The 56,152-nt window shown below is 61.5% G+C and carries 53 protein-coding genes and 10 pseudogenes (1 of these 63 cut by a window edge); 18 read left to right on the forward strand and 45 right to left on the reverse strand.

Annotation, left to right across the window (positions count from 1 at the left end):
* Positions 1-455, forward strand: a 455-nt coding sequence (locus tag NKJ35_RS08655) for a transposase (protein WP_352646329.1), incomplete at its 5' end; no start/stop codon positions are given.
* A 129-nt stretch (positions 456-584) separates the two neighbouring features.
* Here NKJ35_RS08655 and NKJ35_RS08660 read toward each other — a convergent pair.
* Complete coding sequence (locus tag NKJ35_RS08660) at positions 585-1,541, reverse strand: helix-turn-helix transcriptional regulator (protein ID WP_352646331.1); 957 nt, start codon at positions 1,539-1,541, stop codon at positions 585-587.
* Positions 1,542-1,628: 87 nt separating this feature from the next.
* On the opposite strand from NKJ35_RS08660, the gene NKJ35_RS08665 reads away from it, so the two are divergent.
* Genes NKJ35_RS08665 through NKJ35_RS08675 form a run of 3 tightly spaced genes read left to right on the forward strand, consistent with a single transcriptional unit; the run spans position 1,629 to position 2,324 of the window.
* Entirely contained in the window at positions 1,629-1,769 is a 141-nt protein-coding gene (locus NKJ35_RS08665) for an IS4/Tn5 family transposase DNA-binding protein (RefSeq protein ID WP_352646657.1), read from the forward strand.
* 10 nt (positions 1,770-1,779) lie between these two features.
* Positions 1,780-2,034 carry a hypothetical protein gene (locus tag NKJ35_RS08670; protein ID WP_352646333.1) on the forward strand — a complete coding sequence of 85 codons (255 nt, stop codon included), beginning with the start codon at positions 1,780-1,782 and terminating at the stop codon, positions 2,032-2,034.
* On the forward strand, positions 2,031-2,324 hold the full coding sequence (locus NKJ35_RS08675) for a hypothetical protein (RefSeq protein ID WP_352646335.1): 294 nt from the start codon (positions 2,031-2,033) through the stop codon (positions 2,322-2,324). The genes NKJ35_RS08670 and NKJ35_RS08675 overlap by 4 nt, the downstream gene beginning before the upstream one ends.
* Before the next feature lie 177 nt (positions 2,325-2,501).
* On the opposite strand, the pseudogene NKJ35_RS08680 reads toward NKJ35_RS08675, so the two are convergent.
* A pseudogene (locus tag NKJ35_RS08680) lies at positions 2,502-3,314 on the reverse strand (IS630 family transposase); the annotation flags it as partial.
* A 253-nt stretch (positions 3,315-3,567) separates the two neighbouring features.
* On the opposite strand from NKJ35_RS08680, the gene NKJ35_RS08685 reads away from it, so the two are divergent.
* Positions 3,568-4,320, forward strand: coding sequence for an IS110 family transposase (locus NKJ35_RS08685; RefSeq protein ID WP_352646338.1), 753 nt, complete (start codon positions 3,568-3,570; stop codon positions 4,318-4,320).
* Positions 4,321-4,353: 33 nt separating this feature from the next.
* Here NKJ35_RS08685 and NKJ35_RS08690 read toward each other — a convergent pair whose 3' ends face one another.
* Complete coding sequence (locus tag NKJ35_RS08690) at positions 4,354-5,151, reverse strand: IclR family transcriptional regulator (RefSeq protein ID WP_352646340.1); 798 nt, start codon at positions 5,149-5,151, stop codon at positions 4,354-4,356.
* Between the two features lie 881 nt (positions 5,152-6,032).
* On the opposite strand from NKJ35_RS08690, the gene NKJ35_RS08695 reads away from it, so the two are divergent.
* The gene (locus tag NKJ35_RS08695) at positions 6,033-6,713 is read left to right on the forward strand and encodes an aminotransferase class V-fold PLP-dependent enzyme (RefSeq protein WP_352646342.1); all 681 of its coding nucleotides are present in this window, start codon (positions 6,033-6,035) and stop codon (positions 6,711-6,713) included.
* Between the two features lie 65 nt (positions 6,714-6,778).
* Here NKJ35_RS08695 and NKJ35_RS08700 read toward each other — a convergent pair.
* A pseudogene (locus NKJ35_RS08700) lies at positions 6,779-6,985 on the reverse strand (IS110 family transposase); the annotation flags it as partial.
* Positions 6,986-7,101: 116 nt separating this feature from the next.
* Between NKJ35_RS08700 and NKJ35_RS30865 the strand changes: the two are divergent.
* Positions 7,102-7,203 (forward strand): annotated as a pseudogene (locus tag NKJ35_RS30865) (IS110 family transposase); the annotation flags it as partial.
* Positions 7,204-7,316: 113 nt separating this feature from the next.
* Here the strand turns inward: NKJ35_RS30865 and NKJ35_RS30870 are convergent.
* The 3 genes and pseudogenes from NKJ35_RS30870 to NKJ35_RS08710 form a co-directional block, all read right to left on the reverse strand.
* Positions 7,317-7,462 (reverse strand): annotated as a pseudogene (locus NKJ35_RS30870) (universal stress protein); the annotation flags it as partial.
* A 38-nt stretch (positions 7,463-7,500) separates the two neighbouring features.
* Positions 7,501-7,692: pseudogene (locus NKJ35_RS30875) on the reverse strand (transposase); the annotation flags it as partial.
* Between the two features lie 469 nt (positions 7,693-8,161).
* Positions 8,162-8,290 (reverse strand): hypothetical protein, encoded by a 129-nt coding sequence (locus tag NKJ35_RS08710; protein WP_352646344.1) that lies wholly within the window; start codon positions 8,288-8,290, stop codon positions 8,162-8,164.
* 450 nt (positions 8,291-8,740) lie between these two features.
* Between NKJ35_RS08710 and NKJ35_RS08715 the strand changes: the two genes are divergently transcribed.
* Positions 8,741-9,226, forward strand: coding sequence for a GNAT family N-acetyltransferase (locus NKJ35_RS08715; protein ID WP_352646659.1), 486 nt, complete (start codon positions 8,741-8,743; stop codon positions 9,224-9,226).
* Positions 9,227-9,444: 218 nt separating this feature from the next.
* Here NKJ35_RS08715 and NKJ35_RS08720 read toward each other — a convergent pair.
* The 18 genes and pseudogenes from NKJ35_RS08720 to NKJ35_RS08805 form a co-directional block, all read right to left on the reverse strand.
* A pseudogene (locus NKJ35_RS08720) lies at positions 9,445-10,151 on the reverse strand (pyridoxal-phosphate dependent enzyme); the annotation flags it as partial.
* A 228-nt stretch (positions 10,152-10,379) separates the two neighbouring features.
* Entirely contained in the window at positions 10,380-10,703 is a 324-nt protein-coding gene (locus tag NKJ35_RS08725; RefSeq protein WP_352646345.1) for an exopolysaccharide production repressor protein, read from the reverse strand.
* 29 nt (positions 10,704-10,732) lie between these two features.
* The gene (fdxB, locus tag NKJ35_RS08730) at positions 10,733-11,050 is read right to left on the reverse strand and encodes a ferredoxin III, nif-specific (protein ID WP_352646347.1); all 318 of its coding nucleotides are present in this window, start codon (positions 11,048-11,050) and stop codon (positions 10,733-10,735) included.
* Positions 11,047-11,250: a CCE_0567 family metalloprotein gene (locus NKJ35_RS08735; protein ID WP_352646349.1), complete on the reverse strand. Its 204-nt coding sequence runs from the start codon at positions 11,248-11,250 to the stop codon at positions 11,047-11,049. Before NKJ35_RS08735 ends, fdxB begins: the two co-directional genes overlap by 4 nt.
* Positions 11,251-11,275: 25 nt before the next feature.
* Entirely contained in the window at positions 11,276-11,575 is a 300-nt protein-coding gene (locus NKJ35_RS08740; RefSeq protein WP_352646350.1) for a DUF269 domain-containing protein, read from the reverse strand.
* Between the two features lie 522 nt (positions 11,576-12,097).
* Positions 12,098-13,246 (reverse strand): TlpA disulfide reductase family protein, encoded by a 1,149-nt coding sequence (locus tag NKJ35_RS08745; RefSeq protein ID WP_352646351.1) that lies wholly within the window; start codon positions 13,244-13,246, stop codon positions 12,098-12,100.
* A 413-nt stretch (positions 13,247-13,659) separates the two neighbouring features.
* Positions 13,660-13,896: a FixH family protein gene (locus tag NKJ35_RS08750; RefSeq protein WP_352646353.1), complete on the reverse strand. Its 237-nt coding sequence runs from the start codon at positions 13,894-13,896 to the stop codon at positions 13,660-13,662.
* Positions 13,897-14,588: 692 nt separating this feature from the next.
* Positions 14,589-15,233: a universal stress protein gene (locus tag NKJ35_RS08755; RefSeq protein WP_352646355.1), complete on the reverse strand. Its 645-nt coding sequence runs from the start codon at positions 15,231-15,233 to the stop codon at positions 14,589-14,591.
* A 349-nt stretch (positions 15,234-15,582) separates the two neighbouring features.
* Complete coding sequence (locus NKJ35_RS08760) at positions 15,583-16,368, reverse strand: response regulator transcription factor (RefSeq protein WP_352646356.1); 786 nt, start codon at positions 16,366-16,368, stop codon at positions 15,583-15,585.
* 27 nt (positions 16,369-16,395) lie between these two features.
* A complete protein-coding gene (locus NKJ35_RS08765) occupies positions 16,396-16,875 on the reverse strand; it encodes a NifX-associated nitrogen fixation protein (RefSeq protein ID WP_352646358.1) in 480 nt (159 codons plus the stop codon).
* A 17-nt stretch (positions 16,876-16,892) separates the two neighbouring features.
* Complete coding sequence (gene nifX / locus NKJ35_RS08770) at positions 16,893-17,390, reverse strand: nitrogen fixation protein NifX (protein WP_352646360.1); 498 nt, start codon at positions 17,388-17,390, stop codon at positions 16,893-16,895.
* Complete coding sequence (gene nifN / locus NKJ35_RS08775; protein WP_352646362.1) at positions 17,356-18,738, reverse strand: nitrogenase iron-molybdenum cofactor biosynthesis protein NifN; 1,383 nt, start codon at positions 18,736-18,738, stop codon at positions 17,356-17,358. The genes nifX and nifN overlap by 35 nt, the downstream gene beginning before the upstream one ends.
* A gap of 9 nt (positions 18,739-18,747) precedes the next feature.
* Positions 18,748-20,238, reverse strand: a complete 1,491-nt coding sequence (nifE, locus tag NKJ35_RS08780) for a nitrogenase iron-molybdenum cofactor biosynthesis protein NifE (protein WP_352646364.1) — start codon at positions 20,236-20,238, stop codon at positions 18,748-18,750.
* A gap of 63 nt (positions 20,239-20,301) precedes the next feature.
* Positions 20,302-21,843 carry a nitrogenase molybdenum-iron protein subunit beta gene (gene nifK / locus NKJ35_RS08785; RefSeq protein ID WP_352646366.1) on the reverse strand — a complete coding sequence of 514 codons (1,542 nt, stop codon included), beginning with the start codon at positions 21,841-21,843 and terminating at the stop codon, positions 20,302-20,304.
* Positions 21,844-21,971: 128 nt separating this feature from the next.
* Positions 21,972-23,477, reverse strand: a complete 1,506-nt coding sequence (gene nifD / locus NKJ35_RS08790) for a nitrogenase molybdenum-iron protein alpha chain (protein WP_352646368.1) — start codon at positions 23,475-23,477, stop codon at positions 21,972-21,974.
* Positions 23,478-23,575: 98 nt separating this feature from the next.
* On the reverse strand, positions 23,576-24,469 hold the full coding sequence (nifH, locus tag NKJ35_RS08795) for a nitrogenase iron protein (RefSeq protein ID WP_031195212.1): 894 nt from the start codon (positions 24,467-24,469) through the stop codon (positions 23,576-23,578).
* A gap of 484 nt (positions 24,470-24,953) precedes the next feature.
* A pseudogene (locus tag NKJ35_RS08800) lies at positions 24,954-26,217 on the reverse strand (type II toxin-antitoxin system HipA family toxin).
* On the reverse strand, positions 26,183-26,509 hold the full coding sequence (locus NKJ35_RS08805) for a helix-turn-helix domain-containing protein (protein ID WP_352646370.1): 327 nt from the start codon (positions 26,507-26,509) through the stop codon (positions 26,183-26,185). Before NKJ35_RS08805 ends, NKJ35_RS08800 begins: the two are co-directional and overlap by 35 nt.
* Positions 26,510-26,717: 208 nt before the next feature.
* Here NKJ35_RS08805 and NKJ35_RS08810 point away from each other — a divergent pair, with 208 nt between their 5' ends.
* Positions 26,718-27,050 (forward strand): helix-turn-helix domain-containing protein, encoded by a 333-nt coding sequence (locus NKJ35_RS08810; RefSeq protein WP_352637383.1) that lies wholly within the window; start codon positions 26,718-26,720, stop codon positions 27,048-27,050.
* Positions 27,051-27,088: 38 nt separating this feature from the next.
* Here NKJ35_RS08810 and fni read toward each other — a convergent pair whose 3' ends face one another.
* From fni to nifH (NKJ35_RS08860), 10 genes and pseudogenes are all read right to left on the reverse strand, one after another.
* Complete coding sequence (gene fni, locus NKJ35_RS08815; RefSeq protein WP_352646372.1) at positions 27,089-28,138, reverse strand: type 2 isopentenyl-diphosphate Delta-isomerase; 1,050 nt, start codon at positions 28,136-28,138, stop codon at positions 27,089-27,091.
* A gap of 85 nt (positions 28,139-28,223) precedes the next feature.
* Complete coding sequence (locus tag NKJ35_RS08820) at positions 28,224-29,126, reverse strand: terpene synthase family protein (RefSeq protein ID WP_352646374.1); 903 nt, start codon at positions 29,124-29,126, stop codon at positions 28,224-28,226.
* Positions 29,123-30,673: a hypothetical protein gene (locus NKJ35_RS08825; RefSeq protein ID WP_352646376.1), complete on the reverse strand. Its 1,551-nt coding sequence runs from the start codon at positions 30,671-30,673 to the stop codon at positions 29,123-29,125. Before NKJ35_RS08825 ends, NKJ35_RS08820 begins: the two co-directional genes overlap by 4 nt.
* A 148-nt stretch (positions 30,674-30,821) precedes the next feature.
* Complete coding sequence (locus NKJ35_RS08830; protein WP_352646662.1) at positions 30,822-31,814, reverse strand: polyprenyl synthetase family protein; 993 nt, start codon at positions 31,812-31,814, stop codon at positions 30,822-30,824.
* Positions 31,815-31,971: 157 nt separating this feature from the next.
* The gene (locus NKJ35_RS08835; RefSeq protein WP_352646378.1) at positions 31,972-33,315 is read right to left on the reverse strand and encodes a cytochrome P450; all 1,344 of its coding nucleotides are present in this window, start codon (positions 33,313-33,315) and stop codon (positions 31,972-31,974) included.
* Positions 33,315-34,157 carry an SDR family oxidoreductase gene (locus NKJ35_RS08840; RefSeq protein ID WP_352646664.1) on the reverse strand — a complete coding sequence of 281 codons (843 nt, stop codon included), beginning with the start codon at positions 34,155-34,157 and terminating at the stop codon, positions 33,315-33,317. Before NKJ35_RS08840 ends, NKJ35_RS08835 begins: the two co-directional genes overlap by 1 nt.
* Before the next feature lie 168 nt (positions 34,158-34,325).
* Positions 34,326-34,451 (reverse strand): annotated as a pseudogene (locus tag NKJ35_RS30880) (ferredoxin); the annotation flags it as partial.
* Position 34,452: 1 nt separating this feature from the next.
* Positions 34,453-35,742, reverse strand: coding sequence for a cytochrome P450 (locus tag NKJ35_RS08850; protein WP_352646380.1), 1,290 nt, complete (start codon positions 35,740-35,742; stop codon positions 34,453-34,455).
* Positions 35,743-35,836: 94 nt separating this feature from the next.
* Positions 35,837-37,039: a cytochrome P450 gene (locus NKJ35_RS08855; RefSeq protein ID WP_352646382.1), complete on the reverse strand. Its 1,203-nt coding sequence runs from the start codon at positions 37,037-37,039 to the stop codon at positions 35,837-35,839.
* Positions 37,040-37,192: 153 nt separating this feature from the next.
* Positions 37,193-37,386 (reverse strand): annotated as a pseudogene (gene nifH / locus NKJ35_RS08860) (nitrogenase reductase); the annotation flags it as partial.
* 1,331 nt (positions 37,387-38,717) lie between these two features.
* Here nifH (NKJ35_RS08860) and NKJ35_RS08865 point away from each other — a divergent pair.
* From NKJ35_RS08865 to NKJ35_RS08875, 3 genes are all read left to right on the forward strand, one after another.
* Positions 38,718-39,251: a peroxiredoxin gene (locus NKJ35_RS08865; protein WP_352646666.1), complete on the forward strand. Its 534-nt coding sequence runs from the start codon at positions 38,718-38,720 to the stop codon at positions 39,249-39,251.
* Positions 39,252-39,319: 68 nt separating this feature from the next.
* Positions 39,320-40,756, forward strand: a complete 1,437-nt coding sequence (gene rpoN / locus NKJ35_RS08870; protein WP_352646386.1) for an RNA polymerase factor sigma-54 — start codon at positions 39,320-39,322, stop codon at positions 40,754-40,756.
* A 57-nt stretch (positions 40,757-40,813) separates the two neighbouring features.
* Positions 40,814-42,031 (forward strand): MFS transporter, encoded by a 1,218-nt coding sequence (locus NKJ35_RS08875; protein WP_352646388.1) that lies wholly within the window; start codon positions 40,814-40,816, stop codon positions 42,029-42,031.
* A gap of 111 nt (positions 42,032-42,142) precedes the next feature.
* Here the strand turns inward: NKJ35_RS08875 and NKJ35_RS08880 are convergent, their stop codons facing one another.
* Positions 42,143-42,394 (reverse strand): hypothetical protein, encoded by a 252-nt coding sequence (locus NKJ35_RS08880; RefSeq protein WP_352646391.1) that lies wholly within the window; start codon positions 42,392-42,394, stop codon positions 42,143-42,145.
* Between the two features lie 960 nt (positions 42,395-43,354).
* Here NKJ35_RS08880 and NKJ35_RS08885 point away from each other — a divergent pair.
* On the forward strand, positions 43,355-44,461 hold the full coding sequence (locus NKJ35_RS08885) for an LPD7 domain-containing protein (protein ID WP_352646668.1): 1,107 nt from the start codon (positions 43,355-43,357) through the stop codon (positions 44,459-44,461).
* A gap of 10 nt (positions 44,462-44,471) precedes the next feature.
* On the opposite strand, the gene NKJ35_RS08890 is transcribed toward NKJ35_RS08885, so the two are convergent.
* The 7 genes from NKJ35_RS08890 to NKJ35_RS08920 form a co-directional block, all read right to left on the reverse strand.
* The gene (locus NKJ35_RS08890; protein WP_352646393.1) at positions 44,472-45,530 is read right to left on the reverse strand and encodes a hypothetical protein; all 1,059 of its coding nucleotides are present in this window, start codon (positions 45,528-45,530) and stop codon (positions 44,472-44,474) included.
* An 83-nt stretch (positions 45,531-45,613) separates the two neighbouring features.
* Positions 45,614-46,534, reverse strand: a complete 921-nt coding sequence (locus NKJ35_RS08895; RefSeq protein WP_352646394.1) for an HNH endonuclease — start codon at positions 46,532-46,534, stop codon at positions 45,614-45,616.
* 44 nt (positions 46,535-46,578) lie between these two features.
* Complete coding sequence (locus NKJ35_RS08900; protein ID WP_352646396.1) at positions 46,579-47,538, reverse strand: hypothetical protein; 960 nt, start codon at positions 47,536-47,538, stop codon at positions 46,579-46,581.
* A complete protein-coding gene (locus NKJ35_RS08905; RefSeq protein WP_095091031.1) occupies positions 47,531-47,815 on the reverse strand; it encodes a hypothetical protein in 285 nt (94 codons plus the stop codon). The genes NKJ35_RS08900 and NKJ35_RS08905 overlap by 8 nt, the downstream gene beginning before the upstream one ends.
* Positions 47,816-47,991: 176 nt before the next feature.
* Positions 47,992-48,576, reverse strand: a complete 585-nt coding sequence (locus NKJ35_RS08910) for a nitrogen fixation protein NifQ (protein WP_352646670.1) — start codon at positions 48,574-48,576, stop codon at positions 47,992-47,994.
* Between the two features lie 335 nt (positions 48,577-48,911).
* Positions 48,912-49,103 carry a ferredoxin gene (locus NKJ35_RS08915; protein ID WP_352646397.1) on the reverse strand — a complete coding sequence of 64 codons (192 nt, stop codon included), beginning with the start codon at positions 49,101-49,103 and terminating at the stop codon, positions 48,912-48,914.
* A 40-nt stretch (positions 49,104-49,143) separates the two neighbouring features.
* Positions 49,144-50,361 (reverse strand): cytochrome P450, encoded by a 1,218-nt coding sequence (locus NKJ35_RS08920; protein WP_352646672.1) that lies wholly within the window; start codon positions 50,359-50,361, stop codon positions 49,144-49,146.
* 436 nt (positions 50,362-50,797) lie between these two features.
* Between NKJ35_RS08920 and NKJ35_RS08925 the strand changes: the two are divergent.
* A pseudogene (locus NKJ35_RS08925) lies at positions 50,798-51,138 on the forward strand (hypothetical protein).
* 91 nt (positions 51,139-51,229) lie between these two features.
* On the opposite strand, the gene NKJ35_RS08930 reads toward NKJ35_RS08925, so the two are convergent.
* Both NKJ35_RS08930 and hemP read right to left on the reverse strand, forming a co-directional pair.
* Positions 51,230-52,297 carry a hemin-degrading factor gene (locus NKJ35_RS08930; protein ID WP_352646399.1) on the reverse strand — a complete coding sequence of 356 codons (1,068 nt, stop codon included), beginning with the start codon at positions 52,295-52,297 and terminating at the stop codon, positions 51,230-51,232.
* Positions 52,298-52,329: 32 nt separating this feature from the next.
* The gene (gene hemP / locus NKJ35_RS08935) at positions 52,330-52,434 is read right to left on the reverse strand and encodes a hemin uptake protein HemP (RefSeq protein WP_023678236.1); all 105 of its coding nucleotides are present in this window, start codon (positions 52,432-52,434) and stop codon (positions 52,330-52,332) included.
* Positions 52,435-53,022: 588 nt separating this feature from the next.
* On the opposite strand from hemP, the gene NKJ35_RS08940 reads away from it, so the two are divergent.
* From NKJ35_RS08940 to nifV, 4 genes are all read left to right on the forward strand, one after another.
* Positions 53,023-53,343: a HesB/IscA family protein gene (locus NKJ35_RS08940; RefSeq protein ID WP_023678237.1), complete on the forward strand. Its 321-nt coding sequence runs from the start codon at positions 53,023-53,025 to the stop codon at positions 53,341-53,343.
* Between the two features lie 263 nt (positions 53,344-53,606).
* Positions 53,607-53,837 carry a NifU family protein gene (locus tag NKJ35_RS08945; RefSeq protein WP_352646674.1) on the forward strand — a complete coding sequence of 77 codons (231 nt, stop codon included), beginning with the start codon at positions 53,607-53,609 and terminating at the stop codon, positions 53,835-53,837.
* Positions 53,788-55,005, forward strand: coding sequence for a cysteine desulfurase NifS (gene nifS, locus NKJ35_RS08950; RefSeq protein WP_352646400.1), 1,218 nt, complete (start codon positions 53,788-53,790; stop codon positions 55,003-55,005). Before NKJ35_RS08945 ends, nifS begins: the two co-directional genes overlap by 50 nt.
* Positions 55,002-56,152: the 5' portion of a homocitrate synthase gene (gene nifV, locus NKJ35_RS08955; protein ID WP_352646401.1), read on the forward strand. It continues 58 nt past the right edge of the window; 1,151 of the gene's 1,209 nt are visible here — the first part of the coding sequence; its start codon is at positions 55,002-55,004; its stop codon lies off the right edge, out of view. Before nifS ends, nifV begins: the two co-directional genes overlap by 4 nt.

The raw sequence follows: 56,152 nt of genomic DNA on the forward strand, positions 1-56,152 counted from the left end.
CCTGCATCGTGCACCTGATCCGCCATTCCCTGGAGTTCGTGTCGTGGAAGGACCGCAAGCCCGTCGTGCCGGCGCTGCGTGCGATCTACCGGGCCAAGGACGCCGAAGCCGGCATGAAGGCCCTGGAGGAATTCGAGGCCGGCTACTGGGGCCAGCGATATCCCGCGATCACTCAGAGCTGGCGGCGCAACTGGCAGCACGTCGTGCCGTTCTTCGCCTTCCCAGAAAGCGTGCGCCGGATCATCTACACGACGAATGCAATTGAGGCGTTGAACTCCAAGCTGCGCCGCGCCGTCCGCACCCGCGGACACTTCCCGAGTGACGACGCGGCGATGAAACTGCTATATCTGGTCCTGAACCATGCGGCTGAGGAATGGAAACGACCGCCGCGCGGATGGTTCGAGGCCAAGACCCAGTTCGCCGTTGTCTTCGGCGAGAGGTTCGTCAGCCAATGACGAGACCGGCCTCGCGCACAGAATTCCTGACAGTCCCGCTGCGAACACCAGTGGCGCTCGCATCAACTGGATGTTCTCTACTCTACCGATAACGCACGCCTTCAGATAGCCAAAGCCACGCTGCTGCGTTCACGTGTTGATAATCCCGGATTTCAGCGCATTTACAACCGCGACGGTTCTGCTATTGCATCCAAATTTACGCATGCAATTCTTTATGTGAAAGTTGACTGTATTTTCTGATATCCCAAGTATCCTCCCTATATCCAACGATGATTTGCCCCTCGCAACCCAGAGAATACACTCCTTCTCTCTGGTAGAAAGATCGGCTTCTGACTCAATGCATCGGCCCTCATTCAACGAACTAATTTTCAAGTGAAAATGTAACGAGGTTAACTCCAAGTACATAATGAGTTTACCTGGAATCTCATGGTCAGTACGTTTGGCAAAACTCGTGATCGCAAAACGATCGTTTGGGCCGTATAACGGAACCGTAACCCCGGATTTCAGGCCGAACGTTGCAGCCTCGTCAAATACGCGTCGCTCAATTTCGGTCGTGGTTGCATCAGCGTACACGTCCGTCCATCGAACTGCGCCTGGTCGACGTTTAATTCTCTTTATGACGGGATCTATCTGGCCGTAACCCATATCTCGATATCTCTTCTGCCATTCACTTGGATAATTTAGCATTGGTTCCGGAGCACCGTAGAGCAGCTCCGAAGTTTTTGCACCGTGTGCAAGAGGTCTATATGCAGTCCATGAGCAGTCAAATTTCTGCGCAAATGCAACCATCAGATCAAAGAGCTTTCGAGGTTGAACAACACCGTAGGTCTGGTCGAGGTAACGACCGAACTCAACCGCGACCCAGTCGTTAGCAGCGTTCGATAACTGCGTGGCGCGGAAAGCAGAAAACTCTTCGTATACTCTGGTTGTTGCCCCTCTAGCTAATTTGATCGGAGCTAACCGCAAGCGAGCCATGGGCATCTCCTTTGCAGACAGGCCTTGCATGTTTTGGCTATCGCGCACAAAGCTGTCTCGGCAGGAGGTATCGGCTTCGCGCGCAGTCGGTCGGTTTTTGCCGCCCCGCATCGAGGATCAAGGTTCGTGCCAACCGCGCGATGAAAATCCGCATCCCCAGTCCGCCGTACGCCTCCGGTGAGGCTTTTGATTACCGACATGGCCGGCGGGCCTATTGTCCCGTATCGTCTGGCTCGTCGGCTGCAGCGGTTGCTGGATCAGCTGTCAGCAGCGCCGGGCAAGCCAATCCGGGCGGCCTGCGGCGACTGGGCGGCAGCGAAGGCGGCCTACCGTCTTTGACAACCCGCGTGTGACCGAACACAGCGTTCTCGCTGGCCATTTCGCTGCGAGCGCGGCGCGCGTTGCGGCGAGCGAAGGTCCGATCCTTATCCTGCAGGACACGACCGAATTTATCTATGGCCGCTCGCAGCAGGGCAAAATCGGCTTCACCAAAACCATCAACGCCGGGCGCTACAAGGCCGGGCAGCCCAACGTGCTGACCTTGTGCGGGGTGCTGATGCATTCGAGCCTGGCCGTCACCCTCACCGGCACCCCCTCGGCTTGAAGGCGGCGAAGTTCTGGACACGAACGAAGTTCAATGGAACGCTCGCGCTCAAGCGGCACACCAATCCCACGCGCGTGCCGATCGAGACGAAGGAGAGCTACCGCTGGCTGGAGAACCTGCGCCAGTCCATCGCGCTCGTGGGCGCGCCGGACCGCTGTGTGCATGTGGGTGACCGGGAGAGCGACATCTACGAGCTCTATTGCACCGCGCAGGACCTTGGTACCAGCTTCCTGGTGCGGGTGCAGACGAACAGGCTGGCCGAGCGGCCTGCCGACGGCTGCCCCACATGATCCTGCTCATCGCGTCTTTGCCCAACTTGCGGCGGCACACTGGGCGGGACGTCATCGCATTACGGTCGATCAGGACGAGACGACCTGGCTGCAGGTGAAGTTCGCCGCCATCAACACATTGCCGCACGAGGGCAAACAGAAGCGCTACAGTCCGCAGGTTCTGACTTATACCAAGAGTCATGGGGTTTGACCGACATGGGCCCATTGGCGCATCCCGATTGATGTGATGGTCTCGGAAGCTGCGAGGAGTTTCTGCCAGGCGTCGCAGGCCGTATCGATGATATCGTCATAGCTGTCGAAGACACGGTTGGAGAGCCAGTTCTGGCGCATATACTGCCATACGTTCTCGACCGGGTTCAGCTCCGGCGCGCGCGACAGCAGGAAGATCGGGGTGATGTCCGGTATGCTGAGGTTTGCGGTGGTGTGCCATCCGGCGCGATCCATGGCGAGTACGGCATGGGCGCCCTTCTCGACATGGCGGCTGATCTCGTTGATATGGAGTTGCATGGCCTCGGTATCGGCAAACGGCAGTGCGAGAGCCGCCCCGGTACCACGTGCTGGGCAGATGGCGCCGAACAGGTAGGCCTTGTAGTGCTGGTCGGCCGGCTGTCGCGGCCGCGTGCCGCGTCTGGCCCACTGCCGTACAATCCCGTTCTTCTGGCCGATCCTTGCTTCGTCCTGGAACAGACCTCCACCTTCGTGCGCGGCGGCAAGTCGCAAAGATGCGCTTCAGCGTGCGAGGCCAGTTTTTTTGAATTCCTCGATGATATGGGCATCCTGCGCCGGATGACGCGATCGCACGCTCATGTGGGAGAAGCCGAGCTTGTGCAGCAGCTTCCCGACATAGCGCGCGTCATAATCAACGCCGAAGCGGTCCTTGATGGCTTTCTTCAGGTCGATCCGCCGCCAGCGAAGGACCCCATCGACGGCACGATCCGAGCCCTTCTCCACAAGCGCGGCCAGTTCGGCCTGCTGCTCATCAGGCAACCTCACGATTGCGTTGAATCAGTTTAAGAGCTGATTGGGCGTTGGTCCCGCGCCACCGAGGCGACTGCCTATGTCGCTTGCCCGATGAGGGCCCGCATGAGACTTGCGGCGTTTCGGTGGCCGGGAGCCACAGACGGGCTACAGGAAGATGCGCCACGGACACGTCGGCCAAGATGGGTCCAGAGCGCCGATTGATGAGCAACCCGTGAGGGCTCCCGGCACCGGGCACCATACTCCAGTTCTGTGAGGTGCATCCATGACCATTTTCGTCGGGCTCGACTGGGGCGGATCCAGTCACGCCGTCTGTATCGTCGACGCTGCCGGCAAGGTCCTCGACCATTTTGTCGTGGCCCATGACCGCGACGGGCTTGCCAATCTCATCGCGCGCCTGCGCCGGCATGGCCGGCCCGAAGAGACGCCGATCGCCATCGAACGGCCCAGCGGGCTGCTCGTCGACGCGCTGGTCGATGCCGGCTTCATCGTCACGCCGGTCCATCCCAATATCGTCAAGGCGTGCCGGCCGCGCTATCGCGCCGTCGCCGCCAAGAGCGATCCTGGCGATGCCTACATCCTTGCCGACATCTTGCGTACCGACGGCCACAGGCTGACCCCGCTCAGGCCTCAGTCCGATGCCATCAAGGCGCTGCGCGCGCTGGTGCGCGGCCGCGACGATCTCGTCGCCACAAGGCTCGGCCTCGCCAACCAGTTGCGAGCCCTGCTCGAAAGCTTCTGGCCTGGCGCCGCCGGTTTGTTCGCCGACATCGCAAGCCCGATCGCACTGGCCTTCCTCCAGCGCTATCCCACACCCGAAAGCGCCAACCGCCTGGGTGAGAAGCGCATGGCTGCCTTCCTTGCCCAGAACCAGTATTGTGGCCGGCGCAGCGTCGCCGATGTGCTCGGCCGGCTGCGCGCCGCTCCCACCACAATGGCCGCCGAGGCCGAAGCCGACGCCAAGGGCGAACTCGCGCGCGCCATCGCCGCTCGAATCGGAACCAAAGTGTGCCTGTGATACCTCCGAAAGCTATGGAATGTGATAGGCGCCTTAGTAAGAGTCTTCTTCGGCAAAGTCGCTGCTGGCCTGCAGTATCGTCTCGGATAGAAACTTCGCTGCTCGGGCCAAAGGCTCACGAAAGCTTTGTAGTTCTTCAAAGCTGACGCGGGCAACTGGTACCGACACACCAAGGCAAGCAATCAAAGTTCCGTCCGGGGCCAGAATTGGAACAGCGCATCCAACCACACCTTTGACGAACTCTTCGTTGGTCCGGGCCCATCCCTCCCTGCGGGTTTCCTCTAAACCAGTGAGAAGAGCATCAGGATCGGTTATCGTCCTGTCGGTATGCTGCTCCATACGCAGAGACCGAACCAGCTTTTCACGCGCCTTCACAGGCAGCCTGCTCATATAAATTTTACCAGTTGATGTACAATAGAGCGGCGCGCTATGCCCAGGGTCGAATTGTAGTCCTTGAGGGGGCTTAACGCGTACGCTGACGACATAGACGACAGCATTGTCCCGTACGATACCAATTTCGCATTGTTCCCCGATTTCTGCTGAGACATTCTGAAGAACTGCGTGGCGACGTGCCGTCCGAAAGGCGGAGCCAATCGTCTTAGCCGCAAGCACGACCAAGGTGTTGCCGATAACGAATCGTTTCGTGCCCGCCGCACGCTGGAGCAGCCCGCGGGACTCGAGGTTGCTGATCAATCTATGGGCAGTTGGCAAGGGCAGGTCGAGATTCTTGGCAATGTCCGCCGCAGTAACCGCTTTGAGTTGAGTGGCCACAAAATCAAGGATTGCAAAGGCCCGATCCAACGGACCATCCGAATTGACGTTTAAGCTCATTGTGACTTCGCGTTGGCGAACCTCAATTTTGAGTATTTCTGACAGCAAGTCGCTCCGCTGCGCAGCCCCTTATCCCTCCTGACCCTCGAATTTCTCTGCAAGTTTAGAGGGACAATTGTCTTAGCCAATTCTGTATATTCTTCCACGAGAGCCTCCTGCGCGTACTGCGTGACGATCACATCTATTGTCACTGAGCGGGCTCATGTTCGAGCTGCACTTCGCCACTGTCGGATTCGTGACGCGGCTTCACTACCATTGGGAATCGCAGGCTGCCGGTACTCCCGGTGCCCCGACGCATCACGCGAAAGTTCGGCGTCGGCACACCGACAGCGCAGACGAGCCTTCGGTGATGACCTTGTCGAGCGCCAGCCCATGCCCTAGCGGGTCGGAACGGGGGGGTACGGAACGCCCGCCATCTCGTGCATGGCTGGTACACGGGTGAGACGGCACCCACCCTGAATTCCGTACTCCATTTTGAAAACGATGGGCCCGCATGGCATGAACCGCTCGAGCGTACGAAACCCTTTGTCGCTTTGGCACATCGGCGTTTCGTAGCCGCCCTCTTGCAGTGCCGCCGCCATGCTTTTAACCGTCTTCCGGCCGAATTCCTGCCGACGACGCTGCCAAACCGGTTAATCACGCCTGCACGATAATCGTTCCACACAACGGCTATTCGCATGAGCTACTCCCTCATTCTTTCGGAGGAGTTCGAGCAAGTCCTTATAGACCGCATCGGCCGGAGACTGGACGGCCGCTATCCTCCGCCGTGTCCATGCAACTCCGCCGTGTCCCACGCAATCGGCGTGCCGCCGAAGAGGTCGTGAGAGCAAAAGTAACAAAACCATATAATTCACGCCGCAACGGCGGTACTACGCCCCTCTTTGTGTGGGGTTCCGAACAGGGACGTCTTCAACCGGATACGGATCGATGCAAAGAAGGTCGGCGCCACCTTCATCGGCTCTGGCACGCACAAGGGTCTCCTGGTTCCCCAAGGCTTGGGCCTGCTCTATTGGGATCGCGCCCGCACGGAATTAGAGCCTGCGTATCTGGCGACAATCAGCCTTGAAAATCCGCCAGCGGACTTCATCGCCCGCCCTGACGACATGGCACCTGCTCTCACGGCCGGCCGCTTCGAACTCGGCAACTTCAACTTGCCCGCTATTCAAGGACTCGGCGCGGCTCTCGATCTGATCAACGAAATCGGCATTGAGAAGATTGAGGCTCATTGCGGCGATTTGGGCGACAGGCTCATAGCAGGACTGGATGCCCTCAACATCAAGCTTGTTGGCCCCCGCGACCGTGCCAACCGTGCACCGCATATCTATGTCGCCGCGCTGCCAGCCGATGAATGGATCGACTACTTTGCCACCAAGGATGTGCGCGTGTCGCCCGAGCGCGATGGCGTTCGCATCTCCCTTGCCATGTTCAACACCTCTTCCGACATCGACGCGTCCTGGACGTCATCAAGGAGCGCGGCAATGCGGCCGGCCGCTCCCCCCCGCGGCGGCGCCGCTCCGTCCCGAACGACACGTCAGCAATTCAATCGCTATCATCAGGATTAGACTCGCCCACGCCTTGGCGCGGCGGCTGCAATGATGTCCATGCTTTTTAGCTAAAGCGCCCGCTCCAAATCTTCGGGAATATCGATGCCGAACTCGGCCAACAGGCCGCGGATCATATTCACTAGCTGCGTACGCTGCTTGATCAGAATTCGGGTGCGATGAAGCGATAGGGCCGCTTGCTGCTCGGCTGACGTCATCACGACAAAACGCATGGTCGGGCGTGTCACCGCTTCGCAAATCGCTTCCGCGTCCACCGCATCATTCTTTCGGCGCGTCGACGGCGTGAACTTGAAAAATGCGCTTGGCCAGATCAAGGCCCACCGTGGTAATCTGCATTGCGGATGGCTCCCGCTCCCGTCATCACAGTGGGTTTGCTGTCAGGCAACCCGAGCTAAGGAGCACATCGCATCATTGGCCTCGAGAATTGGCGGATCTCGGCCATGAAGTCCGCCTGATGCCACCGTCAAACGTGAAGCCTTGTGTGAAGCGATTCCACGCGATTGATGTCCCCGTGGCCGACCTTGAACACCTCCTCGACTGCGAGGACTTCCACGCGCCCCGGGGGCAGAGCGTTGATCCGCATCGGTGCTACTTCGGAACCCGTCAGCGAGCCAAAAACAGCGGCAATGATGGCTTCCCAACTATGCATCTCGTCACGCCGCCGAAGAGCCGCTCGCGCAGCCGGCGATTGCCATAAGCGCCCGCCCATGACTATCATGTCGGCGGTCGATTGCGTGCTGCGCGAGCAGGTATTTCGTAGGGGGTCAGTTTCGCAAATCGACCGACAGCCGGAGATTTTGCTACCCGGCGCGAGACACAGCCAGGAGGTGAAGTGCTTGGCGCTCGGCCATGCCCTCAGATCCGTCCCGCATTCGCCAATGAGCTTCAATGACGGACCCAACCCATGGATCTCGGTCAGATCAACGCCAGGGACGCCATATAGTGCAGCTCTGACATCGAACGACGGTGTGTTGACCTGCTTGGTCTTCACTCGTGGCCTGGATAGCTTGCCGATCGGCTTTGCCCCTTTGTCGGTCAGCTCTCGACTATCAAGGATTCCAGCTTGCGGTCGCAGTCGAGCATCTTGGCCTGGTAGGTGTCGTAGAGCTCCAGCGCCGGTCGTCATCTTGAGCATCGCAAATCCTCCATCAAAAATTTCGTGCGGGAGGCTCTGGGCTATGCCCTATCTTCATCTTCCTAATCGCGATCGCCGTTGGAACGCCGTCACAACTCTCAAGTTCGCATGCACCCATGGACCACGTTTTTTAACGGGAACTGCGCCTCCAATAAGCTGACGGCCGCTACCCTCCGAGGTGCGAGGGTAGCACGGGCTGTTTCTACTGCGCGCAGGCGGGCACAGGCCGGTGACAGTTTTTAGAATGTCGTGCTCCGCCTTCAGCTTGGCCACTTCCTTGTGCAATCGATCGATCTCGCGAGCTGCTCAGGCTTCATCTGCCCGTGACCGGGAAACGCATGCTGCGATCGGCCGACACGCTATAGGACAGTCCGAACGAGATCTGCATGACGATCAGCCTGGGCAAATCCACGAAGAACAGGAAGCGGAATTCACTGGACATTCAACCGCGTTCCGCGTTCGTCGTATGTCCGACGATGTCGGACATACGACGTAGCATTATTAGATCTATGCTGTATTTTGAAATAGCTTTCTGCTTGGCACGTCACATGCTTAGGTATCCGCAGAACGTCACGGACCAAGGAGAAGGCTTTGTCGCAACCTATTGGCAATGTCTATTCGGCACGAGTGCTCTCGTTTTTACAAGCTGGCGCCGTCAACGCGCCCCTTGCGTAATGCCGCGGCCCTATCGAGGATGCGCAATCGAATACGGGCGAATGCCCGGTCAGAGATTGATGGAGGGTTACGGCCGCATCATGCGCTACTTCGAGGGTACGCCCACCTCATTCGCAGCCACGCGTCCTTACCCACCTTCGTGTCTGGGCTGTCGTTGCTGGCGCATCTCTAGAACTGGGTGGGACTTCACATGAATCTAGAAACGCAGCGCTTATTCATGCGCCCGATAAGTGCTTGGGACGCCGATGCTCTGCATCGCCTTCAATGTGATCCGCTAATAGTCGAATCAACGATGCAGGGAATTCCGCCAACGCGGGAAATGTCTGATGCACAGTTATCCTTCTACCTTCAGGAATGGCAGACCTACGGGATTGGATTCTGGATGGTCTATGAACGAGAACACAATGGTGACTTGCGCTTCGTGGGGCGGTCCGGAGTAAGCCGCTTCGATGATAGCGACATTCTAATCGGATGCGCCTTGTTCGGAGCAAGGTCCGGTCAAAGGATTGGGCCGGAAAGCCTTAAGCCAGTGATCGAACTCGCCTTGACAACCCAACCTGTCGATCGGCTGCTCGCTCTCATAAGCCCGACGAATGCACGGTCTCTCAGAATGGCAACCGGACTGGGCTTTTCCTGCCTCCGCCCGATTGTCGCTTATGGAACGGAGTATCAGTGCTATGAAATGCGCCGTTCGACTCAGTGATGCCCAGGTGATGGGGAAGGTTACATCCTCGGAAGCCGATGGTGTTGGATCGTGAGATCTGTAGTCCCGCTTTGCTCACGGCCGCGCGGGCCGCGCTCAGCTTCGTGTGCCGGCCGCACGAGGGCCCTCGAAGAATTCATCGGTCTGAACCTGCCGTAGCGCGGAGGCGATCATCGCCGACGTGCCTCGCGACCTTCTCGCGCGCACCGCCACCCTCCGAGCTCCGCTGTATGTTGGGCAATCTTTAGCACCTGCGCCCTTGGTCTTTGCGGGGGTGGCAGAGGCATCGATACCGATCACGTTGCGCTGTCGACCGTCCTCGGCGAATCCGACGAGCGTGCAGGCATGCGTTGAATCTGTGACCGTGCAAACGACGATGTAGTCGAAGGCAAACCCAAGCTGTTTCTCCTGAGCGCGCACCTCCTCCGCGAACCACATAGCCGAGGCCTCCTTTCGGGTGAACAGATGCACCCGGCTGGTATCGCATAGGGTCTGCCGCCCTTCCCCTTGACCTCATAGAGCGCTTTTTCCCAACTGCGGCGGATACCGATGTCAAAGCCCTCATGGACCAGGCGCACCTCTGCTCCCATGATGCGGCTCAAGAGAATGTTGCCAACTCGGTCGTAGACGTCATCCTCATGGGATACCCAGCTCTCCTGAACCAGGAGACATTTCATGCCGATCTTGTGTGATTGGACTTGATGCCGCCGACGGTGACGGGCGCATCTGCATCTGACGCGATCGCGTCGGGAATGATGTATTCCAGCTTGCGCAGCTTGTTTCCGCCGAACGCGAGACCGGGGTTGCAGTCCTCGCGTTTGGCGTAAATTTCCACCCTGCCCCCCAGATGCTTGGAGAGGTGGTCGAGCTTCTCGATGGGCGTGGGTCCAAAGGTGAGCGGATAGCGTTCGAACTGTTCCAGCATTTTCTCTCCGGCGACACGCGATGAAGCTGAATTAGCCATTCACGAGTCATTCTAGGCGCCTTTGATTTGGCGTCGTCTGCGTTGTCCGGCTGAAGAGTCTTAACTAGAATGACCGGATTGCGGTCACCATCGACTTCTCAAGCACAGTATTCCTCCTAATCGTCTCTGGTCGATGTTTAGGTTGGTCCAAAGTGGCGCCAACTTGAGCACTGACCTTGTCATGGCGCCTCAAGGCAGCAGCAGCGATATGGCCAGCATTCGATCGTGCTGGAGCAAATCTGCGGATTCATTCGTTGCCTCATCAAGGTCCGGCGGCTCGGATCCAACTTCCTTGCAACTGCCGAAATGTTCAGCCATTTGGCCAGCTCTGCTAGCGCAGCCAGACCGCCAGATCAGAAAGAGCACGCTTGCGAAATACGCCAGCTGAAGGAGCAGCGAACAAGCCAGCGTCGTGACGACTACTGTGCCGATGGAATAAGAAGCGAAGTAGACAGTCAGTGCGGTGCTGCACAGCACCAGCCCCAGGACGCGACAAAATATTTTTAAGGGCAACGCCGTTCTCCTGGTTTTGTCTCGTCAGATCATGCTGCGACCTGGTCGGCCGCAACATGGGTCTGGCAGTTCTTCGGGCAGACGCGGGCGCAGGCTCCGCAGCCAATGCAGCGGCCGGCATGAGCGACGACCATGATCATGCGATTGAGCTCACCGTCGAAATCGTCATCCCCGTCGTCGCAGGCGCCGAGGATTTCACCCGCGTCATCGACGCCGTAAAGATGCATGACCTCGCGCGAGCAGACCTTGAAACAGCGGCCGCAGCCGATGCAGGTCGTGCCGTCTATAGCGGTGAGATATTCCGGCACCCATCCGGAGCCGTCGCGGGTGGTGAATGTGCTCGTCATCGTAACTTCTTCATTGCAGCGAGCGCTCTCTTGGCACCATCCAACTCGGCAAAAACGGCCGACGTTTCCTCGGCAACATCGTCTAACTCCGTCCATTTTCCCGGCAGATTCTCTGCAAGGTCGCGCAATTTCATCTTGGCAATTGCCGCGCGCAGCTGAAGCTTTCGGACTTTCTTCACCATCTCATCTAGCTTTGACATAAATCCTTCCTCGAAATCTGTTTCTTCACGCCCGTGTCACGTCGGGATAGGCTTCAATGGCTGCAGTCGCATCGTCGACCGGTTTCGTACCGGCCTCCGCGAGCTTCCTGAACGTCTCGAAGCCGAACCGGTGGATGTCTCGACAGAGCGACCAACCGCCCGGCCGTGAAAAGCAATCGTCCGAAGCCCCCATGGGTTTCATCTCCATCATTGGCGGTGTCACCAGGCCGGAGCGCTCCTCGATCGCAAGCCCAACGGCGGTGTAAAACATGTCGAGCCTCCACAGCACGTCCGGATCGGGATTCTCCGATGACAGGGATCGCACGACGCTGTCTTCTGGTGACGATGAAGTCGGCCAGCAGCTCGGCGTCCGATTTGCCTTCCCATGAGCCGTAAGACTCCTGAGCACGGATCAGCCGCACGAGGCATTTGACGAACGGGGTGGCAAGGGCCGCCTCGTCCTCGTTGACAGCAGGGCTGACCGCGGCTTCAGGCATTTCATGTTCTCCTCATTGCAGTCCTCGCCCTCGATGGACGATTTCTTTTTTCGGGGACGCCTACTTCGGCCACACTTGCGGAGCCGGCGCCCGGCTCGGGGCCGCCGATTCCACGCAATGGATGTCCCAGTGGCCGACCTTGAACACGTCCTCGACTGCGAGGTCTTCCACCCCGACCGGAATTCGCGCCGAGGATCGCTTCCGCCGCGATGCGGCCGGAGGTCATCGCAAGATTGGAGCCTCGAACCCGCTGCAAGCGATCCACACTGTGCTGCATGGACCCTCCTTGCTGCGGCCGCGCCAGGGAAATGGACGAATTGGCCAGTACACATTCCAACCGTCACCCCCTTTTACGGGCGGCGCTTTGATACCTTCGGCAAAAAATTCTTTTGCGGTGCCGCGCAGAGAGCGCCGTGACAAACCTTCTCATCCTTGTAGTTGGCCAAGGCCTGTAGCAACTCCGGTAGAAGGTGCTCTTTCAGTTCGTCAGGGATAGGCTCCGGACCGTCCAGCGACTTCAGAGCCAGATCTACCAACTCGATCGCGCGATTTTTGTTGCCGCTCTCATGATAATACCGAGCGACCGCCGGATAAGACCAGAACTTTGGGCCGTCGCCTTGCGGGGGATTCAGTGCCAGCACGTGTTCGGACAGCTCTTTGCCTATCGCGAAGCGCTCAGCAGACGGAAAGCGCGAATGGTCAAGGTTCGGATGGAAGAGTTGGTTTAGCGCCGCGATCATCCAGTCCTCGGAGTTTCTGTCGATCGCGTCGCGAACCAATTGGTGCATGAGGGGCAAGCCGGTCCACATGTCGTGCATTTTGTGAAGCACCAGATTCGCATGAGCCAGGCGGAAATTGAGGTTGTCCGGCAACAAGGCAATGCCCTCTTCAATCGCCGAGAGCGCCGTCTTCCAATCCTCTGCCTTCAGCGCCGCCCAAAATCTGTCATTGATCGGCTTCTTCAACGCTTGTTCGCGCGCTATGGGTTCGTTTTTGGCGATCCGCTCTGTATCGGCGGATTTCGCTTGATCGCTGGTGCGCCAGCTGCCGTTAAGCACTTTCGGCAAGACCTCATCGAGTTCCGTCGGATGACCGATAAAGGCGATGTCGCCGTCTCGGTCGACCACGAACGAGGTCGGAATCCCGACAGAAAAGCTGGGTTCCATCCAACGCTTGTTCATTTCGCCTGTGTAGTCGAACGCGATCCGAAAGTTCAGGTTCGAGCACTTTTCGGTCAACCACGCGTCCAACCTGGTTCGGGCCTCAACGGCCGTTGGAGCGTTTTCATCAGCCGCGATGCCGACGACCTCAAGTCCGCTGTCCTTGTATTTCTCCTGGAGCTGCACCAGATGGGGCATTGCCGCCACACATGGTCCGCACCAAGTTGCCCAAAATTCGACGATATACACTTTGTCGGGCTGGAGGTTCGTAAGGGGCTCGCCACGCAGCCAGTTCTCCACTTTGATCGAAGGAGCCGGTGACTCCATCTGCAATACCATGTTGCTCTCCAAAGCTATTGCCAAAGGTTGCGCGACTTTATGCGCGAGCTTGTTTCTCCCTCAGGGAGGGGCACACGGGTTCAAGCAAAGGAGAGCATCGCTCGTCTCGCACGTCTGCGTGCAGCCAGCCTTCACTCAGTGTTGCCGCATCACACTTCGCAAAGGCCGTGCCAGCGCACTCAGCGCGCAGTAATCCCATGATTTCGGTTTCAAAAGCCTCGATCTGCCAAGATGGCCGGTTGTATTGAACCCGACATGTTTTCTGCCGCTGTCAGTTTTTGGACACGCATGACCGCTTCGCGCCGGGCAGAAAAGCGTGGCCCGGACGACTCAATATGCATTCGGGCCGCGGGACGAGGCCGTGGACATCATGACTGCGTTGGCTACCGCCGGACTCGTCATCATGGTCCGCGTCACGCCACCGGTTGCCGTTCCGGTCCGGAGGCGTTAGCGGATCTCGCCATTTGCGATTGCAAAGGGCTGCTCCATCCGAGCGCGGCCTGTGCCCCCTCGCCCGCCTTGCGATTGAACTGGCTGGCGACATGGGAATTTTTCACGACGAAGCCGGTCCAGCTTCGGCTCGCCAATACCGCCATCGTCAGCTCGACGATTATGATCGTGGCGAAAAAGGCCAGGATGAGTGCCGGCATGTGCGGCCGGTGAGCTCTCCGGGGTTCCTGCTTTGTGCCGATATTTTCTGTGTTCCCTGTGCTAAGGCGCTACACGGATCGCCTGGTGCGAATGTGAGCGTTGTCGGAATTTTGACCAGCCTCAAGGCCGCTCGATCGCCACGCGATGGGCCGGGCAGACAGAAAACGCTGAAGATGCGGCCGCCCTCGCCGCTGACCCGGCTACCATCCCAGCCGATGACAACGTGACTGATGTCATCGTTCGCGCCGAGGCCGGCAAGAGCCCGACCATCCGACTCGAAGGTCGGTGCCTTGGCCGCTGCACGGTCGTTGCGGTGTTCAGCTCCCGGCCAGTGGTGAGGGAAATCGTGATAACGCCAATACGATGCGGCTACGGTCCGAACGCGGCCTGCCGCGCTGAAACGACTCGCTTTCTCGACCTGACGCCGACCCAAGTATCGGTGTTTTGAGCGCTAGGACGCCTGGGCCCTGCCCGGCCGTTGGTCTGCGCGTTACGGATTGTCTCGGCGAGCAGAACGCCCGAACCCGCGTAAGAGACGTCCGGAAGGTTCTCGGCGAGGGCGCGTGCAGATTGGCTCCGAGGAACTTCGCGAAACCTGCTAGTTTGCCGCGACCTTTCTCGGGCTTCGCATCAGGATAGGTGACCCAGGGGAGTAGAGCTTCGAACAGCATCGGTGCTGCTTCAAAACCCGTCAGCGAGCCAAAAACAGCGGCAATGGTGGCTTCCCCACTATCCATCTCGTTACGCCACCGAAGAGCCGCTCGCGCATCCGGCGGCTGCCATAGGCACCCATGACAATCATGTTGGCAGACGTGTCGATTGCGTGCTGCGCGAGCACCGTGGCCACTGGTTTGCCGGCGCTCGCCAGCCGGTCAACCGACACCCGAGCACCGTGCCGAGTGAGATAGGCAGCGATGTCGGCTCCCGGCTCGGCGCCGTTTCCGGTGCAGGTCGCCTCCGGATCGACTAGTGCGACACGAACTTCCTCAGCATCGGCTAGCAGATCCAGCGCTTCCCGAACTGAACGGGACGCCTCGACGCGCGAATCCCAGCCGACCAGCACGCGCCGTGGCGACAGTGTCGCCTCAGCGCCCTCCGGGACGACAAGCACCGGCTTTCCGGTATCGAACAGGCTGCCGTTGATAACAAGGGGGCTGAGATTAATGTCGTTGAGAAGTGCGGGGCCGACGATTGCCAGGTCGTTGCAGAGCGCCCGCTGTCGCACCGCGTCACCGACGCTGGCCTGATCGCAGTAGTCGGTATCGACGTCATAGCAAAGCCGCATGGCTCTCAGCTGTTTCTGAATTTCCCTGGATGTCTTTTCCAGGTTGGCCATGTCCCGTGAAAACCTCTCGATCTGCCTAAACCGTTTGTCCAGTCTGGCGATGGCCTGTGCGCGTTGTCCAGGCCACTCGGGGATGCCATCGCCGAGCAGCGGAGAAGGCATAGTGAGCGGCGGGGCGACATCACCAGTACGGAAAGATACGCGCCGACTTCGGCACACAAGCTGGCAGCTGTCCTGACATCCTGATCGGAGTGGTCAGCTCCCGTCACACTGAGTACGCTTCTGAAAACCATTTGACTGCTTCTTTCTGAATATGTCGTACCTGCCGGCGCGTTTCGAAGCCGCAAGACTTGCCCTCAGCACGGCGGACATGCGGAGTGGCACCACATCGGTTATCTATTCAGCCGTCCGGCCACTCGAGCGAGTAGCCGGCCGACCTGACGGTACGAATGACGCTGGAGGGGGAGGCCGCCTTCAGCGCCCTTCTGAGCCGGCTGATATGGACGTCCACGGTGCGTACACCGACATGGATATTGGCCGGCCAGGCCGCGCTGATCAGCTCGTCTCTGGTGAAGACTTTGCCGGGAGTTTCAAGCAAAAGCCGCAGCAGGTTGAACTCGATCGGCCCAAGGTGGACTTCGTGGCCATTACCCCGAACGCGGTGGGCATCGAGCCTTATCTCAAGGTCGCCACAGGAGATCCAGCCGCCGTTTTCAATCCCGTTCGAACCGGGCTTTGGCAGCGCCAGCTTCATCCGTAGACAGTCAAGCAGCTTGGCCGGCGCGAAGGGCCGCACAAAGCTCTCGTCAATACCAGCCTTCAAGAGGTCAAGGTGCTGGTTCTCGGCGCCGGGCGCGATCAGCGCAATTACGGGCAGGCCGCCGGTCCGGGGCTCCCCCTTGAACCGGGCGCAGATTGTGGAGCCTGTCGCGCTTGCCGGCCCGCAGTCCAGCACTACCGCCTGGAGCTCCCGTTCATCGGCCAATGCAAGTGCTTCCTTCACGCCGCCTGCCGGCTCACTCGTGAAGCCGTCCACTCCCAGAATGTGGCTGAGGAACAGATACAACTCAGCATCTTGCGAACAGATCAGGACCAGTGGCTTCATCAGCGCTACCCCAAGAACCACATCGGCCTCGACCGCCTCGATTGAGAGGGCTGGCCATCGCATGTCCTCAAGGCCTGACATGATCCCCTTGATCGAAAATCGGTTCCATCACGCCCGCGCCACCTCGGGATGAGCCTCAATGGCTGCGGTCGCATCGCCGGCCAGTTTGGTACCGGCCGCGGCGAGTTTCCGGAACGTCTCGAAGCCGAACCGGTGGACGTCGCGCAGGGTCTTCGACAGAACGACCAACCGCCCGGCCGTGAAAAGCACGCGCCCAAAGCCCTCATGGCTCATCTCCATCATCGGCGATGCCATCAGGCCGGAGCGCTCCTCGATCGCAAGCCCGACGGCGGTGTAAAACATCTCGAGCCTCCACAGCACGTCCGGATCGGGATCGCCGATGATCGGGATCGCACGGCGCTGTTCCCTGGTGATGATGAAGTCGCCCAGCAGCTCGGCGTCCGATTTCTCTTCCCAAGACCCGTGCGAATCATGAGCCCGGACCAGCCGCACGAGACATTTGACGAACGGTGTGGCAAGGGCCGCCTCGTCTTCGGCGACATCAGGGCTAACCACGGCGTCAGACATTTCGCCAACTCCTCATTTCAGTCCTCGTTTTCGAAGGACGGTTTGTGTTCAGCGACACCTGCCTGCGTCAGCACCTTGCGCAGCCAAGGGGGAGGACACGTCCTGAGCATCATCTGCGTGCGCAACAGCACCTCTTGGATGGTTTGGGGGTGCGGCACTTTGATCGGATGAATTTTTGCCGAAACAACCTTAGCTGCCGAAGGCCCTCCGATCGCCAGACAAAACAGGAGATGACAGCCCTTCAGCGCCTCCACCTTCGGGGTGATGCGGTCATCGCCCTCAGTCTGATGCTTCCCGCGCTCGTCGGAAACGTCATCGAAGGCCACGGCTTCCACGAGATTCCACTCCTCGCGCATCACGTCGTAGACAGCAAAGCGCCTGGCCGAACCGAAATGGGCGTTTAGATTCTTCATGTCCTGCGTGGCGATCGCCACGCGCAATGCGCCGGCTTGGCGTTTCGGTGTCAGTGCGTGGACCTCGTCAGTGACGAGCGAGAGGCGACGAACGGAGCTCATCTGGCATTTCTCGCTTACGGAGTGGATCAAGCGCCTCAGGCGTCGGCGCGTGCCGGTTGGCTTCAAAAATGTTGGCAACCTCGAAGATCAGGTCGCGGGTGCCCTGGTAGAGGATTGTGAGCTTGTGCTGGCTGCCGAGCCGGTCGAAGATCGGGAAGCCGACCCGCATGAGCGGAATGCCGAGGCGCTGCGCCGCCTGGCGGCCGTGGGAATGGGTGACGAGAAGATCAGCGCCGGCGCCAAGAGCTTCCAAATCGCCGAGATCGCCGATTTGAACCGACTGCGCCGGTACTTCCTCCAAAATTTTCGACATGTCGGTCGTGGTGACCGCCGCCGCGATTTCGGAGCCCATTCCGATGAAGAAGCTCGCGAGTTGGTAGAGTTGGTCTGGTTCAGCAGCGATCGCAATTTTCTTGCCTCCAAAGTGGAAATGTCCGTCGAGCAACGCGTCCTGCAACTGCGCGCGGCGACGGCGCACCCCAGCCGGCGCCGCCGCGCCCGAAACCGCGGACAGCAGCGAGACGAACCGGTCGGCGTCCTTCAATCCAGTCAGCGACCGGAACAGCACGTAAGGCACGCCGGTCAACCTCTGCAGCAGCTCGGCCGGGCGGCGCATATGCTCACCGATGACGATGCATTGCTCGGCCGTGCCAAGCTCACGGATATCCTCGACACTGGTGCCGCCATAGGTGGTCGTGATCCAGCGGTCGGGCACTCTACCGTCGAGCGAGCCGGAGACGTCCGGCAGAATCACCGGCTTGAGTCCAAAGCTTTCAACCATCTCACGCAAATGCTCGATATCAGCCACAGTGAGATTCCAGCCAGGCAGGATCACGATCTTCTTCGACTGCCGCGCCTGCTCGCCGGGACGCGTAATCCTTTCGATCAAGGCGGTGACAGCCTTGGCCCAGCCCTCTTCGATCGCGCCGTCGAAATCCGGTGTGTTGGCTAGCACCACCTCCGTACCCGCGAGTTCTTCCGTGCGCTTCAGCCTGATATTGGCGATATCTCCTGCGCAGTCTTCGCCCCGGGTTTCCACCAGCGCCGTCGTGCAGACCCCGATCAGCGTTGGCTTTGTGCGGGCCTTGAGGTTGAGGATCGCCTCTTCCAGATGCTCTGCCCCGCCGAGGATCGTCGCCACCTCGTCCATCGCCGTTGTCTGCAAGGGGATGGCTTCCTTGAAATGCCGCACGAACAACACGAGCGCAAAGCTGGTGCACCCCTGGCTGCCGTGGAACAACGGCATCGCGCCGTCGACGCCAAGAAAGGCCAAGGCGGCACCCAGCGGCTGCGATGACTTTAGCGGATTGACCGCCGCCGCTTTGGTCTTGGGAAGGATGCGGACCATCGGCTTTCCTCAACACTCGCCGAAATCGTCGGTCGTCGTGCCGGCGAATTCCTGGACAACATGCAAGGTCGCGGTCTCGCTCTTTGTGCGCGGCAGTTCCTCCCTCACCGCAGGCTGGCAATCCCATGGTGCCGGCTCCCGCACCTGACACCAGATCGGGTTATGAATGGCGAGGTCGATCTGGCGTACGAGTTCCACCATGCCGTCATAGCCGGCGTAAGGATGTTGGCGCTCCTGGTTGATATCGAGCCAGGGTGTCTTGGCCTTCAGCGCGATGAACTGCGTGCGCCCGCCCGACAGCATGATATCGGCCTTGTGTTCTGAGAGCATGGCGTAAAGCTCGCGCGGCGCCATTTGCTCGAACATGTGGTTGTCGTCCTTGAGGATCTGCTTGATGCGCTCCTTGTCTTCGACGGTCGACTTCTTGACAGAGGTGCCGACGATCTCGATGCCGATCTCCATCAGCGCATGGACGACCGACCAGGACTTCACACCGCCGGTGTTGAGCAGCACGCGCTTGCCTTCGAGCCTCGGCCCGTAGGCCGCGAGCTTCTTCCACGCAATCGCCTCCTCCTCTTCAATCAATGCCTCGGTGCGGCCGAGGATCTCCGGATCGGCACCCTTCTTCACGAGCAGCTGAGAGATCTGCCGGAGTGCTTCGGAGGTGTCGGTGATGCCGTAGAAGGAGCCCTCGAAGAATGGGATCTCCCAGCGCTGCTCCATCTTGCGGGCGAGATTGATGAGCGCGGTCGAGCACACCATCATAGCCGCCCGGGCGCGGTGGGCGCAGGCAATGTCGAAGTAACGCGCGTCGCCCGGAATGCAGGCGCGCACCCGGATGCCGAGCCTATCAAGGAGCGGCTTCACCAGCCAGAATTCGCCCGAGAGGTTGAATTCGCCAAGGATATTGATGTCGTAAGGGCCGGCATCGTCGGGCTCCACCGTGCCGATGACATGATCGAGCAACGCCTCGCCCGCAAGTTTGTTGCCAAGATTTTTGGAGCCGACGAAGCCCGGCGCCTTGACCGGTACCACCGGCAGGCTGAACTTTTCCGCCGCGCGTTTGCAGACGGCCTCGATGTCGTCGCCGATCAGCGCCGTCACGCAGGTCGGATAGACGAAGATAGCCGGCGGCGCGTAAGCTTCTTTAATCTCGCGGATTGCTTTGAAAAGCTTCCGCTCGCCCTGCCCCATCACTACGTCGAGTTCAGTGAGGTCGGTCGTGAAGCTCGTGCGCCACAATGTTGGCCCGGACGAAGCCGCACCGCGGTTGTCCCAGGAATTGCCTTCGCAGGCGAGCGGCGCATGGATCAAATGCGCGACGTCGGTGATCGGCTGCAGCACGATCTTGGCGCCGTCGAAGGCGCAGCCGCCGGCAGCCGCCCCCGGGGTCAGCGGCTTCGAACAGCCCTCTTTGCGCGACTTGGCATCCCTGCCGCGGTTCTTCTCGCAGGCAGGCTCGTTGAAGACATCTTGGATTTTGGCTCTGAGCGAGGACATTGCGTCGGTCTCCAAAGTCCCTCGGGAAGACGACCGGCCTCACCGAGGAGCCGACCGTTACGCTTAGCGGGTGAGGTCATACGAATAGTCCGTCACGCCCGTCTCGCTTGTCTCGCGATCGAGCTTATCGAAGATCTTGTCGAGTATCGTCGTCAGTACGCGCAACCCGCCTTGGTAGCCCATGAGCGCAAAGCGATGATGATGGTGGCGGTCGAAGATCGGAAACGTCAGCCGGATCAGCGGCGTGCCGGTGTCGCGCTCCAGATACTTGCCATAGGAGTTGCCGATCAGCAGGTCTACCGGCTCGGTGAAGAGCAGCGAGCGCATCGCCCAGAGGTCCTTGCCCGCCCAGACTTGGGCGTCCTTGCCGAAGGGCGATGATGCAAGCAGTTCCTTCAACTCCGCTTCCCATGCCGAGGTGCCGTTGGTGGCGAGGCAATGGGTCGGCTCGCCGCCCGTCTCCATGATGAAGCGGGCCACGGCGTAGACAAAGTCCGGATCGCCGTAGATGGCGTATTTCTTACCGTGCAGCCAGGATTGGCTATCCGCCATGGCGTCGACAAGTCGGCCGCGCTCCAGGCGGATTGCCTCGGGGATTTGCTTGCCGGAAATCGCGGAGACCTCCATCAGGAAGTCGTCGGTCCCCTGGACTCCGAGCGGGTAATGGAACGAGGCAGTCGCCTGCCCTACCCCCTCACAATACTCCAATGTTTTTCGGGTGTTGTAATGCTGTAGCGAAAGTGTCGCCTCGGCGTTGAGTGCCTTCCTCACGTCTTCGATATTCGTGCCGCCGTCGTACATGCGGTATTCGCCGTCCGACGGCGTGTCGAACTGGTCAGAGGCGTCTTGGATGAAGGTATAGGACACGCCTATCAGATCGAGTAGGCGCTTGAGCTCCCGGTTGTTGCCAACGCAAAAGCCGTCGAAACCCGGAATGATGTTGATGGTTCCCTCGGCTTCCGTTCGCTCCTCGCCTTTCCAGAAGTGCTCCAAAATGCCCTTGACCGTTACGTCATAGCCGTCGACATGACTGCCGACGAAGGCCGGCGTGTGGGCGAAGGGCACGTCGAAGTCGCGCGGGACCGAGCCTTCGTCCTTGGCGTTCTCGATGAAGCTGTGCAGGTCGTCACCAATGACCTCCGCCATACAAGTGGTCGAGACGGCGATCATCTTCGGATCGTAGAGTTGGTACGTGTTGGCGAGCCCGTCGACCATGTTCTTCAGGCCGCCGAACACTGCCGCGTCCTCTGTCATCGAGGAGGAAACTGCCGAAGCAGGCTCCTTGAAATGGCGCGACAGGTGCGAGCGGTAATAGGCCACGCAGCCCTGGCTGCCGTGGACGAAGGACATGGTTCGCTCGAACCCTGCGGCCGCGAACACCGCGCCAAGCGGCTGGCAGGCCTTGGCGGGGTTCACGACAAGCGCTTCGCGAGCCAGGTTCTTTTCGCGGTATTCCCACGTCTTGGTGAATTCGCCTTGGTCGGTAACGACCTGGTCCGGGAGCGGACATTCGAAATTCAGCCTCTTCTCGGCGAGCATCTGCCTGTATTCCGGCTCGCGGAACAGGGGCGCATGGTCGAGAACTTTTTCAGCCGACTGCGGCATGGATGGTTACCTCTTCTCCATCTGGCCGCGCCATACGGCGGCACAGGGACGTCGAAACGTTTCAGGTCTCCCGCGGACAAAGGGCCGCAGGCGTTCATCGGCCTTCCCGGCTTCCGGGAGGCCAGGTTTCATTCGGCAGCGATCGCCGCGGACGGCTCGGCTTTTTTCTTCCAGGGAGCGTCGTAGAGGCCCCAGACCGGGTTATTGATGGCCAGATCCATGTCGCGGGCGAAGATGGCGAAGCCGTCGTAGCCGTGATACGGGCCGGAATAATCCCAGGAATGCATTTGACGGAACGGTATGCCCATTTTCTGGACCGGGTACTTTTCTTTGATGCCGGAGCCAACGAGATCAGGACGGATCCCCTCGATGAACTTCTCCAGCTCGTAACCAGTCACGTCGTCATAGATCAGCGTGCCCTTCTTCACGTAGTGGCCGGTGCGCTGATAATCGTCGTTGTGGCCAAATTCGTAGCCAGTGCCGACGATCACCATGCCCAGATCCTCATATGCCGTGACGACGTGACGGGGGCGCAGCCCGCCGACATAGAGCATCACCGTCTTGCCTTCGAGGCGCGGCCGGTACTTGGCGATGACGGCATCGACCAGCGGCCGGTATTTGGCGATGACCGCCTCTGCCTTGGCCTCGATTTCCGGCCCGAAATGCTTGGCTATCTTGCGCAGAGAGGCTTCAGTCTGGGAGGGGCCGAAGAAATTATACTCCATCCAGTCGATGCCATACTTTTCCTCCATGTGCCGACAGATGTAGTTCATCGACCTGTAGCAATGGATGAGATTGAGCTTGGCCTTCGGCGCGCGCTCTATTTCGGCCAGCGTAGCGTCGCCCGACCAGTTGCCGACCACGCGCAGGCCCGTCTCCTCGAGCAGGATGCGCGAAGCCCAGGCATCGCCGCCGATATTATAGTCGCCGATCACATTGACATCGTACGGGCCGGCCTGGAACTCGACGTTCTTCTTCTTCTCGAACACCCAGTCGCGGATCGCATCGTTGGCGATGTGGTGGCCGAGGGATTGCGAGACGCCGCGGAAGCCCTCGCAGCGCACCGGCACGATCGTCTTTTCGTGCTCCTTGGCCTTGTTGCGGGACACCGCTTCGATGTCGTCGCCAATCAGGCCGATCGGACATTCGGATTGCACGCTCATGCCCTTGTTCAGCGGAAACAGTTCCTCGATCTCGTCGATGATCCGTTCCAGCTTCTTGTCGCCGCCGAAAACAATGTCCTTCTCCTGGAAATCGGAGGTGAACTGCATCGTGACGAACGTGTCGATGCCGGTCGTGCCGACGTAGTAGTTGCGGCGTTGCGACCAGGAATATTGCCCGCAGCCGACCGGGCCGTGCGAGATATGGACCATATCCTTGACTGGACCCCACACCACGCCTTTTGAGCCGGCATAGGCGCAGCCGCGAATCGTCATCACTCCTGGGATGGACTTGATGTTCGATTTGACCTCGCATTCGGAAAGGACCTCGCTATCCCCGCCAGCTTCGTCGCCGCTCTTTGCGACGCTGAGGTGCTTTCTTCGGCGCTTCGCCGCCTTGTCAGGATATTGCGACAGCACCTCCTCGATAAGCTTCGCATGGAGGGCGCCGTCATTCTCGTATTCCAGGCTCATGGGACCCCTTTCAAGGTTCAGGGTGACGCCTCACCAACGAGGCGCCATTCTTTGAAAGGCGCGCCAGGTCAGGCCGCGCCCCCAGTCAGTAGCGGTCGTTACTGTGCGGCAGCCTTCGCCGCTTCCTTGACCTGAAGCTCGGCAAGCATCTGCTCGTCGGTCTTCATGATGCCGAAGTCGAGCAGCATGTCTTCGAGCTCCTCCATGGTGATCGGGGTCGGGATGGTGCCCTGGCCCGAATTGGCATGGATCTTCTCGGCCAGCGCCCTGTATTCCCCGGCCTGCTTGGAGTCCGGCGCATACTGGATCACAGACATCTTCCTGAGCTCGGCGTGCTGGACGATATTGTCACGCGGCACGAAGTGGATGAGCTTGGAATTGAGCCTGGAGGCCAGCGCTTCGGCGAGGTCGAGCTCGCGGTCGGTTTGGCGCTCATTGCAGATCAGGCCGCCGAGCCGCACGCCGCCCGAATGGGCGTATTTCAGGATGCCTTTGGCGATGTTGTTGGCGGCATAGAGCGCCATCATCTCGCCGGACATGACGATATAGATTTCCTGGGCCTTGTTCTCGCGGATCGGCATCGCGAAACCGCCGCACACCACATCCCCGAGCACGTCGTAGGAGACATAGTCGACATCGTCGTAGGCACCGTTCTCCTCGAGGAAGTTGATCGAGGTGATCACGCCGCGGCCGGCGCAGCCGACACCCGGCTCAGGGCCGCCCGACTCCACGCATTTGATGCCTTTGTAGCCGACCTTGAGCACATCCTGGAGTTCCAGGTCTTCCACCGAACCTTCCTGAGCCGCGAGGTGCAGGACCGTATCCTGCGCCTTTGCGTTCAGGATCAGGCGGGTGGAGTCGGCTTTGGGGTCGCAGCCGACGATGAGGATTCTCTGCCCGAGGTCGACAAGGGCGGCGAGCGTATTTTGGGAGGTGGTGGACTTGCCGATGCCGCCCTTGCCGTAAAAGGCGATCTGACGCAGACCTGACATGTAGCTTTCCTTCCTTCGTTCCATTCATCGCGGCTGCCGCGACACGAATGCCGGTCGGGCAGCTGTCGCCGCCTCGCACCCAAGGATTTCAAGACTCGTGCCAATTTGGCTGGTCGAACCGAAGAATAATTTTATGGTTGCTTTTCAGGTATTTAGCTTGAAGCCAAAGAAAGGATCGTCGGAACAAGCCATGTAGCGGACCCGACAATGGCGACACAAAGCGTCGGATCGCGATCCTCAGTCACCGCATTCATTCGAGCCGCATCGTTGTGTTGAGATGGGCGAACAGCATCTCGACCCTTTGCGTTAATTGCGGGATGCTGCGAACCCTTCTGTTCCGGCGAGCTGACGTGCTTGGTCTCGCGTGTCCTCATCGACACTGCGCGGAATCTGCGCGCTCCGCTGGCACACCATCGATCCACGGCCATCCATTCGGGGCCACGGGCGATAATTCCGCCATTTCACCAACCCAAGGGGACTCGGCTCACTTATCGGCGCAGGAGTTCAGTATCGGCGTCATCGCCTTCACATGTTCGTCAATCCGCTCGAGCACTTTCGCCGCGACAACGTCGCGCTCAGGCAGATGCCACCAGTGCTCGTTGACGAGTTCGACGGTCTCGACCACTGCCTTCAGGGACTGCCGGCTCCGGAAGCCTTGCGCGGTTCGCAAATGCCTTCAATCGCGGTGCTGCTAGCGCCTTGAACGAGCGCTCCCCTCCAAGCGAAAGCGCCATGGCGTCGGCGGGACTATATGGCACGGTCGACAGAACGTCGTAGATTGGTGCAAGCACCGGCTTGTCGCCTTTACCGGGATAAATCAAAGACCAGTTCTTCAGGTGCACGTCGCCATTGCCGGTGATGACCGTCAGCACCAGGCGGCGGACAAATTCGAGAGCAGCCGTAGGCGAGACGGCCGCGCCAAGGCCAACGCTATGTCGTGATAAGCGGCTCCCTTATATTTGCGCGAGGGATAGACACCGAAGACCTGAGCGAAATCCTCGATGTGTATCCTCTCGCCATCGGCGCCGCGATCGAAGCGTTTGACGAGAAGGACCTTGCCCTCCGACAGCGTGTTGAATTCTTCGGGAACGCCCTCAAAATCGGACTTCTCGACCAGTTCGCATTCAGGAACCTCCATGCCGATTGCTGCAGCCAGCGCCAGGTTGGCGAATTCGTTCTCGGAAACGCCCGGAAACGCCATCGAAGGGAACTTGGCGATATACCGGCCCTGCTCGTCGCCCATCGGCAAGGTCAGGCCGCCGCCTTTTCCAGTGTTCTTCATGACCGACAGCTTCATCTGCCCGCCGGCAAGTGAAAACCGTGCCTTGGGCTTATCCTTTGAAGCATCCTGCGCCCGCTATCGTGCCGTCACTGGGCAACGCCCGTACGGCTCCCGGCAGATCGGCGCCCAGCGCCGTTAAGAGATCGAAATCATTGCCTGGCCGCACATTGACTTCGTGGTGCTTTTCCATCGCCTCGCGCAACTTCTCTTCCAGCAGAAGGTTCGCGAAAAAAGCGGGCAAGGCGCCCGCCAGAGGCTTCGGATCTTTCCGCAATCCTCCCGTCGCTGCCCGGAACGACAGGCTGAAAACCGGAAAGCCGCCCGTCGCGCGGTAGGCCTCATCGAAGTTGAATGCATTGAAATCGCCCGGCGTCCTAACGATTGTGCCGATCTTCAGTGCGTTCAAGAGCACGTCCAGCGACGGGATCGTCTTAGGTGCGCGAAAAACTGGAGCCACGATCGTCATCGTCAGGTTGAGGAACAAAGGCGGGTCGATCGTCATCATCATTCGGACGCAATAGGGCCTGGACAGCAGGCACCATGACTTGCGGAACCATCATCATTTCCAGACCGAGCGCGCGAGCGATGTTCATGAGCGTCGTCGCACGCGCCGCTGCGGCTCCCTTTTCGATGTCGCGATAGCGGGGACGGGATATACCCGCCAAATCAGCGACCTGCTCCTGCGTCATGGCAGCGGCCAGCCTCGCCTGCCTGAAAAGCCCGCCGATTTCGCGCAGAATTTCCGATTCAGAGTCCATTATGATACCTACGATCTATTCCAATGCGCGATGATACGCATTCGAGGATCTCCGAGGCTTTAGCGCCGCACAGCGAATGGCGTTCCTCCGAGAACAGCTGCTACCGTCGCCCACCGGCGTTCTGCCGAATGGGCCTGGAGCGTACGTTGCTTCGAAAACGGCCAACTGAAAGAACATTTAGCGAACGGCTATTTTGACCTCGGCGCCGATGCGTCGTCCGAAACTAACTCCCTATCAGCGCTCCGAAATCATCGGCATGTTGAACGAGGGCCGTCCGGCAGCTGAAATCGCTCGTCTCTTTCGCGTTCATAGGGCCACCGTCGGGCGGCTCCTTGCCGGTCCCCCGGTGCACCTTCTTCCGACCCCTTCAGGGGCTCAGCTCGGTCGGCGTGACCGATCACCCCGATCAAAGCATCGACATAGGCGTCGAATGCGGCTTCACTCTCGGCTGTCCAGTCGGGCACGGCGGGGCGCTTCCCTGATCCCGAAGCAGCACCCTACAGCCCGAATCCCCCGCATCCGCGACTTTCTGACTCATTAAGAATAGGCGCCCGCCGCCACGTGCGCGCGACGCCGGCGTCAACCGGCGGGCAGATGCGCCGACGGCAACAAGCGCGCCTGACGTAACGCCGCCAGATCAGCCGAGCCGGTGCAGAAGCAGGCGACGGCCAACTGGCGAATGACGATCTCGAAATGCGCGACAACCGCCTCGGTGGATACCGTAGCCGCTCGCAGCACGCCGGCCGCCTGCCCGGCGATGTCCGCGCCCAGGCGGATGGCCTTGGCCACGTCGACGCCGTCGCGGATCCCGCCCGACGCGATCAGCTTCACCTTTGGCAGCGCCCGACGTACCGCCTGCACGCTGGCCGGGGTCGGAATCCCCCAATCGGCGAACGCCATCGCCACTGCACGGTCGGCGGCATCGCGGGCGCGCTCGCCCTCCACCGCGGCCCAACTGGTGCCGCCGGCGCCGGCGACATCGATCACCGCCACGCCCGCCTCGACGAGCGCACAGGCCACCGGGGCGGATAGGCCCGACCCCACTTCCTTGGCCACGATCGGCACGCCCACGCTGCGCGCGGCGCGAGCGATCTGCGCCAGGACGCCGCGCCAGTCGCGGTCGCCCTCCGGCTGTACCGCTTCCTGCAGCGGATTGAGATGGACGATGAGTCCATCGGCCTCCAGCGCATCCACCGCCCGGCGCGCCAGGTCCAGGCCGTCGGCCTCGCGCAGTTGCGCGGCGCCGATATTGGCCAGCAAGGGAATGTCTGGGGCCAGGCGGCGCAACGTGCGCGTCAGCCCCTGGGAGTTGCGGGATTGCAGGCTCACGCGCTGCGAACCGACGCACATGGCGATCCCCAAGGCTTGCGCTGCCTCGCTCAGATGCCGGTTGATGGCCTCGGCGCGTGGCATGCCGCCGGTCATGGAGCTGACCAGCAGCGGCGCGCGCATGGTCTTGCCCAGCAGCGAGGCGCGCAGGTCGATCTGCGTCAGGTCCAACTCGGGCAATGCGCAGTGTTCGAAACGGATGTACTCCCAGCCGGCGGCGACCGTGGCCGGCGCCGTTCGCTGATCCAGCACGATGTCCAGATGGTCGTCCTTGCGCCGGCTCAGGGCGGTGTCGCTCATGCTCGCTCCATCCGTCTCATCGGGCGACGGCGTTGCGTCGGATCGGACCGACGGCAGCGCGCGCACGCCGCCGCCTCCCGCGCGTTCAGGCCGGCGCACGCTGGCCTCCCCCCGCAGCGTCGCTGCGGTAGCGGCTGTTCGAGGTCTGGTAGTACTGCGCGCGGATGGCCGCCATGGCCTCGATCAACGGTCCCCACGGCGCGGGAAAGCGTTCTTCCGCCATCACCCGGTGCAGCATGCGCGTATGGCCGGCCAGCTCGTCGTTGAGGAACTCCACCACAGGCATAGCCGGATAGCGCTGCAGCAGCAGGATCGCCGCGTTGTCGGCCTCGCCGGCCGACCTGTCCTTGTCGCGGCCATGCAGATCGTTCTGCAGGCGCCCTATCGCGGAGATGAGCCGCAGGACCTGGCGAAACGCCGGACGCGCGCGCAAGGTCGCCATGTTCAGCCCCCACAGCAACGACAGGCAACAGAACACGTTCGTGTAGGCGACCGAATCGATGCCGTTGTGCAGGTACTCGGCGTAGGACCAGCGTTCCGCCCCTGCCGCCTGCGCGTGTCCGGCGCGCAGCGCCGCGCAGTAGCACCGGGTATCGTCGAGAAGCTGAGCATAGTCGCGACGATCGTAGGCGAGCGCGGCCAGCGAAGCGCGCAGCACAGCGCAGCCCTCGAATCCGGGGAGCGCGCACGGCACGCCCTGCCCCAGCGCCTGCTCCACCGCGGCGATCTGTTCCGGCGCGATCAGGCCAAGGTCGTTGCAGTCGTCGAGCCAGAACAGGAGCGCCAGTTCGCGATAGAACGCCACGATCAGCGTTTCGTCCTGCGGATCGCGGCCGGTGCGGGCGCTGGTGTCGCGCAGGCTCGGGTGGATGCGCTGCAGGATGTACTGGCCGCCCCTGACCGCTTCCATGGCATGCTCGTCGGCGAACCCGGTCAGGGAACGCCCCCACTCCAGCACCTGCTGCAGCGCGCGTTCGTTCTGGATCATGGCGCCGCTCCTGCTCCCTCAGCCAGGACGCGCCGCCCCCAACGAAGCGCTAGCCACAAGCCGGCGAGTTCGGCCACGCGCACCACTCGGGTGGGGCAATACAGTTCCTTGCCGATCCACAGCGGCGTTTGCGGCAATGCATGCGCCGCATGGCGGGCGAGCATCCACTCCAGCGCACGCGCCACCGCCTGCGCGATGCGCCGGCGCCCTGTCGGCTCTTCGTTCCCGTCCAACACGTGCAACGCGAACAGCGCATAGGCGGTTTCCTCGAATGTGGACGCGCGACCGGCGCCCCAGCCGCCGTCGTCGCGCTGCGCCTGCATGAGCGCCGCCAGCGCGCGCTGGTCGCGCCACTGGGGCTTGCCTTGCGCCAGCGCAGCGACCGCATGCGCGGTGGGATACAGCCACGAAACGTGCCATTTTTCGTTGTCCCATAGACCGTGCGGGTTGCGATTGGCCTCGACGTAGGCGCTGGTGCCGGCGGCGGGCTTCCCCAACATTCGCAACGCATGCAGGGCATGGATGTTGGTCGACACCGAGGCATTGCGCTCGCCGGGGAAGGTGACGAACAGCTCGCCGATTTCGAAATGGCGCAACGCATCGACTGCCGGGTCGCGGCCTGCAAGGCGCAGGACGCACAATGCAACGGCGGTGTCGTCCGCATCGGCCGCGAAGTGCAAGGCCGGGCCCAGACCGCGCACACCCAGGCGGGCGTCGAGCTGCGCGACGATTACTTGCACCGCCCCGGCGAGCGCGGGATGCGCGAAAAACCCGGCCAGATGCAGGGTGTACAGCGACCAGCATGGCTCGAACACATTGATCGGCCAGACGTTGGGAACGACACCTTCGATGCCGCTGCGCGTCGCCCGCGATGCCGCCTGCAGATACGCGTCGGCGCGCCCGACCTGCGGCGTGCTCCCCTGTGTCACGGCGTGCGCACGCCACGCGGCGGTGGCCGCCGGACTGATGCCGATGCTGCCGTCGTCATCCGGGCATGCGGTGGTCGGCGACCTCCCCCAGGCTTCCCAGGAGTGCAGCAACGGATGGCCGCTCGGCAACGTCGCCACCGCCCCCAGCTTGACCAGGCGCGCTTGCCGCAACGGCAACAGCGCCGGGTGGCGCGGAAACGCCACGCCGCCCAGCAAGGATGCGGCCTCGCCGCACAACTGCGGCAGGATCAGCTCGGCGCCTATCGGCGCGTCTTCCGGCACCGCATGCACGTAGGGATCGGGCTGGCGCTCGAGGAACCGGGTTGCAGCCTGGACTGCGTCGGCAGCGCCGGGAAGAGGATCGGCACGCTGCAAAGCCAGCAACGCCGCCCACGTGGGCGCATGGCGGAACAGCGGGAAGTCCGCGCTTCCCCATCCGCCATCGGCCTGTTGCTGCGCGATGAGCCACGCGTATGCGTCCTGCCGACCGGTGACGTTGCCGTGGAACTGCAGAGCTCGCGCCGTGTCGTAGACGGACGGACCGACGCTGCCGCCGTCGCTCATCTCGCTCAGCAGGTGGCGCAATTCGGAAAGGATCTGTTCGGACAGCGCGTTCACCCGGGATGTTCCTTCTGCAGAGGGCTAACGAGAACCAGGATCGGGCAGACGCCGCGCACGTCGCCGCCGGTTCGGACACAGTGCAGGCATGCACCGCCCGCCGGCCGATCGCAGCAGCACAGGGGCGAGTCCATGCGGACGGACGCGCTCATGCGTATGGCGCGGACAGATACACGTTGGCCCGCTGCAGCATCTGCGCCAACTGTTCCGCACGCGGCCCCAGCGGGACGATGGCCTCCCCGGCGTCGCGCAACAAATCCAGCGCGAACTGGCGCGCTGCCTGCAGCCCCATGATCGACGCGCAGGTCGGCTTCTGCGCCGCCGCGTCCTTACCGGGGGTCTTGCCCAGCGTCGCGGTATCCGCTGTCGCGTCGAGAATGTCGTCGATCACCTGCAACGCCAGGCCGAAACAGGCGGTGTAGCGATCGAGCGCACAGTACAGCGCAGCGTGCGCGGCATCCTCCGCGATGGAGCATAGCGCGCCCATGCGAACGGACGCGCGCACTAGCGCTCCGCTCTTCTTCCGGTGCATCGCCACGATCCTGTCCAGCTCGGCGTGCTTTCCGACCAGCGACAGATCCATGGCCTGCCCGCCTGCGGCACCCTCGGCGGACACTGCCTGCGCCAGTTCGCGCACGAGCGCGATTCGGTTGTCGCCCGGCGCATCCAGGCTCGCCAGGGTCAGGAAGGCGTGCGCCTGCAGCGCATCGCCGACCAGGATCGCAGTGGCTTCGCCGAACTTGACGTGCACGGTCGGAAGGCCGCGGCGAAGCACGTCGTCGTCCATCGCGGGCAGGTCGTCGTGGACCAGGGTACAGGCGTGCATCATCTCGATGGCGGCGCCGACGTCGTCGAGCATGTGCGCCGGCGTGTCGGCCAGTGCGCCGGCAGCCAGACAGAGCAAGGCGCGGGTGCGCTTCCCGCCATGCAAGGTGGCGTAGCGCATCGCCGCCATCAGCTCGGTCTCACCGTCGTCTTCGGCGCAGAGAAGACGCGCCAGCGCCTGTTCGACCCGCTTTGCGCCGTCCTGCATCCAGATCTCCGGCAGCAGCCTGCCGGATGCGCCGCGCGCCTGCGCGCCCAATCCGCCGAGCGCGGAAACGCCAGTTCGGTCGTCGTGTAGCATGGAACCGGTCTGCATGTTTTTCATGTCCTTGTACCTGACACGAGATGGCCACGGCGAGCGCCAAGCCGCCGCGGTGTTGCCGACGTCGCACCGAGCGCGTGCGCTGAGTGCAGCAATGCCGAGCCTCGCCGGCGCCGCCGCTGCCTCGCCACACGCGGCATGCGATGCCAGCTCATGAGAAGCCTATGCGGATTGCCATGGACGGATGTGCGGTCGGGTAATAGCGCCGGCCTTTTTCGACGCCGCTCAGCAACCGCGGCCGCACCCCGGCCCTGTGCATGATCAGCGCCAAGGCGATGCAGAACTGCACCATTTCCAGCCATACCAGGTGGTAGCCGATGCAGACGTGTGGGCCGGTACCGAACTGCAGCATGTCCACCGGCCGGATCGGCTCCGTGCGTTGCAGCCACCGTGCCAGGCGGAACTGATCAGGCGCCTCGTGCAGCAGCGCCGAGGTCGAGAAATGCAGCAGCGGGATGCACAGATGGGTGCCCGCGGGAATGCGCCGTTGGCCGAGTTGCAATTCCTGCAGCGCGCGACGCGGCAGGAGCGTGGTCGCCGGATGCAGGCGCAGTGTCTCGCGGAACAGCGCCTCGGCGACCGGACACTCCGCCAAGTCCGCGTGCCGGGTCGGCACCGCGCCCACGCGTTGCGCCTCCTCGACCAGGGCGTCCCACAGCACAGGCTGCCGCGCCAGTTCGATCACCATCCAGGCCATCGTCGAGGCAGTGGTGTCGTGACCGGCAAGCAGCAGCAAGCGGATATTGGCGACCAGGACGTCATCGGAAAGCGCATCGTCGCTGCGGTCGAAGGCGCTCACCATGTCGTTGATCAACCCGGTGCGCGCGGCATGCGCGCGCGCGTCGCGGACGAACTGGCGCAACTGCGCGTCGATCCAGTCTCGGGCGGCGCGGCCCCGCCGCAAGGGCAGTCCGGGCAGGTCGACCGGGGGCGCGACGATCAACTGCAGCAGTTGCCGGTACTTGCGATGCCATCCCGGCAGGTCCTGCGCGGGGATTCCCATGAGGCTGAAGATGAGCTTGAGCATCAGGTCGCCGGTTTCGCGCAGGATGGTTACGTCACCGCGGTCGCGCCACGCCTGCACCCGCGCACAGATGACGGGCGCGAACAGGTCGCCGATGCCGGCCTGGGTCAGCCCCTTGGGCAGGAACGCCGCCTTGATCGCATCGCGCGCCTGCCGGTGTGCGCCGCCGTCCTGGGCAACCAACGTTCCGCCAAGCAATTCGGGCGCGATCTCTTCGATCAGCGCCGAGGACACGTCCTTGTGCTTGAGCAGTGAGAATGCGTCCGGATCCACGCAGGTCATCAGATGTCCGGCAGGGCCGAAATCCAGCCAGAAGTGGCTGCCCAGCGTCCGTTCTGCGCGCTGCAGCAGGCGCGGCAGGTCGCAGACAATGGCGGGAAGATGCCCGACCAGGGGGAAAGCGCCAGGCATGACCGGGATGTCGCATCGCAGCCGGTGCCGACGGTTGAGTGGGTTGAGCAGCATGTCCATCAGCAGCGCGCCGCCGCCGCCGATTCGGTGTCGCCGGCAGCGCGCGCGGCGCAGCTGTTGCCACCGTCGGCGTATGTCGGCACATGCGCCAGCATGCCGCCATCGATGCACACGACCTGGCCTGTGATAAACGCAGCATCGTCGGAGAGCAGGAACGCCACGAGCGCGGCCACGTCCTCGGGGCGGCCGACGCGCTGCAGGAGCTGGTGCCGGCGCAGATGCCGTTGCATGCACTCGTCCAGCTTGGCGAGGAGACGCTCGGTCATGACGAGACCCGGCGCAACGGCGTTGCAGCGGATCTGCGCATGACCGTATTGGGTGGCGAGCGAAGCCGAGAGCATGTTCATCGCCGCCTTCGACGCGGCGTAGGACGTCTGCGCGGTGTCCCCGCTGAGCCCCTGGCACGACGACATGTTGACGATCGCGCCACCGCCGCGGGCGATCATCCGCGGGATGGCCTGCCGGCAGCAGAGCAGCGTGCCGCGCAGATTGGTCGCCATGGTCTGGTCCCAGACTGCCAGGTCCAGGTCGAGGATCGCGCGGTCGCGCGGGGTCAGATGCATGGCGCTCGCATTGTTCACCAGCAGGTCGACCCCCCCGAAGTGCCGCTCCGCCGTCTCGAACAGCGCTGCCACCGCCTGCGCATCGGCGATATCTATGGCCAGGGGCAGCGCGTGGCCTGCTTCGGCCGCGATCTGCGCGGTGCAGCCGATGGCCGCCGAGCCATCAATGTCGGCCACCACCACTCTGCCGCCCCCGCGCGCGATGGCGAGAGCGCATGCCTTGCCGATGCCGGCGCCGGCGCCGGTCACCACGGCCACCTTGCCTTCAAACCGTCCCACCGTGTCTCCTGGATTGCGTTGGTCTTTCGCGGCATGCCGCTCGGCCTCCGCCGGAGAAGGCGCAGGGTCGGCGCTGGCGCGCTCGTCATCGCCAGCGTCGCTTTCGATGACCCGAATGGCGGCGACCGGGCACTGGCTGGCCGCAAGCCGCACAGCGGCGTGCAGCGCCTGCGGGACCGTCGCCACGCACACTTCGGCCACGCCGTCCGGTTCGCGCTGGCGAAAGGTGCCCGGCAGCGTCAGCACGCACTGCCCGGTAGTTCCGCACAGATCCTGATCGACCAGGACGCGCATCTCAGCCCTCCTGCCCACGCAGCCGCACCGGCAGCGCGCGGAACGTCCTAAGGAACGCGGAGGGCTCCCGGGTCGGCTGCTCGGCCAATGCCAGCGTGGGGAAGCGCGCCTGGATCCGCGGCAGGCTCTCGGCCAACTGCACCCGGGCCAGTTGCGCACCAAGGCAGAAGTGGATGCCGTGGCCGAAGGTCAGCATGATCTTCCCGTCGATCGACATGCCAGGACTGGTGCCGTAGAACCGCACGGGATCGAAGCGGTCGGGATCGGCGAAGGCGTCCGGGTCGCGATTGCCGGCCGCGATCAGAACGCGCACGTCCGCGTTCTTCGGGATCACCACGCCGCCCAGTTCGATGTCGCGCTGGGCGATACGCGGAATGGAGCTGAACATGGCAGGCGCGTCGTAGCGCAGGGCTTCTTCGACGAATGCCTTCACCCCCACGGCATCTCCCTGCAGCCAGTGCCGCTGTTCGGGATACGCCAGCATCGCCAGGATCGCATGGCCGATGGCCGCGGCAGTAGTGGCGAAGCCGCCCAGGAGCATGCCCCAGAGCATGCTGATCAATTCCGCATCCGACAGCGTCTCGGCATCGCCGTCGTGTGCGCCGACCAGCATTGACACGATGTCGTGGCTGGAATCGGTGCGCTTGCGCTGTATGAGGTCGCCGAAGTAGGCCTGCACCCTGGCGCTGGCCGCGTCCGCCGCGGCGAGCTGGGGATCGCTGGCGTGCGGACTCAGGCCTTCCAGAATGGCGCTGATGCCGGCGACGAGCCCGAACATGTCGTCCCGGGGCATGCCGAACAGTTCGCCGAAAACCAGCATGGGCAAGGCCAGCGCGAATTCCCGATGCAGGTCCACCGCCTCCCCGCGCTCCAGCGCGGGCGCCATGCCGTCCAGGCGCGCTGCGACGATGCGAGCGATGGTCGGCCTCAGGTTGTCGATCTGGCCCATGGTGAAATCGCGCGAGATCAGCCGGCGCAGACGCGTATGCGTCGGAGGTTCCTTCATCGCTAAAGTGGACGCCAGCAAACTTAGCGACAGGCTGGTCGCCGCACGCGGGAAATAGCGCGCCAGTTCGCCTTGCGCCGGCCCTCGAAAAGCATCGCCCGTGGCCTTGAGCGCCCAGTAGATGTCGGCGTGGCGGCTCAACAGAACGAGGCCCGACGCCGCGCGATGCACCGGATCGTGCTCGCGCAACCACCGCATGAACGGATACGGGTCGTGGATGCACGCTGGCGACGCCAGTTCGGCGAAGGCGTCCCGGCATGCTGCCGTGGTTTCTTGCACGTCCATCTTGGTTACCTGTTGGCTGGCTGATCTGACCGGCGCGCGCCAGGCGCGCCGGCAAATTGCGGAGAAGATCGCGATTCCCGGCGGCGTCCGCGCATCACCAGAGCACCGGGAACTCCTCGAACCCGCCAGTGATGATCTCCTTGCGCAACTTCAGTTCTTCGGGCGCCACGGCCAGGCGCAGCGCGGGAAAGCGCTGGAAGATCGAACCGAACACCACCTTGAGTTCCAGCCTGGCCAGCGCCGCGCCGATGCAGTAGTGCGGCCCATGGGAGAACGCCAGGTGCGGGTTTTCGTCGCGTCCGATGTCGAAGATTTCCGGGTCGTCGAAATGGCGCGCATCGAACGACGTCGCCGGCAGGCCGACAAGCACCTTGCTCTCCGCAGGAATATCCACGCCCGCGATGGTCACGTCGGTCCTCGGATAGCGCATGATGCCGTCCCAGCCCGCGCCCGGCGGGTACATGCGCAGGATTTCCTCCACCGCCTTGTCCACCAGGGATGGATCGCCGACCAGGCGTTCGCGCTGTTGCGGATGGCGGAACATGGCCAGCAAGCCGAATTCGATCTGCGCGACGGTGCTCTCGTGCCCCGCCACCAGCATGCCCGTCGCCAGGCCGATCCCCTCTTCCTCGGTCGCCTTGCCCTGGTCGACCGCCGCGAGCAGATCCGTCAGCAGGTTGTCGCCAGGATCCTGGCGCTTGTCCCGCATCTTGCCGCGAATGTAGGCGCGCAGTTCTTCCCAGGCCAAGCGCGACGCGCTGCGCGGGCCGCTTTCATGCTGGTGCGTCATCACCTCGTCGGACAGCCCGGCGAAAAAGGCGTGATCCTCGTAGAGCACGCCCATCAGCGCGCTGATGACCATGGCCGGAAGTGGAAAGGAGAGGTGGCGCCGCAGGTCGGCGGGCTGGGGCTGGGCTGCCAGTGTCTCGAACAACTGCGCGGCGATCACCTCGACCTGCTGCGCGAGCAGCTTCACCCTGCGGTTGCTGAAGGCCGGCGCCACGATCGTGCGTAACCGGGCATGCTCGCCCCCCTCGTGCGAGACCAACCACCCCGGCGATCCGAGAATCACCGAATCCGGGGTGAATGCCGCCGGCGGCATTCCCGAGGGCCGGAACGCCGCGTCGGACAGCACCGCCTTGGCTTCCTCGTAGCCTGTCACCCACCAGCCTTCGTGCCCGGACGGGAAGCGCACGCGGTGGATCGGACCGTTGGCGCGTTGCGCCAACATCTCGGGCGAGGGCTCGATGTGCTCGAGGCGCCACATCGGCAGCGTCGGCAAGGGTTGTTCGGACATGGTGGCACTTGATCTCTAAGCGATGGAAGGGCGGGAGGTGACCGGCAGGCGCTGCGGGCAGCGAATGGCTTAGGAAGGCATGTAGACGACGTCCTCCGCAGCGTAGCCCGATTCGATTATCAAGGTCGGCCAACGTGTAACTGCCTAGGCATACCGCGCGGCGAGATGCAGAACGTTATCCTGCGCCTTCGAGTTCAGGATAAGGCGAGTGTGGCGGGCCTTTGAGTCGCAGCCGGCCATCAACATTTCCTGCGCAAGGGTCGACAAGGGCGGCGAGCCTGTTTGGTAGGGGGCGGTTTCGCCGAGGCCCCCTTCCCATAGAATGCTATCTGATGCGGATTTGACATTTTGCTTTTCCTTCTTCGTTCCATCGATCGCGGTGCCATCCACGAAATGACGGTCGGTCGGCGGCTCCCGGCCCGCAACGAAGGAGCATCAAAACTCGTGCCAATTTGGCCGACCCAGCAGAAGAAAAAAATTGTGATTGCTTTTCATCGGGTTAGCCTGAGGCCAGACAAGAGCTCGGCGAAATAGGCCGGTGTCGCGGGCCAACAAAGGCGACAGAACAGTGTCGGATAGTACGCCTCGGCGACCTTTCGGTCGGGCTTGCGACATTCTGGTCCAGTTTCGAACATAAGAGGCTGGCAATTAGACACGATTGGGGATTTCGATCCTCACGGAGTCAGGCGCTTGCCGAAGCGCGCGCTCATGGTTGCTGCGACAGGCGCATGTTCGCGAAAGCCGAGCCTGCGCACGCAGAACACGTTTGCGGCAGACGCTACGAAATCGCTGCAGTGCCCGCCGGGATGAGGTAGGGCATCGGCTCGGCTTTCGGTTCGTCTTTGTCCAGCCGGTGCGGAAGCGCCGCATATCCGCACCATACCGCACCCTTGTCGAGCGTGCTTACGAGGCGGTTATAGGGCGCGCCCGGTCTTGAAGACGCGGTCCTCCCAAGGAAAAGGATCGCTCCAAAAGCATCTCTATTTGAAATGGCACGCCGCTTGCTGCTCCTGGTCAGAGCCCATCAAAACACGATGAAAGCGACTTGCGCCATGCCCGACACGCGAAGCTCTAGACCGTGGCCTGAGGAGACGGTGCCTGTTCCCGCTGAACATCGGTACATCATCTCCTCCGGAGGTCCCTCCTCGGCAGCCGCTTTGCGCACGGCTGGTCCGATGGCGGCACGCCAACACATGGCGCTCGCGCAATTGCCGTCTACCGGTTCTGATCAGCATGTGAGTGCCCAAGAGCCCCATCAAAGAGCCACCGAAGCCAAGGTCGGCGGGTCACTGGCAAATATCGACAATACGCCGAACCAGCTCAGTAACGCGGGTCTCTTGGGGAAAGTCACATTTGAGGCCTCCACACGCTTCCGATATTGGCTACTTCGGGCCCGCTATCACTTTTTCCCGGGCAGGAGCGCGAGCGATCGATGCCGCTTCCGGCGCCATAGCCGTGGAAACATTGCCCAAGCGGCTCGACAGCCTCCACTCGCTCCGATCGATGACGTTCGGGTGACGAAGACCAGCAGCCAAGACGTTCCCCTACATCGGGATGGAAAAAGGAGGGTGCGAGCCGCGAGGGCCTCATTTCATGTGCGGCATACGAGCCTTTGCTCGGTATTGCGCCAGCCTCTGCCAGAATCCAGCGCGCCAGTTTTTTCCTCAGGAGCAAGTTGATGACCGTTCAAAAAAAGGTTCCCTTTGTCACCTTTCTCACGCGTGTTCGCGATGAGTCAGTCCAGGGCCCAAATCCATATCGCTGGGAAGAAAAGACATCTGACGACTACTTTGCCGGAAAGCGCGTCATCCTGTTCTCGCTGCCTGGCGCATTCACTCCGACCTGCTCGACCTACCAACTGCCCAATTTCGAAAAGCTCTATGATGAGTTTGAGAAGGAGGGAATTGACGCGATTTACTGCGTCTCCGTCAACGATGCCTTCGTCATGAATGCGTGGGGGAAGTCCTTGGGCCTGCAAAAGGTCGAGCTCATCCCCGATGGCTCAGGCGAGTTCACACGCAAGATGGGCATGCTGGTCGCCAAGGACAATCTCGGCTTCGGGATGCGCTCCTGGCGCTACGCCGCCCTGATCAACAATGGCGTGGTGGAGCAGTGGTTCGAGGAGGAAGGTTTCTCCGACAACTGCGAGGCCGACCCCTATGGCGTCTCATCCCCGCAAAACGTTCTGGAAACGCTGAAAGCCGCCGCATGACCTAGAAAACGTCTCACTGGTGCCATTGCCCGCCCCGAGAGGCTCCTCGACAGGATTATCGCGCTCACATGCAATCCTCAGCAAGCCTGCTTCAGCGCCAGAAGCAATCCATGGTCGCATCGCCTCAACTCATTGAGTCGATTCGCTTGCTGCAACTGGCGCATACTGAACTGCATCAATTCGTGGAGCGGGAAATCGAGAAGAACCCGCTCTTGGAATCTGCGTCAAACGATGGCGGGCCTTTTGGCGATGTTTCGATTTCGGGAGCGGATCAGCCTGTCGGCCCACGCGCAAACGGCCTTGACGGACCGACCGGGGCCGGGTCGCCGGAACGGCTCGGGCAATGGAAATCACTTCGCAACACGACCAACAATCCGCCGGGTAATGGCCCTTCTCTCGACGAGTTTGCCACCCTCCCCGAAACATTGCACGACCATGTCGCTCGTCAGATTGCCCTCACTGCGTTCACACCACAGGAGCGGCTGATCGCTGGCCAGCTTGCCGCCGATCTGGAAGACACTGGCTATCTTCGGGCAAACCTTTTGGAGCTGGCCGAGAGCCTGAATATCCGGGAGGCTGATGTGGAACGGGTTCTCGGAACCTTGCAGCACTTTGATCCACCGGGAATTTTTGCGCGAACTCTCAGAGAATGCCTCGAGATCCAGTTGCGCCAGCGAGACCGGTTCGACCCGGCAATGGCAGCTTTGGTCGCCAATCTTGAAATGCTTGCGCGACGCGATTTTCAGGCACTGAAGCAGCATTGCGGCGTCGATGAAGACGACCTTCTCGACATGTTGCATGAGATTCGTGCGCTCGATCCCAAGCCTGGGACCCGATTCCAATCCGGTGCGTCTGAATCAATCATACCCGATGTCTGGGTCACGCCCTCACCGCAAGGCGGGTGGCAGATCGAACTTGATCCCGCCACGCTGCCAAAGCTGCTGATCAACCAAAGCTACTATGCCGAAGTCTCCCGTCAAACTGCCCAAAATTCGAAAGATCAAGCATTTCTCGACGAATGCTTGCAAAACGCGAACTGGCTAATCCGCAGCCTCGATCAGCGCGCCAAGACGATTGTTAAGGTTGCGGCTGAAATCGTGCGTCAGCAGGATGCCTTTTTGGAACATGGCGTCGCCCACCTGCGGCCTCTCAATCTTAGAACCGTCGCTGACGCGATCGGCGTGCACGAGTCGACGGTAAGCCGGGTGACCTCGAACAAGTACATGCTTACCCCGCGCGGAGTCTTTGAACTGAAGTATTTTTTCACCGTCGCGATCGCGTCCTGCCAAGGCGGCGATGCGCACTCCGCCGAAGCTGTCCGGCATCGGATCAAAGCGATGGTTGCCGCAGAATCTCCCGGCGACGTGCTTTCCGATGAGGACATCGCTGCCCGGCTGAAGGAAACCGGCATCGATGTTGCACGCCGCACCGTCACAAAATATCGCGAAGCAATGAACATCCCCTCCTCCGTGCAACGCCGCCGGGAAATGCGCTTGTGTTTTTAAATTTGGGTCAAGGCAGCCAACATCACGTTGCATTGCATCAAAGTGGAGACTTCGTTCATGACCCAATCCGCGGCAGGCGTCGTGGACGCTGTTCTGCACGACTCAGAAAAGCCCGTCCCACCGTCTGGTCCCGCGTGGGGTGCGGTCATTTCGCTTTCCTTGGGCACCTTCGGGCTGGTGACCGCAGAGTTTCTGCCTGTTAGCCTGCTCACGCCGCTCGCACATGATCTCGGTATCACCGAGGGAGCGGCTGGACAGGCGATGACGGCGACCGCTATCGTCGGGGCGATCTCGGCGCCGACGGTGGCCATCATCACAAAGCGCCTGGACCGCAGGATCGTCATGTGGGCGATGACGCTGCTGCTGATCCTGGCGGACGTTCTGGCGGCCGGCGCGTGGTCGTTGGCGGTTCTCCTGACTGCACGCGTCGTGCTCGGCATAGCGCTCGGAGGCTTCTGGTCGATGTCGGCAGCACTGGCGATGCGGCTCGTTCCAAGCCACCTCCTGGCGCGCGCTATGTCGATCATCCTCACCGGCGTTTCGGTGGCTACCGTTTGCGCAGCTCCAATCGGCGCTTATGTCGGCGATATCTGGGGATGGCGAAGCGCCTTCATGCTCGCCGCAGTCGGCGGCGCGGCTACACTGCTGGTGCAACTCATAACCATTCCGAGACTGCCTCCGATTGGAGTGGCTAGCTTCCGCAGCCTGCTGGATGTGGCTAAGATTCCGATGGTCAAGGTCGCGCTTGTGGTCGTCCTGCTTGTCGCTTCCGGCCACTTCGCCGGAATCACTTATATCCGCGCCTTCCTCGAGAAGATTCCCGCGCTGGACGTCGAGACGATCTCGCTTGTGTTGCTTGGTTTCGGCATCGGCGGATTCTTCGGCAATTTGGCCGGCGGGCTTCTGGCCGAGTACAGTCTCAAGGCAGTCGCGGCCCTTGCACCGCTGCTCATAGCGATAGCCGCTGTTTCGCTGCTGACGGCGGGAGAATCGGCCTTCGCCTCGGCGATTGCGGTTGCCGCATGGGGGTTTGCCTTCGGCGCGGTGCCGGTGGGATTACAGACGTGGATGGTGCGGCGGGCCGTTCCCGAGCAGGCCGAAAGCGCCGGTGTGCTGATGGTCGTAGCATTCCAAGTGGCAATCGCAGCCGGCGCGATTTTCGGCGGACTATTGGTGGACAATGCCGGGGTTACCAGTGCCATTGCCTACAGTGCTGTTGCCACGTTCATCGCCGCCCTGACAGTGTTCCTGCTCGGCCCGAAGCGCGAAACCTAGACCGCCTGACAGTAGAGAGGTCTCAGCAGCGCAGGGGACGAGAGATGCAAACGCATGCACGGCGCGGCGCGATCCTTCGCTTGCATGGACCTGCGGAAGCGCTCGCCGGCTTCACCTCCGGGCCATGGCGACCTTCGCCGCCCGACACGTGAACCTCGCCGGCACCGGTTTCCATTTGGCGACAGTGAGCGCTGCCGGCGCGGGGAACCGCGGCCGCCCAGGCGCCGCAACCGCGAGGCAGGCGAGCAGCAACGGCCCGGAGAACACCAGTTGCTCGGCGGCGATGGTGCGGGTCGCATCCTGCACCGCCATCATGACGGCGCCCGCCGAAGCGAGCATGGCGGGTAATCGGACAGCAGGCACAGCATTCAATCCCCGAAGGGGTCCGTCGACATTCGACAAGAGACACATGGCGCGGCGCGAGCGCTGGCGCTGTACAATCTACGAAGCGTGCTCTCAATCCGAGGCGATGCCGTCCTTGATCCGTGTGAGGCGGCTTTCGCCTTCCTCCGGGCCCACCATCGCTTAAGTATTTGATTTTATTGTGTAATAATCGCCTCTTATCCAGAAACGTACACCTAAACGTACACCTGGAGCGGGCGATGTATTTATGGCGCAAGGACTCAGGTTTCTTCTTCCAGATGCGAATCCCTGCCGGGCAAGTCGTAAACCTTGGTGCAACCCCTTTGCGCATATGGCTTGGAGCACTGAAAAGGCGTGAGGCGCAGCGTCGGGCGACGGCGCTCGCCGTGATGGCGTTCGAAGGATTGAATGCAGGCATGGACAGGGAGACGCTGACACGCAGCCTGAAGGCCTTGGCAGTGGAGCTTGAAGGACTCCGGCGCGACGAGTTTTCGGCAGGGCTAGGAGTCCTTGGGGCGCGCAGCCGCGCGGAGGAAGAGGCCGCTCATCCGCCCACGGAGCCGCGCCGACTTCAAACAGAAGCTCCTCCGCGAGCGCTTCCCCGACCTCCCGAACGCCGAAGGCTGGGCGGGTTCCCTGCATTTCATTGACACGTCGAACTCCGGTCTTATCCGCATCGCCACGAAGGACGGCGGGCACGTCGAAATCCGCAACCGCCTCGCCAAGGTCTTCGGCCAGCGCGGGCAGGCGGACGCCCTCGCCGCCGCGCTGCTCGCAGCCGACGACCTCGACAGCATCGAAAGGTTGGAAGAACTCAGGAGCCTCCGCCGCAAGGGTAGCGGCGCGAGATCTCGCCGAAGCCCCGACGAGGTGCCGCAGCTTCCGCCCGACAAGGTTGAATCCCTCGCCGACAGGTGGCGTAGCCGTGGCTTCACCGAGGTGACGGAGGCCCCCGACGGCGTGTGGATCGAGGTCGGAAAATGCCGATTGCAAGATCTCGGAGACGAACTGCGAATCCACGGCCCTGCCGCGTCGGACGCCGCTGTCCGTGCCATGATTTCCAAGGCCATGGACGAGTGGGATTCCAGCTTGGAGATCTTCGGCGAACGCGCCTTCAAGGATGCCGCATGGCTTGAGGGCCAGCGCCAGGGCGTCGCGGTCTACGATCAGGCGACGGGCAAACTCTACGAGCCTTCGGAGGGAGTCCGGAAGGCGTTCGAGGGCGACCAGTTCAGAATCCGTTCCGAGGGCGATGAGATGTCCGCGATCCGGAACCACAGAGCCGTCGCCGCCTTGGTGCTCGAGGCCGCTGCCGGTGATGTCGCCGCTCTCGAAAGCTCGAAGGGAACGACCACGACCTCGCTGCCTTCGTCACGCGCCACCTTCACGACGAGCAGCGCGGCAAGTTGGCCGGGAAACCCGAGGGCGACGTCGTTGCCGCGCTCCCTACCCTCAGAGGCTACGGCAGGACCGCGCGCGAGGCCGAGGAAGCCCGCAGGAAAAAGGAAAGGCTCCCCGCACTCGGCGACGACATGGATCTTCCTCCGCCGTCGTCAGACTTGGACCATGAGGAGAGGAGGCCCCGTTGAATTTCGTGAGCCACGAAAATCAGGACGAGTCCCATGCGCTTCGGAGATACGTGTCCGCCCACGCTCATGGGCGGACCTATCCCGAGTTCGCGCGCTTCGATCCGGCAACGCAATGCTGGGTGGAATCCAATGCCACCGAGGTCGCCGGCCGATGCGACGGGAAAGCCTTCCGTCTGGTACGCCGCCCCGGCCTCCCATGGTGCCCATGGCTGGGACTGGACGCCCGCATTGCCGAAGACCACGCCCTTCAGACCTTTTTCGAATTGCGCGCCCGCGAGCCGCACGACTGGCAGCGCCTATTCAAGGAAGTCACCTGCAACCGCCGTCAGGCCCTCCGGAACTGGCGTCGCGAAGGCCTTGCTATCCTGTCCCGTGTCCGTATGCAGGAGGCGCATGGCCCGACGTGTGCTTGCCTTCCACCCTCGCCGAGGAGTTCCGGATGCCCGGCCGGGGGATGCGCTCCCTGAAAAGGTTTTGACGCTGGCCGACTAGAGCTGCCCCATTAGATTGAGCAGGCCGCCCATAGGGGTGTTCCATGTTCGAAAAGGAATCTCGACCTTGGTGTTGTCAGGGGAGGTCTTGATCAGCTTCATTCCGCCCCTTTCGAGAGCGTCGATCGCGACGTCTCCGATTGGATCGAATTCGGCCCGCTCATCCCATTCGCCAAGCCGTTCCCAGAGTTTCCTATAAGCGGTTTCGAGCTTTTCGAAATACTCGGAGAACCAATGACCGTTGAGTGCTTCGACCAGTTCGGGAAGATCGGCGATCTTCTTATCGAGGCCGTGCATCGTTCCAATCAGATAGGATGCCCATTTGATGAGGTTGCCATATAGCGGCGGGACCTCGGCAAGAACTTGGTCGATGTCGCCGTGTGTCCGATAGGACAAAATGAATTCATTCGCTGATTGGTCTGTTTCCGAGAGTGCCTTGACGAACGTGCTGACATAACCGTCCGTCGGATCTGTACCCCAGTCTGCGCTCGCCCGAGTAGCGCCGTATTCTTCCCAGCATGCATCGGTGACCTCTAGTCGGAAACGGTCGAAGTAGTTCGATGCGCCTTCACGTAAAATCACGTTCGGAAATCGGTTGTCGAATGCTGTATGCAGCATCGCATGAGCGCATTCGTGTGCAAGGGTATGGACAGCCAGCGGGAATAATTCGGACTCAGGTTCTGCAAGGCCGAGGATCGCGTGGACGTGGAAGACCAAGTGGGTTTTGAGCTTTCCGTCTCTTAGAACCGCTGGTGCCATTGCTATGCCGATTATGCCGTCTTCGTCGGTGGAGGCCGTCAAAGGTCGGAGGCCTTCAATGCCGCGATCGAGGGCGGTCAAAGCTTCATGGTAGTCCCCAGAAATGGTAACGCCATCGACCCCGCTGAGGTCCATCGATTTGCCGAGAACCCTCATCGACCCTAATACTCGATAGGCAAACTCGCGAGCTTTGTCCTCGCTCTCAAACGGGCCGCTGAGGCTAACACCAACGTTAGTTGGCAGCGTTGTAGGCTCCTCGGAATCATCGACCGTGATGGGTTCGCTATCATCAGCCATGCAGGGTAACTCCAGTGTGACCGTAAGATCGGTATCGTATTGCTTCTGTTCAAGAATATTCGCTGGTCTCTGTAAGGTCCGGGCTACGCCAAGGTGCGTTTTGCCTGCTCGGTGATCACACTTCTCAGCTCGGCTATTGAATACGGCGGGTTTCGGCGATGCACGACGTGATGACAATTTGCGCAGAGCGGCACCAGATCGCGGATCGGGTCGACCTGATAGGCTTCGCCAATCTCCGAGAGAGGCGTTAGGTGGTGAACGTGGATGAGATCGGCGCCAATCGGACCATACCTATCCTCATAGCTGAGATCGCATGCTTGGCATCGGTAGCCGAAGTGCCTGATACACTCTCGTCGAGCTTTAACGTTGCGTTCGTGTTTCGTGAGTTCGACTGTTCTTAGCTCGCCTTCGGTTAGGGCGTCAGCGGGAACGCCCAGGCTGCCGTTCGCCGGAGCAGCAGGAGGGGCGCGCCCGATTACGAAGTTCCCGGCGATTCCGGAGACGTGCATCTCCCAAATGCCCCACTGACCGATGGAAAGGCTGGATTCCGGCGGGGCGGGATGCAACTCCGATGCCATCTCTCCTGTCACCGGGTCGCGCCATAAGCGGCGCATGTCGCGATTTCGCTCATGGAGATACCACGCCGGCCACTCGCCAAGCTGGTATGCCCAGGATTCGGCACGAGCGTGACACCTGCGCGCGATGGCCAAGCATTCCGAAGCGGGTGGAACTGCTATTGAGATCCGGAAGTTGGGGCCTAGCTGATCTGGGGGTGGTGTTAAGTAGGCGTAGTTCTTCGTCTTCTTGACAAGCGACCATCCCCGCCTTGGAAGAACCACGCTCAACGTGAGGGAAGCGCCGAACCGATAGGTGTTCGGTCCATACTTCTTTGGTGCCTTCCCACTTGCACTGAACTCGATCACTTTGATCGGCCAACCTGGGGGGGTGTGGGTGCGCGCCGCTGGTTCGTCGAGTTCCCAGGTATCTGCCTCTTCTTTGGCCACGAATCTGTTTCCCGTTAGAGGGCGCTCGGTCTGGGTCTCAGGACCTAGTCGTCCTTCGACAACATGTGATCGCAGTAGTCGCAGAGTCGGGGATTGTTGACAGACTTGTTACTTATACTAAGTGACTCACCGCACCTCGCGCAGTCGCCGCCCACTGCATAGCCGCAGAAGAAGCATTTTACGGTGGTGCCTGTTTCCACATATGTGGCGTTGTAGCACTCAGGACAGTCGTGAATCGTCGGCTCCAACCCTTCCTTGGCAGCCATGTAGTCATCAATGCCGAAGCCTGCCTGCACAATTATCTCGACGGTCTTCTCTGCTGAGAAAGCATCGCCGCATGCCTTGCAGCATCCCTCAATGTCACCTGGTTCGTCGTTAGTGTCGTCTTTCTGGTAAACGAGCGACGATCTACAGTTCGGGCACGAGATATCATCGCGTTCAGCAATCTCTGGCCACCAGGGAATTTTCTGGAATGTCGCGTTGCACGAGTCTTTCAGCTTTCTGAAGAACGCGCGTTCTGCAAGCATCAAATCCCACGTGTCGCCAAGCTCGACCTTGGGCGATTTCTCCAGTATTGCGAAGAATCCTTCCACCAAAGGAAAGCAATCGGCTATCACCTGTCGTATCGCTGGTTTCGGCGTTGCAGAGTGGTAGTGCTCAAAGTCATTCCGGAGCTTCTGGAGGCCTTTGATGTCGCCAGCAGGCCATGTGAGCTTGAAACCCTTGAAGCGCTCACGGAGTTCCGCAAGGTCAATAGTCTGCTGGCCCTTCGCTGCATATGCTACCTCGCCGTCGTCGTCCAAAATGGGGGCGAACTTCGATGCAAGGATTTCCATGGGGTCGGCGTCGTCTGGCGCAGCATTCAAAAGACACTGTTTTCCAAGAAGTAGCACCCCCGCGTAGAAGTTCCGCAGCGCGCTTATCGGCCGAAGTTCGTCGTTGGATTGAAAATCCTGGATACCAAGCCTGATCGAGGCGATGGCGTTCTCGTAGATGTCACTCATCACCTATGAATCCTTGGTCCGCGTGGACAGCCATTGCGGCCACGTGGTCGAACATCTTCTTCAGATGCTTGCTCATGAGCACTTGTACGGTCTTCGGAGCCTGTCCGCTATCGTAGACGGAGCCTTCGATAGCTTCTCGGAACTGCTTCACGGCGGCGCTGGGTGTGGTTCCCGCGAGATGGGCGTAGTTGCTTGCTGACAGCAGGGCAAGCGCATGAAAGGCGTGCTCAAGAGCCAGCAGCCTCGCCAAGTCATCTTCGCCCCAATTGACGCTCATTGTTCGCTCGCTCCGCCCTGCGCGATCTCTGACCGATTCCCCCTCGCTTTTCAATGTTGACAACGGAATCCTTGGCGCTGTACACCCTTGCGTACACCAATCAGGTGTACGTTTCTTGATTCTGGCTATTTCGGTCAACGCTATTCGCGCTTTAGAATCAATGACTTAAGGGCGGACTACTCGCAAAGTCCCTCCGGGCCGAAGCAGCTTTCGAAATCATTGCATTCCAAGCAACTGGGCGCGCTGCAGAGCGAAAAACCTTCGGCCTCGCAGAGCTTGCGGTAAAAGTATTTCTTCCATTTCATGTTTTGGGTGTTGCCGGCCGCCAGCGTCGGAAAATGCGAGGCGAGCAGGCGGCCGAGGTCGTTTCGATTAAAAAGGCCAAGCTCCTGCCAGAGATGGTCATTGCGCATGGCACGCCGGGCGATGATCTTGGCGAAGCGGGCGCTCGCCGGGTCGCCATGTCGGGCATGCGCCAGCAGCAGTCCATGCAGAAGTTCTTCTTCCAGATCCGGCTCGGGCTCGCTCACCTCTTTCAAGGCAAACGCGTTGATAGGAATAGCAGGCAAACAGCGGGCCAGGACATCGCGCAGCTCGGCGCGCGAAAGTCCGGTTGCCTCCGTCGCCGTCGCCTCGCCGGCCTCGATCTCCTCGAGCGCACGTGAAAGCACACAGGCAAGTACATGCTGGTCGAACCTCCTCTCCAGCTCGATCTGCGGCCATTGGCCGGTGCTGAGCCGGGCATAGTGTTGGGCGAATATGGTGTTGTTCTCCTGGTTGTCCTATCAAGCCATTCAGCGACCGGTCGGCCGCAACATGGGCAGTTCTTCGGTATGGCACTCCGGATCGCCTCGCGTCGAGTAGTTCGGCAATTTTCGTCTGCTCCATCGGCTCTGTCACAAATTCTGTGATTGGAAGAGGCGTTTCGCGAGCCCCCGCCCTGCCGTTTGCGCATGGGGAACACTGGCGCCGGAAATGCACCCGCGGAGTTGGAGGTGGACCATGCAGGACAAACGTCGCGTGCTGAGTGCGGCCACATGGTCGACCCCATTCAAGCCCGCCAGACTCACGGTTGAATGACGTCTGATTCAGAGCGTCAGCGAGTGAGTTCCAGCGCACGTTCAGGACAGGATCGCGCGCCTCGCGATGCACGCAGCTCCTCCCCTTCCGCAACTTCAATGTCACCAGGCAGGATGTAACCCTCGTCATCAAGCTTGAAGATGTCCGGCGCTTGCACCGCGCATCGCGCGTGACCCTGGCATTTGGCATTTTGGACGATGATGCGCATGGCGCTGCCTCCATTGTCTGTGCCCCGGCTCGGGGCGGGCCTAAGACCAGTCCAGGATCAAATTTTCGATCCCGAACACATGGCCCCCAGAGGTTATCGGTGCCGTACCCTGCTTGATCCTGAAAGGTGGGATGCGCGCCAGCCACTCCTCCAGGCCAATGACAATCTCCCGCCGGGCAAGGTGTGAGCCAAGGCAACGGTGGGGACCATAGCCAAACGCTGCGTGGCGGTTGTCCTCCCGCTCCAAATCGATCGTGTTGGGGCATTCGAATTCCGCCGGGTCACGATTGGCAATCATCGTGGCGCAGGAAACATAGTCCCCCTTCCGGATCGGCGCGCCTTCGAAGTCGATATCTTTCGTAGCCACGCGGATCAACTGAATGGGCGGATAGGCCCGCAGCAATTCTTCGGTTGCAAGCGGGATGCGGTCCGGTTCGCTCCGCAGCAATTGCTGATCTTTGAGGTTGCGCGCGAGGTACGCCAAGTCAAAGCCTATAGCTGCTGCGACCGTGTCGAGCCCAGCGACGAAGACAAGCACGCCGATGCCGCGGACTTGGGTGTCCGTCAGCCGGCGGCCCTCGACCTGTGCCTGCACGATAAAGGTCATGAAATCGTCAACCGCCTCCTGGCGGCGCATGGCTGCAAGTTCGTCGATGAATGCCACGATCGTCCGGGCAGCCACAGGTCGTTCCTTATCGTCGCCGTGGAGCAGATCTTTCCCCCAGCCGACGAATGTATCGAGTCGGTCGTCGGGCAACCCCAGAAAGCGAAGAAAGGTGCTCACCGCGAAAGGAAAGGCAAAATCCTTCATCACGTCGCAGCTTGTGCCCGACGCGGCGATCCTTTCGATCAGCTCGACCGCCCGTTCGCGGACAGCCGGTTCCAAAGCCAACACCCGCTTTGGCGAAAGCAGCGGATTGAGCAGTGAGCGAAAGACGCCATGGGCCGGTGGATCGAGCTCAAGCGGGATCGTCGGCCAGTTTTCACCTAGTATGGAGGAGAAGATGCTGCGATGGCTGGAAAAAGTCTCAGCGTCCTGCAGCACCTTGCGCTGGTCCGCGGCACGGGTGATGACCCAGGTACCCCGGCCATCTTGCGTGTTGTAGCGGGAATAAAAGATCGGAGGCCCGTCATGGGCGCAAGCGACAGCTGCGTGTGGATCCCCGTTGGGCGTTTGTGACATCCCTGGTGACGTAAACAGGCTGAAGTCCCTCACCATTTCGGGCGGGACATGATCTGGAACGGGTTTGGTTGCCATTTTGCTTTCTCTACATTGGCGTTCATGGCCGATTGAGATTGCACCGCTGTTCATAAAGTCGATTTCCAGCATGGGTACGTCTCTTGTCGGGCCCCTTCTACATTCTGTCGCCCGATACAGCCCACCTGCACCAGCGCGGATGAGATCGGTTGCGAAGTCAATCAGAAGGGGCATCTCCGCCGCGCTGCGGTTATGAAGCAAAGCCCTCCCTTATCCCCGTTAGGGTTGAGAGGCTGGTCAATCACCGCTGAGCTCCGTGACGCACTGCTGATGCCCTGCTGATCAAATTGTCGAAGCAAGTCGCGTGCCGGATAGGCGTACCCATGGCGCTGCACCAAGCGATGCCAGCCTGCACTGGGCCCGCCGCCGCTAAGTTGATGATCACCTGTCCATCATTCTTAGGACAACGTCCGACAACCGACATCCACGGTCGGTTTTGTCGAGTCCGCGACATCGGGCTGTTCGGCCTGGCTGCTCCTGCACTGCCTTCCGGTCGACGAGCGAGAAGATCGCTCGCACGGCCCGGATTGAGCAACGACGCGATCCAGCGCAAGGATCGGGTGCGGTCCGACAAGACTCAGCGGCGCTTGCGCGCGATGATCGAAATTATCAACAAGGTCGAGCCGCGCTTCGGTTCGGCGCTGATGGCGTATGCGTTGTATCGCTCGCAGCCGCAGCAAGGCTTTCCGGTTAGACGGCGATGCACTCGTGCGCAGCGGTCCGCCCGGCGACGAGCTTGACTGTATCGATGCGGTCAATTCCGGCGTGCACACCTGACCGTCCGTATGCGCTACGACCTCGCAGCCGCTGTCGCAACGTGGTGCCGAGTCCTATGGCGGCCGGTTCAATCCGAGGGTCTGCCGGCACTCTACACATCCCTGTCGGTCGGACCGGGAATGCGTGGCAGGTTCTCGGCCAGAAACCGCCAGTCGCTGCGCTCGCGTTCGCCTTCCTTGCGCGTGCCGAAGAACTGGATGATCATCTTGCCGTCGGCGCCATAGGCTTCAATGGACGTGACGTGACCGTCCCTCGTCGGCTTGCGCACGGCCCAGACCTCGCGGATGTGATGGGTCCTAAGATGCAGATGGAAGGTCTCGTCGAGCACATTGATCCGCGGCCCGATCTGCTTGACCGACTTGATCGGGCCGGAATGGATCTGGATGCAACCACGATTGCCGACAAAGCACATGATCGGCATCTCGTCTTCGGCAGCCTGTTGGAACAGGGCGCCAACGGCATCATTGTCGAGCAGCCAGGCGTAATCCTCGTCGGCCATACGCATCGCCTGGCAGCGGCTGAGCTTCAGTGTCTTCAACATATGGTAGAACTGATGCACGTCGCTCAGCCGGCTCCAGTGCTCGCGTAGGTCGTCGACCGTGGCGGCTTGGTCTGGACTCACTGCGTTATCGCGCGCCCCGCTCGCCTCGACCGATATGATCGGCTCCTGGTCGGAGGATACGAGCTCTGCCGCCAGATTCTGATAGGCGTGCAGGTTCGAGGCGGGCCTGAGATGTACTTTGTGCATCGCCTCGCCGGTGGCATCAAAGAATTGCAGGCTGCGGCGGATCTCGGCTCCCTCGCGCTTCTCGACGGCGAAGCCATACGCCCACGCTTTCGGGAAGATGCGCAGGTCGATCTCGTCGCCGAGCACCATGGCATGCGGGCTGCCGGTGACCACTTTGTCGTAGACGCCGATCTTTTGGTGCACGGCACTTTGGTTGCGGGTGACCGCCATCACCTCGCCGACCGCTTCGAGGCCGGTCAGCAGATCATCGACGCGCGGCTCGATGCGCACCGCGCCGTCACCACAATGCGCCGCGACCAATTCGGCTTCCGAAATGCCCAATCGAGCGGCGAGATCATGCTCCCGGATTTCCGGATTGTCTTCGCACGCCCGCCGGATTTCGTCCGGCGACGGTTTCTCGCGCTGGTCCATGTCTTACCCCTACTTCCACCTACGTGTGAGGATCAGCTGCCCTGCCGGTGAATCTTCAGCCGATAGGGCGCGCCGTAATGCTCGACCCTGATCTGCTGCTGGCCCGTGAACAAAGTGTCGCTGGACAGCGTGCGCACGTCGTCGCACCCGCGCGAAAACCGGGGGTGCTATCGGAGCGGCGAGACCCGAGTGACACGAGCAGGCACATGCCGATGGAATCACATCGAGCCGGTCGGTGGCCACCGGGCGGTGGTGAGCAATTGTGGGTGTTGTCGCAATCGGCCAATCGGTCATTCGGATGCCACGGGCGGCGCTGCTTCGCCAAACAAAGCGTGTCTGACCCAGTCCTGACATGTTGCTCCCTTGCTTCGCCCCATCGATCGCGAGGGCACCTACGACACGATTGTGGATCGGCAGTCTCTTGCCGCCTCGCCAGTGGAGCTTCAAAAACCGTGCCAATTGCGCCGAAGCAAGCTCAGAAGAAGTCTTCTGTAATGGTCATTGGTTTAATGTGAGTTCAGCCAACAACTCAGGCCCAACATCCCGCGTGGCGGACCCGACAAACCCGACAGTACGTGTCGGTTGGCCGACACCTTCGCAGCAATGGACTCACAAGAACCACAGCAGTGTCAGAGATGCCGCGCTGTGTTGAAACATTTTTTCGCTTTGGCACGGTGCATGCAACGTGATGCGCAAGCAGGTCCCGGACTGAGGAGAATGGAGCCATGATTACGCTCACCGACAACGCTGTTGCCGCCATCAAGACTGCTCTTTCCCGCGCCAGCGAGCCGGCGGAAGGCTTTCGCATCATGGTCCAGGCCGGCGGCTGCGCCGGCTTCAAATACTTAATGGGCCTGGAGAGCGTGTCGCGCGAGGGCGACGCGATCACCGAGACAGATGGGATCAAGCTGTTCGTGGACGCGGGCTCCCAACCCCATGTCGCCGGCATGACCGTCGACTTCCTCACCGGGCTCGAATCTTCCGGCTTTGTCTTCGATAACCCCAACGCGCGCGAGAAGTGCGGCTGCGGCAAGTCCTTTAGTTGAGCGGGTCCATGAAGCGATCGCCGCCGACGGACTCTTGCGGCAGAGGAGGCTTATATGGCCGGCACAACAGATGTCCCCGTCCTCAAGAACAAGGCAAGGTCGAAGCCGATCTTGGGACCGGCAATCGCTTCCGGTAGGATGCAAAGAACGTCGCCTCCCGAAACAGTTCGGTTCCTGGTGGCACCCGAGCTGCTGGCGGCCAAATCGCGCCGCTGCGCCAAATTCGGCTTATCAATAACGTTGTCGCGTGCGGGCGTCCTTACCTGCGGGCTGACGGCGGCGACTGCGAACTTGTCCATGTCGACGCCGATCCGTTCTACGTCAAACTGTCGGGCGTCTGCGCCAGCTGCCAGTTCGGGACCATCATCATCAACCGCATGCGCCAGAGGCTCAATGAGGCGGTCTCGCGCTCGCGTCATTCTGATCAACTGAGGAATCGCACCTATGAAGCCTGTCTATCTCGACAACAACGCAACCACACGGGTCGATCCTGAGGTCGTGCAAGCGATGTTGCCGTTCTTTACGGATCAATTCGGCAACCCTTCGTCGGCGCACGCTTTTGGCGCCTCAGTCAGTGCGGCGGTGAGAAAGGCGCGGAGGCAGTTGCAAGCGCTGATCGGCGCGGAGTTCGACGACGAGATCACCTTCACCTCGGGTGGGACAGAAAGCGACAATGCAGCGCTTCTTTCGGCGCTCGAGGCGATGCCCAACCGAACCGAGATTGTGACTTCCGCGGTCGAGCACCCCGCCGTGCTGACGCTCTGCGCGCATCTTGAAAAGACCCGCCGCGTCAAGGTGCACAGGATCCCGGTGGATTGCCGTGGCCGGCTCGACCTCGACGCCTATATGGCCGCCCTCACCCCACAGGTGGCAATCGTCTCGATAATGTGGGCGAACAACGAGACTGGTGTGATCTTCCCTGTGGCCAGGCTTGCCGAGTTGGCCAAGGAAGTGGGCGCCCTTTTCCATACCGATGCTGTGCAGGCGGTCGGCAAGCTTCCGATGGACTTGAAGTCGACCGCAATCGACTTACTGTCGCTCTCCGGCCACAAGCTGCACGGGCCGAAAGGGATCGGCGCGCTTTTCGTAAAACGTGGCGTCAACTTCCACTCGCTGATCAAGGGGGGCCACCAAGAACACAACCGGCGTGCTGGCACCGAGAATACGCCCGGCATAGTCGGGCTCGGCACGGCGGCCGAACTCGCCTTGAAATTCATGGACGACGCGACCACACGGGTAAAGTCGCTCCGCGATCGCCTGGAGGGCGGGATTCTCCAGCGCATCCCAAACACCTGTGTCACTGGTGATCCCCTAGAGCGGTTGCCAAACACCGCGAACATCTCCTTCGAACATATCGAAAGTGATGGAATTCCACTTCTCCTCAGCCGCGTGGGCATCGCCTGTTCGGCCGGCTCCGCCTGTAGCTCCGGCTCCCTGGAGCCGAGCCATGTCTTGAGGGCGATGAACATGCCACATGGGGCAGTCCGCTTTTCCTTCGCGCGCGACAACGGCGAAGCGGACGTCGACCGGGCGCTCGAGGTCATGCCCGCAATCGTGGAGAGGCTGCGTGGCGTTGGCAATTCTGGGCCGGGCAAGCGAAGTGCCGAAGACCTTCAATCGGGTCTATGCTCCCGCGCCGGAAGAGCCGGTAGTCGCTCATGAACCGTCAGGTCTTTCTCAACGATACGACCTTGCGCGATGGCGAGCAGGCGCCCGGCGTCGCCTTTACCACGACGGAAAAGCTGGAGATCGCCCAGTCTCTTGCGGCGGCCGGCGTCACAGAGATCGAGATCGGCACGCCGGTCATGGGAGCCGACGAGATCGAAACAATTCGCGCCGTGGTGGCGCGGCGTCTCCCGGTTCGGCTCTTGGCCTGGTGCCGGATGACGTCGCTGGATCTCGATGCAGCGATCGAGAGCGGCGTCCACGCCGTCAATCTGTCGCTGCCTGCGTCGGACATCCAACTTTCCGCCAAGCTGGGCCTCGACAAGGCGGGAGCGCTCCAGGTCATCGAGCATATGGTCAGGCGCGCAGCCGCCACCGGCTTCTTCGTCGCGGTGGGCTGCGAGGATGCGTCGCGGGCCGATCGGGATCATATCGCCCGCGTTATCGAGACGGCTGCACACGCCGGCGCAAGCCGCGTCAGGCTAGCCGACACTGTCGGCGTTCTGGATCCCTTTTCGACCTTCGAACTTGTCGCCCAGCTCGTGGCGCAGTCTCCAATCGACCTTGAATTTCATGCGCACAACGATCTCGGACTTGCTGGCGCCAACACGCTGGCCGCGATCCGCGCAGGCGCGCGCCATGCCTCCGTCACCGTCCTGGGGCTCGGCGAGCGTGCGGGCAATGCCGCGCTGGAAGAGGTGGCCGCCGCGATGGCGGTCCTCGACGGCGCGGATACGGGCATCGAGCTGACCGCATTGCCCGACCTCGCCGCCCAGGTGGCTTGGGCCGCCCGCCGGGAGACCGCGGCCATTAAGCCGGTCGTCGGCGCCGATGTTTTCACCCACGAATGCGGCATTCACGTCGCAGGGCTGCTGAAGGACTCGCGTACTTATCAGGGGCTCGATCCGGCTCTCGTGGGCCGCTGCCGGCGTATCGTCATCGGCAAGCATTCCGGCGCCACTGCGATTGCCCATGTGCTCAGCCAAAGCGGTCGCGATCTCGACCCGGATCTGGCAGCCGCGATGGTGGCCCGCGTCCGGCGCGAAGCGGCCGAGACCAAATCGACCGTCACTGCAACTCAACTGGTCGAGCTCTACGATGGAATGTGCAGCGAGGCATCCCTCGCGGAGCTTGCGGGTCCAGG

The organism is Mesorhizobium sp. M0136, from assembly GCF_040322515.1.
GTDB lineage: Bacteria > Pseudomonadota > Alphaproteobacteria > Rhizobiales > Rhizobiaceae > Mesorhizobium.

Bases quoted from the DNA above. Each gene is read 5' to 3' on its own strand.
- NKJ35_RS08660 (WP_352646331.1), bottom strand. From the start codon at position 1,541: ATGCGGGGCGGCAAAAACCGACCGACTGCGCGCGAAGCCGATACCTCC.
- NKJ35_RS08665 (WP_352646657.1), top strand. From the start codon at position 1,629: ATGGCCGGCGGGCCTATTGTCCCGTATCGTCTGGCTCGTCGGCTGCAG.
- NKJ35_RS08685 (WP_352646338.1), top strand. From the start codon at position 3,568: ATGACCATTTTCGTCGGGCTCGACTGGGGCGGATCCAGTCACGCCGTC.
- NKJ35_RS08690 (WP_352646340.1), bottom strand. From the start codon at position 5,151: ATGAGCTTAAACGTCAATTCGGATGGTCCGTTGGATCGGGCCTTTGCA.
- NKJ35_RS08710 (WP_352646344.1), bottom strand. From the start codon at position 8,290: ATGTCCAGTGAATTCCGCTTCCTGTTCTTCGTGGATTTGCCCAGGCTG.
- NKJ35_RS08715 (WP_352646659.1), top strand. From the start codon at position 8,741: ATGCGCCCGATAAGTGCTTGGGACGCCGATGCTCTGCATCGCCTTCAA.
- fdxB (WP_352646347.1), bottom strand. From the start codon at position 11,050: ATGACGAGCACATTCACCACCCGCGACGGCTCCGGATGGGTGCCGGAA.
- NKJ35_RS08735 (WP_352646349.1), bottom strand. From the start codon at position 11,250: ATGTCAAAGCTAGATGAGATGGTGAAGAAAGTCCGAAAGCTTCAGCTG.
- NKJ35_RS08745 (WP_352646351.1), bottom strand. From the start codon at position 13,246: ATGGTATTGCAGATGGAGTCACCGGCTCCTTCGATCAAAGTGGAGAAC.
- NKJ35_RS08750 (WP_352646353.1), bottom strand. From the start codon at position 13,896: ATGCCGGCACTCATCCTGGCCTTTTTCGCCACGATCATAATCGTCGAG.
- NKJ35_RS08755 (WP_352646355.1), bottom strand. From the start codon at position 15,233: ATGGCCAACCTGGAAAAGACATCCAGGGAAATTCAGAAACAGCTGAGA.
- NKJ35_RS08760 (WP_352646356.1), bottom strand. From the start codon at position 16,368: ATGTCAGGCCTTGAGGACATGCGATGGCCAGCCCTCTCAATCGAGGCG.
- NKJ35_RS08765 (WP_352646358.1), bottom strand. From the start codon at position 16,875: ATGTCTGACGCCGTGGTTAGCCCTGATGTCGCCGAAGACGAGGCGGCC.
- nifX (WP_352646360.1), bottom strand. From the start codon at position 17,390: ATGAGCTCCGTTCGTCGCCTCTCGCTCGTCACTGACGAGGTCCACGCA.
- nifN (WP_352646362.1), bottom strand. From the start codon at position 18,738: ATGGTCCGCATCCTTCCCAAGACCAAAGCGGCGGCGGTCAATCCGCTA.
- nifE (WP_352646364.1), bottom strand. From the start codon at position 20,238: ATGTCCTCGCTCAGAGCCAAAATCCAAGATGTCTTCAACGAGCCTGCC.
- nifK (WP_352646366.1), bottom strand. From the start codon at position 21,843: ATGCCGCAGTCGGCTGAAAAAGTTCTCGACCATGCGCCCCTGTTCCGC.
- nifD (WP_352646368.1), bottom strand. From the start codon at position 23,477: ATGAGCCTGGAATACGAGAATGACGGCGCCCTCCATGCGAAGCTTATC.
- nifH (WP_031195212.1), bottom strand. From the start codon at position 24,469: ATGTCAGGTCTGCGTCAGATCGCCTTTTACGGCAAGGGCGGCATCGGC.
- NKJ35_RS08805 (WP_352646370.1), bottom strand. From the start codon at position 26,509: ATGGACTCTGAATCGGAAATTCTGCGCGAAATCGGCGGGCTTTTCAGG.
- NKJ35_RS08810 (WP_352637383.1), top strand. From the start codon at position 26,718: ATGCGTCGTCCGAAACTAACTCCCTATCAGCGCTCCGAAATCATCGGC.
- fni (WP_352646372.1), bottom strand. From the start codon at position 28,138: ATGAGCGACACCGCCCTGAGCCGGCGCAAGGACGACCATCTGGACATC.
- NKJ35_RS08820 (WP_352646374.1), bottom strand. From the start codon at position 29,126: ATGATCCAGAACGAACGCGCGCTGCAGCAGGTGCTGGAGTGGGGGCGT.
- NKJ35_RS08830 (WP_352646662.1), bottom strand. From the start codon at position 31,814: ATGCAGACCGGTTCCATGCTACACGACGACCGAACTGGCGTTTCCGCG.
- NKJ35_RS08835 (WP_352646378.1), bottom strand. From the start codon at position 33,315: ATGGACATGCTGCTCAACCCACTCAACCGTCGGCACCGGCTGCGATGC.
- NKJ35_RS08850 (WP_352646380.1), bottom strand. From the start codon at position 35,742: ATGGACGTGCAAGAAACCACGGCAGCATGCCGGGACGCCTTCGCCGAA.
- NKJ35_RS08855 (WP_352646382.1), bottom strand. From the start codon at position 37,039: ATGTCCGAACAACCCTTGCCGACGCTGCCGATGTGGCGCCTCGAGCAC.
- NKJ35_RS08865 (WP_352646666.1), top strand. From the start codon at position 38,718: ATGACCGTTCAAAAAAAGGTTCCCTTTGTCACCTTTCTCACGCGTGTT.
- rpoN (WP_352646386.1), top strand. From the start codon at position 39,320: ATGCAATCCTCAGCAAGCCTGCTTCAGCGCCAGAAGCAATCCATGGTC.
- NKJ35_RS08875 (WP_352646388.1), top strand. From the start codon at position 40,814: ATGACCCAATCCGCGGCAGGCGTCGTGGACGCTGTTCTGCACGACTCA.
- NKJ35_RS08890 (WP_352646393.1), bottom strand. From the start codon at position 45,530: ATGGCTGATGATAGCGAACCCATCACGGTCGATGATTCCGAGGAGCCT.
- NKJ35_RS08900 (WP_352646396.1), bottom strand. From the start codon at position 47,538: ATGAGTGACATCTACGAGAACGCCATCGCCTCGATCAGGCTTGGTATC.
- NKJ35_RS08905 (WP_095091031.1), bottom strand. From the start codon at position 47,815: ATGAGCGTCAATTGGGGCGAAGATGACTTGGCGAGGCTGCTGGCTCTT.
- NKJ35_RS08915 (WP_352646397.1), bottom strand. From the start codon at position 49,103: ATGCGCATCATCGTCCAAAATGCCAAATGCCAGGGTCACGCGCGATGC.
- NKJ35_RS08920 (WP_352646672.1), bottom strand. From the start codon at position 50,361: ATGGCAACCAAACCCGTTCCAGATCATGTCCCGCCCGAAATGGTGAGG.
- NKJ35_RS08930 (WP_352646399.1), bottom strand. From the start codon at position 52,297: ATGGACCAGCGCGAGAAACCGTCGCCGGACGAAATCCGGCGGGCGTGC.
- NKJ35_RS08940 (WP_023678237.1), top strand. From the start codon at position 53,023: ATGATTACGCTCACCGACAACGCTGTTGCCGCCATCAAGACTGCTCTT.
- nifS (WP_352646400.1), top strand. From the start codon at position 53,788: ATGAAGCCTGTCTATCTCGACAACAACGCAACCACACGGGTCGATCCT.